Origin of the sequence: Alloalcanivorax marinus, from assembly GCF_016906305.1 — a bacterium.
Lineage (GTDB): Bacteria > Pseudomonadota > Gammaproteobacteria > Pseudomonadales > Alcanivoracaceae > Alloalcanivorax > Alloalcanivorax marinus.
On sequence record NZ_JADDOL010000007.1, the window covers coordinates 113,905 to 168,832 of the forward strand.

54 protein-coding genes and 1 tRNA gene (1 of these 55 cut by a window edge) are annotated in these 54,928 nt (G+C 61.0%); 48 read left to right on the plus strand and 7 right to left on the minus strand.

Annotated elements, in window-relative coordinates; translation table 11 throughout:
• A protein-coding gene (locus IM760_RS08335; RefSeq protein WP_204428269.1) for a glycosyltransferase crosses the window boundary here: on the plus strand, positions 1-878 show its 3' portion. Its footprint begins 109 nt before the window's first position; 878 of the gene's 987 nt are visible here — the last part of the coding sequence; the start codon falls outside the window, past its left edge; its stop codon occupies positions 876-878.
• Here the strand turns inward: IM760_RS08335 and IM760_RS08340 are convergent, their stop codons facing one another.
• Entirely contained in the window at positions 879-2,198 is a 1,320-nt protein-coding gene (locus IM760_RS08340; RefSeq protein ID WP_204428271.1) for a sugar transferase, read from the minus strand. It abuts the gene before it with no gap.
• Between the two features lie 219 nt (positions 2,199-2,417).
• Positions 2,418-4,052, minus strand: coding sequence for a CehA/McbA family metallohydrolase domain-containing protein (locus IM760_RS08345; RefSeq protein WP_204428273.1), 1,635 nt, complete (start codon positions 4,050-4,052; stop codon positions 2,418-2,420).
• A gap of 232 nt (positions 4,053-4,284) precedes the next feature.
• On the opposite strand from IM760_RS08345, the gene IM760_RS08350 reads away from it, so the two are divergent.
• A complete protein-coding gene (locus IM760_RS08350; RefSeq protein WP_204428274.1) occupies positions 4,285-5,043 on the plus strand; it encodes a hypothetical protein in 759 nt (252 codons plus the stop codon).
• Between the two features lie 237 nt (positions 5,044-5,280).
• Here IM760_RS08350 and IM760_RS08355 read toward each other — a convergent pair.
• Positions 5,281-5,356, minus strand: a tRNA-Asn gene (locus IM760_RS08355).
• Positions 5,357-5,423: 67 nt separating this feature from the next.
• The gene (locus tag IM760_RS08360) at positions 5,424-6,614 is read right to left on the minus strand and encodes a pyridoxal phosphate-dependent aminotransferase (protein WP_204428276.1); all 1,191 of its coding nucleotides are present in this window, start codon (positions 6,612-6,614) and stop codon (positions 5,424-5,426) included.
• A gap of 174 nt (positions 6,615-6,788) precedes the next feature.
• Here IM760_RS08360 and uvrB point away from each other — a divergent pair, with 174 nt between their 5' ends.
• Entirely contained in the window at positions 6,789-8,804 is a 2,016-nt protein-coding gene (gene uvrB, locus IM760_RS08365; RefSeq protein WP_204428278.1) for an excinuclease ABC subunit UvrB, read from the plus strand.
• A gap of 66 nt (positions 8,805-8,870) precedes the next feature.
• Here uvrB and IM760_RS08370 read toward each other — a convergent pair whose 3' ends face one another.
• On the minus strand, positions 8,871-9,197 hold the full coding sequence (locus IM760_RS08370) for a four-helix bundle copper-binding protein (protein ID WP_204428280.1): 327 nt from the start codon (positions 9,195-9,197) through the stop codon (positions 8,871-8,873).
• A gap of 182 nt (positions 9,198-9,379) precedes the next feature.
• Between IM760_RS08370 and IM760_RS08375 the strand changes: the two genes are divergently transcribed.
• The 7 genes from IM760_RS08375 (at position 9,380) to cysC (ending at position 15,914) form a co-directional block, all read left to right on the plus strand.
• The gene (locus IM760_RS08375) at positions 9,380-10,123 is read left to right on the plus strand and encodes a substrate-binding periplasmic protein (protein ID WP_204428282.1); all 744 of its coding nucleotides are present in this window, start codon (positions 9,380-9,382) and stop codon (positions 10,121-10,123) included.
• Entirely contained in the window at positions 10,120-11,070 is a 951-nt protein-coding gene (locus tag IM760_RS08380) for a cation diffusion facilitator family transporter (RefSeq protein WP_204428284.1), read from the plus strand. Before IM760_RS08375 ends, IM760_RS08380 begins: the two co-directional genes overlap by 4 nt.
• A 96-nt stretch (positions 11,071-11,166) precedes the next feature.
• Positions 11,167-12,144: a quinone oxidoreductase family protein gene (locus tag IM760_RS08385; RefSeq protein ID WP_204428286.1), complete on the plus strand. Its 978-nt coding sequence runs from the start codon at positions 11,167-11,169 to the stop codon at positions 12,142-12,144.
• On the plus strand, positions 12,141-12,728 hold the full coding sequence (locus IM760_RS08390) for a YigZ family protein (protein WP_204428288.1): 588 nt from the start codon (positions 12,141-12,143) through the stop codon (positions 12,726-12,728). The genes IM760_RS08385 and IM760_RS08390 overlap by 4 nt, the downstream gene beginning before the upstream one ends.
• A gap of 173 nt (positions 12,729-12,901) precedes the next feature.
• On the plus strand, positions 12,902-13,300 hold the full coding sequence (locus IM760_RS08395) for a DUF1330 domain-containing protein (RefSeq protein ID WP_204428290.1): 399 nt from the start codon (positions 12,902-12,904) through the stop codon (positions 13,298-13,300).
• 195 nt (positions 13,301-13,495) lie between these two features.
• On the plus strand, positions 13,496-15,274 hold the full coding sequence (locus IM760_RS08400; protein ID WP_204428292.1) for an SLC13 family permease: 1,779 nt from the start codon (positions 13,496-13,498) through the stop codon (positions 15,272-15,274).
• A 25-nt stretch (positions 15,275-15,299) separates the two neighbouring features.
• Positions 15,300-15,914 (plus strand): adenylyl-sulfate kinase, encoded by a 615-nt coding sequence (cysC, locus tag IM760_RS08405; RefSeq protein WP_204428294.1) that lies wholly within the window; start codon positions 15,300-15,302, stop codon positions 15,912-15,914.
• Between the two features lie 72 nt (positions 15,915-15,986).
• Here the strand turns inward: cysC and IM760_RS08410 are convergent, their stop codons facing one another.
• On the minus strand, positions 15,987-17,279 hold the full coding sequence (locus tag IM760_RS08410) for a hypothetical protein (RefSeq protein WP_204428296.1): 1,293 nt from the start codon (positions 17,277-17,279) through the stop codon (positions 15,987-15,989).
• 334 nt (positions 17,280-17,613) lie between these two features.
• On the opposite strand from IM760_RS08410, the gene IM760_RS08415 reads away from it, so the two are divergent.
• The 29 genes from IM760_RS08415 (at position 17,614) to IM760_RS08550 (ending at position 46,897) form a co-directional block, all read left to right on the plus strand.
• On the plus strand, positions 17,614-18,024 hold the full coding sequence (locus IM760_RS08415) for a hypothetical protein (protein ID WP_204428298.1): 411 nt from the start codon (positions 17,614-17,616) through the stop codon (positions 18,022-18,024).
• Between the two features lie 232 nt (positions 18,025-18,256).
• Positions 18,257-18,772, plus strand: coding sequence for a transcription/translation regulatory transformer protein RfaH (gene rfaH, locus IM760_RS08420; RefSeq protein ID WP_204428300.1), 516 nt, complete (start codon positions 18,257-18,259; stop codon positions 18,770-18,772).
• A 160-nt stretch (positions 18,773-18,932) separates the two neighbouring features.
• Positions 18,933-20,279 carry a UDP-glucose dehydrogenase family protein gene (locus IM760_RS08425; protein WP_204428302.1) on the plus strand — a complete coding sequence of 449 codons (1,347 nt, stop codon included), beginning with the start codon at positions 18,933-18,935 and terminating at the stop codon, positions 20,277-20,279.
• Between the two features lie 75 nt (positions 20,280-20,354).
• Positions 20,355-21,866: a capsule assembly Wzi family protein gene (locus tag IM760_RS08430; protein WP_338021384.1), complete on the plus strand. Its 1,512-nt coding sequence runs from the start codon at positions 20,355-20,357 to the stop codon at positions 21,864-21,866.
• Between the two features lie 31 nt (positions 21,867-21,897).
• Entirely contained in the window at positions 21,898-23,022 is a 1,125-nt protein-coding gene (locus tag IM760_RS08435; protein ID WP_204428304.1) for a polysaccharide export protein, read from the plus strand.
• Complete coding sequence (locus IM760_RS08440) at positions 23,023-23,454, plus strand: low molecular weight protein-tyrosine-phosphatase (RefSeq protein WP_204428306.1); 432 nt, start codon at positions 23,023-23,025, stop codon at positions 23,452-23,454.
• 19 nt (positions 23,455-23,473) lie between these two features.
• Entirely contained in the window at positions 23,474-25,684 is a 2,211-nt protein-coding gene (locus IM760_RS08445; protein ID WP_204428308.1) for a polysaccharide biosynthesis tyrosine autokinase, read from the plus strand.
• Positions 25,685-26,626: 942 nt separating this feature from the next.
• Complete coding sequence (locus IM760_RS08450; RefSeq protein WP_204428310.1) at positions 26,627-27,907, plus strand: oligosaccharide flippase family protein; 1,281 nt, start codon at positions 26,627-26,629, stop codon at positions 27,905-27,907.
• A 17-nt stretch (positions 27,908-27,924) separates the two neighbouring features.
• Positions 27,925-28,569 carry a sulfotransferase family 2 domain-containing protein gene (locus tag IM760_RS08455; RefSeq protein ID WP_204428312.1) on the plus strand — a complete coding sequence of 215 codons (645 nt, stop codon included), beginning with the start codon at positions 27,925-27,927 and terminating at the stop codon, positions 28,567-28,569.
• The gene (locus IM760_RS08460) at positions 28,569-29,390 is read left to right on the plus strand and encodes a hypothetical protein (RefSeq protein ID WP_204428314.1); all 822 of its coding nucleotides are present in this window, start codon (positions 28,569-28,571) and stop codon (positions 29,388-29,390) included. The genes IM760_RS08455 and IM760_RS08460 overlap by 1 nt, the downstream gene beginning before the upstream one ends.
• Positions 29,391-29,409: 19 nt before the next feature.
• Positions 29,410-30,345, plus strand: a complete 936-nt coding sequence (locus IM760_RS08465; RefSeq protein WP_204428316.1) for a glycosyltransferase family 2 protein — start codon at positions 29,410-29,412, stop codon at positions 30,343-30,345.
• On the plus strand, positions 30,346-31,455 hold the full coding sequence (locus IM760_RS08470) for a glycosyltransferase (protein ID WP_204428318.1): 1,110 nt from the start codon (positions 30,346-30,348) through the stop codon (positions 31,453-31,455).
• 18 nt (positions 31,456-31,473) lie between these two features.
• Positions 31,474-32,346, plus strand: a complete 873-nt coding sequence (locus IM760_RS08475) for a sulfotransferase family protein (RefSeq protein WP_204428320.1) — start codon at positions 31,474-31,476, stop codon at positions 32,344-32,346.
• A 25-nt stretch (positions 32,347-32,371) separates the two neighbouring features.
• Positions 32,372-33,484 carry a glycosyltransferase gene (locus IM760_RS08480; RefSeq protein WP_204428321.1) on the plus strand — a complete coding sequence of 371 codons (1,113 nt, stop codon included), beginning with the start codon at positions 32,372-32,374 and terminating at the stop codon, positions 33,482-33,484.
• Positions 33,481-34,578, plus strand: a complete 1,098-nt coding sequence (locus IM760_RS08485; RefSeq protein WP_204428323.1) for a glycosyltransferase family 4 protein — start codon at positions 33,481-33,483, stop codon at positions 34,576-34,578. The genes IM760_RS08480 and IM760_RS08485 overlap by 4 nt, the downstream gene beginning before the upstream one ends.
• Entirely contained in the window at positions 34,571-35,626 is a 1,056-nt protein-coding gene (locus IM760_RS08490) for an EpsG family protein (RefSeq protein WP_204428325.1), read from the plus strand. The genes IM760_RS08485 and IM760_RS08490 overlap by 8 nt, the downstream gene beginning before the upstream one ends.
• A 418-nt stretch (positions 35,627-36,044) precedes the next feature.
• Positions 36,045-36,641 carry a glycosyltransferase gene (locus IM760_RS08495; protein WP_204428327.1) on the plus strand — a complete coding sequence of 199 codons (597 nt, stop codon included), beginning with the start codon at positions 36,045-36,047 and terminating at the stop codon, positions 36,639-36,641.
• 168 nt (positions 36,642-36,809) lie between these two features.
• A complete protein-coding gene (locus IM760_RS08500) occupies positions 36,810-37,184 on the plus strand; it encodes a hypothetical protein (RefSeq protein WP_240692434.1) in 375 nt (124 codons plus the stop codon).
• Positions 37,181-38,542: an ImmA/IrrE family metallo-endopeptidase gene (locus tag IM760_RS08505; protein ID WP_204428329.1), complete on the plus strand. Its 1,362-nt coding sequence runs from the start codon at positions 37,181-37,183 to the stop codon at positions 38,540-38,542. Before IM760_RS08500 ends, IM760_RS08505 begins: the two co-directional genes overlap by 4 nt.
• Positions 38,509-39,273: a glycosyltransferase gene (locus IM760_RS08510; RefSeq protein WP_338021385.1), complete on the plus strand. Its 765-nt coding sequence runs from the start codon at positions 38,509-38,511 to the stop codon at positions 39,271-39,273. Before IM760_RS08505 ends, IM760_RS08510 begins: the two co-directional genes overlap by 34 nt.
• Before the next feature lie 124 nt (positions 39,274-39,397).
• The gene (locus tag IM760_RS08515) at positions 39,398-39,604 is read left to right on the plus strand and encodes a hypothetical protein (protein ID WP_204428331.1); all 207 of its coding nucleotides are present in this window, start codon (positions 39,398-39,400) and stop codon (positions 39,602-39,604) included.
• Positions 39,595-39,933, plus strand: coding sequence for a type II toxin-antitoxin system PemK/MazF family toxin (locus IM760_RS08520; protein ID WP_204428332.1), 339 nt, complete (start codon positions 39,595-39,597; stop codon positions 39,931-39,933). The genes IM760_RS08515 and IM760_RS08520 overlap by 10 nt, the downstream gene beginning before the upstream one ends.
• A gap of 533 nt (positions 39,934-40,466) precedes the next feature.
• Positions 40,467-41,045 carry a DNA-binding protein gene (locus IM760_RS08525; protein ID WP_138771646.1) on the plus strand — a complete coding sequence of 193 codons (579 nt, stop codon included), beginning with the start codon at positions 40,467-40,469 and terminating at the stop codon, positions 41,043-41,045.
• Between the two features lie 190 nt (positions 41,046-41,235).
• Positions 41,236-41,733: a hypothetical protein gene (locus tag IM760_RS18840; protein ID WP_239549696.1), complete on the plus strand. Its 498-nt coding sequence runs from the start codon at positions 41,236-41,238 to the stop codon at positions 41,731-41,733.
• Positions 41,730-43,124 carry an MBL fold metallo-hydrolase gene (locus IM760_RS08530; RefSeq protein WP_338021386.1) on the plus strand — a complete coding sequence of 465 codons (1,395 nt, stop codon included), beginning with the start codon at positions 41,730-41,732 and terminating at the stop codon, positions 43,122-43,124. Before IM760_RS18840 ends, IM760_RS08530 begins: the two co-directional genes overlap by 4 nt.
• Positions 43,125-43,285: 161 nt before the next feature.
• Positions 43,286-43,516 (plus strand): hypothetical protein, encoded by a 231-nt coding sequence (locus tag IM760_RS08535; RefSeq protein ID WP_204428333.1) that lies wholly within the window; start codon positions 43,286-43,288, stop codon positions 43,514-43,516.
• A complete protein-coding gene (locus tag IM760_RS08540; protein WP_204428334.1) occupies positions 43,509-44,234 on the plus strand; it encodes a nucleotidyl transferase AbiEii/AbiGii toxin family protein in 726 nt (241 codons plus the stop codon). Before IM760_RS08535 ends, IM760_RS08540 begins: the two co-directional genes overlap by 8 nt.
• Positions 44,235-44,405: 171 nt before the next feature.
• Positions 44,406-45,581, plus strand: coding sequence for an O-antigen ligase family protein (locus IM760_RS08545; RefSeq protein ID WP_204428335.1), 1,176 nt, complete (start codon positions 44,406-44,408; stop codon positions 45,579-45,581).
• A gap of 245 nt (positions 45,582-45,826) precedes the next feature.
• Positions 45,827-46,897, plus strand: coding sequence for a hypothetical protein (locus tag IM760_RS08550; protein ID WP_204428336.1), 1,071 nt, complete (start codon positions 45,827-45,829; stop codon positions 46,895-46,897).
• Positions 46,898-46,906: 9 nt separating this feature from the next.
• Here the strand turns inward: IM760_RS08550 and IM760_RS08555 are convergent, their stop codons facing one another.
• Positions 46,907-47,200, minus strand: a complete 294-nt coding sequence (locus tag IM760_RS08555; protein WP_204428337.1) for a hypothetical protein — start codon at positions 47,198-47,200, stop codon at positions 46,907-46,909.
• A gap of 251 nt (positions 47,201-47,451) precedes the next feature.
• Here IM760_RS08555 and bfr point away from each other — a divergent pair, with 251 nt between their 5' ends.
• The 9 genes from bfr (at position 47,452) to bcsQ (ending at position 54,769) form a co-directional block, all read left to right on the plus strand.
• A complete protein-coding gene (gene bfr, locus IM760_RS08560; RefSeq protein ID WP_204428339.1) occupies positions 47,452-47,919 on the plus strand; it encodes a bacterioferritin in 468 nt (155 codons plus the stop codon).
• A 129-nt stretch (positions 47,920-48,048) separates the two neighbouring features.
• Positions 48,049-48,258, plus strand: a complete 210-nt coding sequence (locus IM760_RS08565) for an addiction module protein (RefSeq protein ID WP_204428340.1) — start codon at positions 48,049-48,051, stop codon at positions 48,256-48,258.
• Positions 48,255-48,551 carry a type II toxin-antitoxin system RelE/ParE family toxin gene (locus IM760_RS08570; protein WP_204428341.1) on the plus strand — a complete coding sequence of 99 codons (297 nt, stop codon included), beginning with the start codon at positions 48,255-48,257 and terminating at the stop codon, positions 48,549-48,551. The genes IM760_RS08565 and IM760_RS08570 overlap by 4 nt, the downstream gene beginning before the upstream one ends.
• Before the next feature lie 358 nt (positions 48,552-48,909).
• On the plus strand, positions 48,910-49,794 hold the full coding sequence (locus tag IM760_RS08575; protein ID WP_204428342.1) for an MraY family glycosyltransferase: 885 nt from the start codon (positions 48,910-48,912) through the stop codon (positions 49,792-49,794).
• Positions 49,795-49,802: 8 nt separating this feature from the next.
• Entirely contained in the window at positions 49,803-49,964 is a 162-nt protein-coding gene (locus IM760_RS08580; protein ID WP_204428343.1) for a hypothetical protein, read from the plus strand.
• Positions 49,965-50,069: 105 nt separating this feature from the next.
• Positions 50,070-51,260 (plus strand): DegT/DnrJ/EryC1/StrS family aminotransferase, encoded by a 1,191-nt coding sequence (locus IM760_RS08585; protein ID WP_204428344.1) that lies wholly within the window; start codon positions 50,070-50,072, stop codon positions 51,258-51,260.
• Positions 51,261-51,326: 66 nt separating this feature from the next.
• Positions 51,327-53,267 carry a polysaccharide biosynthesis protein gene (locus IM760_RS08590; protein WP_239549697.1) on the plus strand — a complete coding sequence of 647 codons (1,941 nt, stop codon included), beginning with the start codon at positions 51,327-51,329 and terminating at the stop codon, positions 53,265-53,267.
• Positions 53,268-53,651: 384 nt separating this feature from the next.
• Positions 53,652-53,984, plus strand: coding sequence for a hypothetical protein (locus IM760_RS08595; RefSeq protein WP_204428346.1), 333 nt, complete (start codon positions 53,652-53,654; stop codon positions 53,982-53,984).
• Positions 53,975-54,769, plus strand: a complete 795-nt coding sequence (gene bcsQ, locus IM760_RS08600; RefSeq protein ID WP_204428348.1) for a cellulose biosynthesis protein BcsQ — start codon at positions 53,975-53,977, stop codon at positions 54,767-54,769. Before IM760_RS08595 ends, bcsQ begins: the two co-directional genes overlap by 10 nt.
• The last annotated feature ends 159 nt before the right edge of the window (positions 54,770-54,928 follow it).

The following is a 54,928-nucleotide window of genomic DNA, read 5'->3' on the forward strand; positions in this document are numbered from 1 at the left end:
AGGCGTGTGACGCCATCGTGGTGGTCGACAATCATTCAACCGACGGCACTGGAGACTGGCTGGCGGAACAGCAGGCCGCCGATTCACGGCTCGACGTACTCACCATGACGCGAAACCTGGGCGGCGCCGGCGGCTTCGAGGCCGGCTTCCGCCATGCCCGCGCCCGCTACCGGCCGGAGTGGCTGGTCTGTTTCGACGACGACGCCTGGCCTCAGCCCGGTGCCTTCCGCGCCTTCCTGGAGGCGGACCTGGACGGCATCGACGCGGCGGCGGCGGCGGTGTATTTCCCGGACGGTCGCATCTGCGAAATGAACCGCCCCGGGCTCAATCCCTTCTGGCACCCGCGCCGCTTCCTGAAAACGGTGCTCGGCCAGGGCCGCCAGGGCTTCCACCTGGCGGACGCCGACTACCGCGCCGACGGGCCGGTGGACATCGACTCCACGTCCTTCGTGGGCTTCTTCGTGCGCGGCACCATGGTGGACCGGGTGGGTCTGCCGGAGGGGCGGTTGTTCATTTACGGGGACGACGTGCTCTACGCGCTCAATGTACGCCGTCAGGGTGGCCGCATCGCGTTCCTGCCGTGGGTGCGCTTCACCCACGACTGCGCCACCTTCTCCACCCACGAAAAGACCTTCGAGCCACTCTGGAAGGCCTACTACACCTACCGCAACGGCCTGCGTGTCTATCACACCGCAGCCGGGGCCCTGTTCTGGCTGTTCCTGCCTCTGAAGCTGGCCCGCTGGCTGCTCAATGCCCGCCACTACGACGACGCGCGGCCCTACCTGCGGCTGACCTGGGCGGCGCTGCGCGACGCCGCCACCGGCCGTTACGACCGGCCCCACGAGGCGGTGTTGAAAATGGCCCGCGGCGACCCCTGATCAGCGTGCGCCGAAGCCGGTGGCCATGGTGTGCAGGGTTTTCAGCACGATCAGAATATCCAGCACCGGCCCCAGGTGCTTGATGTAGTAGAAGTCGTGCTCCACCTTGCGGCGCGTGTCCACCACATCGCAGGCGTAACCCTGCTGCACCTGGGCCCAGCCGGTGATGCCCGGCTTGATGATGTGCCGGTAGCTGTAGAACGGCACCGCCCGGTCGAACGAGCGGGCGAAGCGCGGCTGCTCCGGCCGTGGCCCGATCAGGCTCATGTCGCCTTTCAGCACGTTCCAGAGCTGCGGTAACTCGTCCAGCCGGCTGCGTCGCAGCAGACGGCCCAGCGGCGTGATGCGGTGCTCTTCCTCATCGGCGAAGCGCGGTCGGTCACCGCGGTCTTCGTCCGGCAGGCGCATGGAACGGAACTTGAGCATGCGGAAGGTTTCGTTGCCACCGCCCACCCGTTCCTGGATAAACAACGCCGGCCCCGGTGACTCCAGCCGGATCGCCAACGCCACCAGCACCAGCACCGGCAGCGCCACCGGCAGCAGCAAAATCGCGCCGGTCACATCCAGCAGCCGCTTGCCGAGCAGATACAGCGGATTGGGCTGCAGCGCGCGCAGATCCGACGCGCTGAGCCCGTCCAGATCGACGCTGCCGTCCAGCGATTCGTTCAGATACTTGCCGCTGAGCACCGGAATGTTGCGGGCATTGTGGCGCGCGATAAAGCGTGCCCACTCATCGCTGAGAGGCGCGTCCATGTCCACCACCAGAGCGTCGAAGCGGCGCCGGTCCCGCGGGCTTTTCAGAACCAGAAAACGGGCGCAATCGCGGTCGTCCGGCGGCGTGGTCAGGCGGCCGCCGGGCACCAGCGCGAACTTGGTGTAGCGAAAGCGGTTCTTCAACAGCACCGTCGCCACCTGGGTGCCCATCAACAGCGCGAAACCGATGAACAGCGGCTTGCGCGCGTAGCCCAGGCGGCAGGCGGTGATCGCCAGCAACGCCACGCCGATGGTGGCGGCGGTCACCGACAGTTGGTAGACGATCAGATTGCCACCCGGATACTGCGACAGCCCCCGGGACAGCAGCGCGTTGACGATAAAGGCAAGAGCCAGGAGACCCAGCGTCAACAACTGATTCGGGTCCGCCGGCGAATCCCAGTAGCCGTACCCCAGATGGAAGGGCACCAGCGCCACCAGCAACAACGACAACGCGTAGCCGAGCGGGGTGTTGAGAAGAATGCGTTCGTACCAGCGCCGGTGGCGGGTGGGCTCGAACTCGAGAAAATTCTGCGACGGAGTTGATATTACCGCGCCATCATTGGGCATACCCAATCCCTCGAAGTCATGCGTCCGGATCCATGGGAGGGGAGCCTTGCCATCGCTGGCACGGCTGAACGGGCAGTTTAAAGGCAGGACAAGGGCGTGAACGGGGCGGGCTGCGGGGTTTGTGAACGGCTAGGTCAACGCCGTGTGAACGAGCCCGCCAATTGGAAGAATTTTAAAAAAAATGAAGGAGCCGGGCAGGGGCCCGACTCCGGAAAACACTCAGCCTTCGACGGTCACAAAGATCGGATTGGAATAGAACCACAGATCGTTATAGTTCCGCGCATTAATCGCATCGAAACGGGCCGCGTCGTTGCCCAGGTCCACCTTGCGGTCCGGCTGCGGTTCGCCGTCCACGGTTTCCCCGGCCACGTTCGGCGCCAGATTGGTGCCGCGCAGACGCAGGTACTGATCGCCGGTCACCGTGAGCGTGTGGGTGATGGTGGCGAAACCGTCCTCGCCCACGGTCCAGTCGTTGGCGTTGAAACGGGCCACCACCCGGGTGCTGGGGTTGGCGGCTTCCGCGTAGCCGGCGTCGCCCGGGGCCGCCGGAGCCGTCACATCGCCGGCGATCAGATCCACGTGGTCCACCACCGGCCGGGCATTGACCCGATGGCCGCTCTCCAGCGGGTATTCGTAATGGTTGCTCTCCGGGCTGCGGAAACGGATGGTCACCGTCACCTGGTCGCCGTTGGCCACCGACAGCTCACCGCCCATCACCGCGCCACCGTCGGCGCCCTCGGCCTGGAAGTCGAGCGCGTCGATCAGGTCACCGAACACGCCGAACAGGCGGCCGCCACGCAACGCCGCCAGCAGATCCGCCGGGGTGCGCGCGTCGTCCTCCAGCCACACATAGGTCTTGGCGTATTCGCCCGGTGCGTAGCCGCTGCTGTAGCGCCCCTGGGCGGTGGTGAAGTGGTAGTCGGAATTGGCCACCGTCCAGATCCGGCGCCCCTCGCCCAGCAAGGCGTCCCAGGGCCCGCCCAGCTTGGCCACGATGTAGTCGGTGCCGCCGTAGGTGCGCGAGGTCAGATTGGCGTCGGTATAGGCCTCCACATAGCCGCCCCGGTCCGGTTCCATCTGGTTGCCCACCATGCCCTCGATGGCGAAGAAGATCTCCGGCGCCAGGTCGTTCATCTCCCGCAACTGGGCCACCGTGTACTTGTTCATGTACCGGTTCGGGTGGTTCAGCAGCATGTAGCTGTCCGGGTGACGGTCACGCAACCACGCCAGCGCCTTCAGCGAATCCGCATGGGTGGAGTAGGCGCGGGTCTGGTCGCTCAGCGACGCCACCAGGGCCGGATCGAACAGCGCCGGGTCCCGGTTGGTGAACAGATACTCGAACTGCGCCACCGCCCGCAGGCTGTCCTCGCCATAGGCATCGTCCAGACCGATGCCGATGTTCACATGATCGTGGGTGGGCATGTCCCACTCCACCGTGGAAAACACCGTCTTGCCCTGGTAACGGCCCTCCGCCTGGGCCTGCTCCACATAGGGCTTCTCGTAGTCCACCAGCCCCCGGGAAAAAGGAATGGCGCCGCCCTGCAGGCTGGTACCGGTATGGTCCCGCCCGGACAGCCGCAGATGGTTGGACAGCGCCATCCAATCCAGCTGATAACGATCAAAACCGTCGTCGAGCACGCTTTCCAGCGACACCTGGGCGTCGTCGGACTGGAAGGTATGCACATGCAGATCGCCGTGGGTCCAACCGCCGGACCGCGCCACCGGCGGCGCCGGATCGCCGCCACCGACCGGATCGTTGTCGCTATCACCACCGCAGGCGCTCAGCGCCACCGCGCAGGCCAGCAGCGTCCAGCGCGCGCGGCGGGAAAAAGGGGAATCAGCGCGAATGTTCATGGGGACTTCTCCAGGTAAAAAGGGGCGGGCGCCCGATCAGGAAAAAGCACCATAGAGAGGAAGTATGACGGCGTGGTGACTGGCTTCTTGGTCCGCACCGGCGGAATTTCGCCGAGAGAGAATTCGGTCGTGGATCGGCCGGGCCGATCCGCGCTAATCTCCCCACCGGCGCGAAAATGTCGCCGCCGGTAAGGCGGTCACGCAAGTCGACACAATCAAAAAAGGGAAAACGATGAAAACGATTCATGCACTTTGGGGTGTGCCTCTGGTGGGGATGCTGGCGGCCTGTGGCGGCGGCGGCGACAGCTCCGGCGGCTCGGAGCCTGGTGATCCCGCCCCCGAGGGGTTCTACGAAGGCACCAGCGATGTGGGGACGGAACTGTTCGGGGTGGTACTGGATAACGGCGACTACTACATCCTCTACGGAGAGGAAAACGGCGCCGTGTACGACCTTCAGGGCGTGGTTCAGGGCACCGGTGTGACGCGGGGTGACCGCTTCACCTCCTCCAACGCCAGGGACTTCAGTTTCGTGGCCGAGGAGGTGTTCCAGGGCAGCCTGGACGCCACCTTTACGCGCAAGCAGAACCTGACCGGCACGGTCCAGGAAGACGGTAGCAGCGAACAAGTGGGTTTCAGCCTGGCCTACGACGACAGTTACGAACAGACCCCGGACCTGGCCGAGGATGCCGGCCTTTATTTCGGCATCGCGTTGATCCCGCAAGGCGGCCAAATCGAGGTCGAGGTGGACATCGACGAGCAGGGCAACTTCCAGGGCGAGGACGAATCCGGCTGCCAGTTCAACGGCACCATCGCGCCCCGGGAAAGCGGCGACGTCTACAATCTGAGCGCGACCTTTGAAGGCAGTACCTGCACCTACGAGGGCGAGACCCTGCAAGGGATCGTGGTGGTGCAGGACCGTGAGATCATTGCCGTGGCCCCCAGCGCCGACCGCACGGGGGGTGTTTTCCTGATTGGTCAGGAATCACTCTGAGGGCTGCCCGGGAAGTCGCTCCTCCTACGGCGGGCGCCGGGCAAAGAAAAAGGGCCTACCCGATGGATAGGCCCTTCTATTTGGCTCCCCCGGCCCCTCGGCCTGCATGCCGAGGGGCGTTCGCAGGGTGAAAGCGGTGCTTTCACAATTCCCTGCTCACCCTGCTGGGCTACGCCAGGTAAACATTCAGAGCCAAATAAAAAACCCCGACATCTTTCGATGCCGGGGTTCTTTATTTGGCTCCGCCTGCTGGGCTCGAACCAGCGACCCGCTGATTAACAGTCAGCTGCTCTACCAACTGAGCTAAGGCGGAATAACTTGAGGCGCGTATAGTAGTGGCGGCCCCCGGGGGCGTCAACACCCGGGGGACCGTTTGTTGCTTATTTAGACAGTGCCTGCTCGATGCGACGGATCGCCTCTTTCAGGGTGTCCATGCCGGTGGCGAAGGACAGGCGCAGGCAGCCGGGGGCGCCGAAGGCGGAACCGGGCACCAGGGCCACTTCCGCGGTCTCCAGCAGCTGGGCGGCCAGGTCGGTGCAGCTTTCCACCCCGTCCATGGCGGCGATGGCGCCGGAGAAGTCCGGGAAGGCATAGAAAGTGCCGTCGCCGGCGGCGCAGGTCACGCCCGGCAGCTTGTTGAGGGCGTCCACCACGTAGTCGTGGCGCTCCTTGAAGGCCTTGACCATGTCCTTCACGCACTGCTGGTCGCCGGACAGGGCGGCCTCGGCGGCGGCCTGGCTGATGGAGGCCGGGTTGGAGGTGGACTGGCTCTGCACCTTCTTCATGGCCGCGATCAGCTTCTGGGGGCCGCCGGCGTAGCCGATCCGCCAGCCGGTCATGGAGTAGGCCTTGGACACGCCGTTCATCACCACGGTGCGGTCATACAGCGCCGGGCAGGCGTTGACGATGTTCACGAACGGCTTGCCGGTCCACAGGATGTGCTCGTACATGTCGTCGGTGGCGACCACGATGTCCGGGTGCTTCTCCAGCACCGCGCCCAGGGCGGCCAGTTCCTCTTCGGAGTAGGCCATGCCGGACGGGTTGGACGGGCTGTTGATCACGAACAGGCGGGTCTTCGGCGTGATCGCCGCTTCCAGCTGTTCCGGGGTGATCTTGAAGCGGCTGTCCACGTCGGTTTCCAGGATCACGGGCACGCCGCCGGCCACTTTCACCATGTCCGGGTAGCTCACCCAGTAGGGTGCCGGGATGATCGCCTCGTCACCGTCGTTGAGCAGCGCCAGGGCCATGTTGAAGAAGCTCTGTTTGCCGCCGCTGGACACCAGGATCTGGTTGGCCTCGTAGTCCAGGCCGTTCTCGTTCTTGAATTTGGCGATGATGGCCTTTTTCAGACCGGGAGTGCCGTCCACCGGGGTATACTTGGTTTTACCGGCGTTGATCGCCTCGATGGCGGCCTGTTTGATATGATCCGGGGTATCGAAATCCGGCTCGCCCGCGCCCAGGCCGATGATGTCCTTGCCCTCGGCACGCAGTTCAGCGGCTTTGGAAGTAATCGCCAGCGTTGGGGAAGGCTTGATGCGTTGTACGCGGTCGGAAAGGTTGATATCGGACATGCACTCCTCATCTCTCTAATGAGTTGACGCCCCGGGCGCCATGCCGGGGGCACCCTGGACGGCGCGCCGCGGCGCGGTTCAGGGCCAGTAATGTTACCGCATTCGGGGAGCACCTCCCAGCCTGAGCCCCGCCGGGCCCACGGATTTTTCCCTTTATTACCGCACCGAGGACACATGGCAGACACCGCCTTCAAGCTGCATTCGGAGTACCAGCCCGCCGGCGACCAGCCCACCGCCATCGCCGGCCTGGTGGAGGGCATTCACGACGGACTGGGCCACCAGACCCTGCTCGGCGTGACCGGCTCCGGCAAGACCTTCACCATGGCCAACGTGATCCAGCAGGTCCAGCGCCCCACCATCATCCTGGCGCCCAACAAGACCCTGGCCGCCCAGCTCTACGGGGAGTTCAAGGCGTTCTTCCCGGAGAACGCGGTGGAGTATTTCGTTTCCTATTACGACTACTACCAGCCGGAGGCCTACGTCCCCAGTTCGGACACCTTCATCGAGAAGGACGCCTCGGTGAACGAGCACATCGAGCAGATGCGCCTGTCCGCCACCAAGGCGATTCTGGAGCGCCGCGACACCATCATCGTCGCCACCGTGTCCGCCATCTACGGCCTGGGCGACCCGGCCAGCTACCACGCCATGGTGCTGCACCTGGTGCGCGGCGACCGCATCGACCAGCGCGACCTGCTGCGCCGTCTGGCGGAGCTGCAGTACACCCGCAACGAAATGGACTTCCGCCGCGCCACCTACCGGGTGCGCGGCGACGTCATCGACATCTTCCCGGCGGAGGAAGAGAAAGAGGCGGTGCGCATCGAGCTGTTCGACGACGAGATCGAGGACATCAGCATCTTCGACCCGCTCACCGGCGAGGTGATCAAGCGGGTGGGGCGCATCACCATCTACCCGAAGAGCCACTACGTCACCCCCCGGGAGACGGTGCTCAAGGCCATCGAGATGATCAAGGAGGAGCTGGCCGACCGGCTCAAGACCCTCAAGGACAACAACAAGCTGGTGGAGGCCCAGCGGCTGGAGCAGCGCACCCGCTTCGACATCGAGATGCTCCAGGAGCTGGGCTACTGCAACGGGGTGGAAAACTACTCGCGCCTGTTCTCCGGCCGCCAGCCCGGCGAGGCGCCGCCCACCCTGTTCGACTACCTGCCCGACGACGCCATGCTGATCGTGGACGAATCCCACGTCACCATTCCCCAGCTCGGCGGCATGTACAAAGGGGACCGCTCGCGCAAGGAGACCCTGGTGGAGTTCGGCTTCCGGCTGCCCTCGGCCCTGGACAACCGGCCCCTCAAGTTCGAGGAATGGGAACGGCTGGCGCCGCAAATGGTGTTCGTCTCCGCCACCCCTGGGCCCTACGAAGAGAAATACGCCGGCCAGGTGGTGGAACAGGTGGTGCGGCCCACCGGCCTGGTGGACCCGGCCATCGAGGTGCGCCCGGCGGGCAGCCAGGTGGACGACCTGCTCGGCGAAGTGCGCGAGTCGGTGGAGAAGGGCGAGCGGGTGCTGGTCACCACCCTCACCAAGCGCATGGCCGAGGACCTCACCGAGTACCTGAACGAGCACGGCGTCAAGGTGCGCTACCTGCACTCCGACATCGACACCGTGGAGCGGGTGGAGATCATCCGCGACCTGCGCCTGGGCAAGTTCGACGTGCTGGTGGGCATCAACCTGCTCCGCGAGGGCCTGGACATGCCCGAGGTGGCTCTGGTGGCGATCCTGGACGCCGACAAGGAAGGCTTCCTGCGCGCCGAGCGCTCGCTGATCCAGACCATCGGCCGGGCGGCCCGTAACATCAACGGCCGCGCCATCCTCTACGCCGATGAGATCACCGGCTCCATGCGCCGCGCCATGGACGAAACCGAGCGTCGCCGGGACAAGCAGATCGCCCACAACAAGGAGCAGGGCATCACGCCCCAGGCGCTCAAGAAACAGGTGCGCGACATCATGGACGACGCCTACACCACCGGCGCCGGCCAGCCCGACCGCAAGCGCAACCGCAAGGTGGCCGAGGACAAGGGCAAGTACGTGGCCCGCTCACCGGCGGAGGTGGCCAAGGACATCGAGAAGCTGGAAGCGGAAATGATGGAGCACGCCAAGAACCTGGAATTCGAGCAGGCCGCCGCGGTGCGCGACAAAATCCACAAGCTCCGCGAGGAAGGCTTCATGCGGTAGGAACGGTGGTCCCACCGCGATTCGCCCGGCCCTTTGGCGGGGTCCATCGCGGTGGGAGTGCCGCTCCTACGCCACCATGGCGCTGCACTCGCGCACGCACGCCATGCAGGCGTCGGCGCACTCGCGGCAATGGTCGTGGTCGTGCTTGCCGCACTCCTCGCCGCAGGCCTTGCACACCTCGGCGCACAGCTCGCACAACTGGATGGCGAAGCGGCTGTCCTGCGCCAGGTACTGCGCCGCCAGCCGGCAGATCGCCGCGCACTGCAAATCCAGGCGGATGCACTCCGCCATCTCTTCCCGGTTGCCTTCCTCCAGGCAGCTCACCGCGCAATGGTCGCAATAGGCCGCGCAACGGTTGCAGGCCTCGATACAGGCGCTGTGATTGATCGCCATGACATCCTCCTTGATGTGGATCGTGGGTTCACGGCTTCGACGCTAGCAACGGGCGCGCGCTCGCGGCAAGCGAGCGCTCGGCATTTGCGTGAACAATACGTAAAAGAATGCTGAATGCTTTTGACGGGCGCCCGACACGGGTCTAGAAAAAAGGAACCGCAACAAGACGCAAGGAGAGCGCTATGGTGACGCACGGAGCGCGTCGTTTGCTGTGGCTGGCGTGTCTGGCCCTGCTGCTGGTCGGGCCCGGCTGCCGTTACCCCCGCGACGTGGAAGGCACCCTGGACCGGGTGCGCGGCGGGGTGCTGCATGTGGGCGTTACCGAAAACCCGCCCTGGGTGGTCCGTGGCGACCCGCCCGCCGGGGTGGAGGTCGACCTGGCGCGGGAGATCGCCGCCGCGCTGGACGCCCGGGTGCGCTGGCACTGGGGCGCGCAAAGCGAACTGATTGCCGCCCTGGAACAGCGCCAGATCGACCTGGTGATCGGCGGCCTGCGCGACAACCCGGCGCTGACAAAACAAGTGGCGTTGACCAAGCCCTACGCCAAACTGCCGGCGGGCGTGGGCTTTCCCGCCGGCGCCGGCAAGGCGCCGCCGGACAACCTGGACGGTCAGACCGTGCACGTGCCCCGCGTCAACCATCTGGCCGATCCCCTGCACGACGAAGGCGCCCGCGTGGTGCCCTTCGACGGACCACCGCCCACCGGCCAGGCCCTGGGCGGCGCGCACTGGTGGCTGCGGGCCCGCGGCCTCACCGTGGGGCCCTGGGTGCTGCGCACCGAACGTCACGTGATGGCGGTGCCCAAGGGCGAGAACGCCTGGCTGGCCCTGGTGCAGCGTCATCTGAACGGCGTCGACGACCTGCCGGCCCGCCTGGCTGACGCCAGCCGCGCCTACCCGGATGGCCAGGGAGGGGAATCCCAATGAAAGTACGCGCGGCTTACCGTTTACCCGACGACAAGCACCGGGCCATTGAACGGCTGGTGCGCCTGGAATGGCTCAACCTGGTCCTGCGTATCAGCATCGTGGCGGTGATGTATTTCGCCCTGGGCAACAGCCAGGCCATGAAAGCCGGCTGGTACGAGGACATCCTGTCGCTGCTGCCGGCCATCATGTTCCTGCTGGTGGTGCGCTTTCGGGACCGCACACCGAACGAGCGCTACCCCTATGGCTACCAGCGGCTCACCATCATCGCCTTCCTCGCCGCCTCGGTGGCGCTGCTGATGATGGGCGGCTTTCTGCTGGTGGACTCGCTGATCAAGCTGGTGAGCATGGAACACCCCACCATCGGGGTCATCGAGCTGTTCGGCCACTCCATCTGGATGGGCTGGGTGATGATCGCGGCGCTGGCCTACAGCGTGGTGATCCCGCTTACGCTGGGCTTTTTCCAGGAACGGCTGGCGGAACAGGTCCACGAGAAAACCGTCTACGCCGACGCCAAAATGAGCAAGGCGGACTGGATGACCGGGCTCGCCGCGGCCATCGGCGTGCTGGGCGTGGGCGCCGGCTGGTGGTGGGCGGACGCCCTGGCCGGCGCGCTGATCTCCCTGGACATCATCAGCGACGGCTTCAAGAACCTGCGGGAGGCGGTGGGCGATACCCTGGACCGGCACCCCCGCTTCACCGCCAAAACCGAACCCTCGCCGCTGCCCGAGGAACTGGCCGCCAGGCTCCGCGCCATGCCCTGGGTGAAGCACGCCGAGGTACGCCTGCGCGAAGAAGGCCACGTGTTCAGCGGTGAAGCCTTCGTGGTGCCGCACAGTGATGATAACCTCACCCACAACATCGCCGAAGCCACCCGCGCCCTCAACCACCACGACTGGCGCCTCTACGAAATCGTCATCACCCCCCTCCCCGGGGTCGGACCCCGATAAGGGTTTGATTTTTATGGGATTGGTGGGCGAATGGGCGGGTGTTTTAGGGCTTGGAGGCCGATTTTGGGCCCTGTTTTCATCGTTTAAGGAGTTTCCATGCCGATTGCCATGGTCATGCATCAAGCCGGCGGCCCCGAAGTACTGAAAGCCGAGAACATCGATATCGGCGCTCCCGGGCCGGGTGAGCTGCATCTCAAGCAGACCGCCGTGGGGGTCAACTTCCACGATATCTACGTGCGCTCGGGTCTCTACCAGACCCTGCCGCTGCCCGGCGTGCCCGGCCTGGAAGGGGCCGGCGAGGTGCTGGCGGTGGGCGAGGGCGTGGAGCGCCTCCAGGTGGGCGACCGGGTCGCCTATATCGCCCACGGCTACGGCGCCTACGCGGAAGAGCGGCTGATCAAGGCGGACAATGCGGTGCGCCTGCCGGAGGGGCTGGACGACACCCTGGTGGCCGGCATGATGGTGCGCGGCCTCACCGCCCGGGTGCTGATGACCGACGTGTTCGCCCTGAAGCCGTCCCACACCCTGCTGGTGCAGGCCGCCGCCGGCGGTGTCGGCCAGCTGCTTTGCCAGTGGGCCCACCATCTGGGCGCCACCGTGATCGGCACCGTGGGCAGCGAGGCCAAGGCCGAGCAGGCCCGCGCCGGCGGCTGCGACCATGTGATCCTGTACCGCGAGCAGAACGTCACCGCGAAGGTCAAGGAGATCACCGGCGGCAAGGGCGTGGCGGTGGTCTACGATTCGGTGGGCAAGGACACCTTCTACGGGTCCCTCGACTGCCTGGCGCCGCGCGGCCACCTGGTCAACTTCGGCCAGTCCTCCGGCCCGGTGGAGCCGCTGGCCATGCCGCGCCTGGCGGCCGCTTCGCTGACCGTGACCCGCCCCATGCTCGGCCATTACATCGGCGACCTGGCGCGCCGCGACCAGGTGGCGGCGGAGTTCTTCGCCGCCCTTCAGGATGGCACCCTGACCCCCGCCGCGCCGGCGATCTACGACCTCAAGGACGTGGGCCGCGCCCATCAGGATATGGAAGCGCGCAAAACCCACGGCGCCGTGGTGCTGCGGGTGCGATGACCTATCCCGTCCCCGCCGGCCCGGTGGACCGCGAGCTGGAAATCAATAAAAGCCGCTTTATCGCCTGGCTGCGCCCGGTGCGCAGCCGGGCGGAAGGCCAGGCGGTGCTCGAGGAGGCCCGCGCCCGCTACCCGGACGCCACCCACCACTGCCACGCCTGGCTGATCGGCGCGCCGAATTCCGGCCAGGGCGCCATGAACGACGACGGCGAACCCTCCGGCACCGCCGGCAAGCCCATCTTCAACGTGATCCAGCACAAGGGCATCGGCGACGTGATGGTGGTGGTGATCCGCTATTTCGGCGGCGTGAAGCTGGGCGCCGGCGGCCTGGTGCGCGCCTACGCCGGCGCCGCCGAGGCGGTGCTGTCCGCCATGGAAGTGATCGAGCAGGTACCCGAGTCCACCGTCACCCTGAGGCTTGGTTTCGCCCAGGAGCAGCCCCTGCGGCACTGGTGCGATCAGCACGAAGGGCAGCTGGACGACGTGGACTATGGCGAGACGGTGCGGGTGCGTCTGACCCTGCCGGAAGCGCGGCTGCCGGAGTTGGACGCTTTTTGCGCGGCGCAGGGGATGGATCGCGACTGAAGTCGCTCCTACCGGTTCTGTAGGAGCGGTTTCAACCGCGATCAGGCGGAGTGGCCAGGCCGGCCCGGAAATCCCGCCATGGGATTGACGCAATCGGTCATTGGCGGCACGCGCCGGTCGCGGCACCCTGGTGCCCATACCGATGACAACAGCCACCACAACAGGAGCCTCCCATGCCCGTGGTCGACCCGGATCCCAAACGTCTGCCGGACATTTTCAAAAGCATCCCCGCCGACACCCCCATCGTCATGCTCAACTTGCTGCGCTTCCGCGACAAAGCCCGCTACAAGGACGGCGAGGCCGATTACGACGGCCGCGAAGCCTACCGCCGCTATTCCAAGGTGGCGTTCCAGAAGGTCCAGGGCGTGGGCGGCGAGATGGTCTGGAGCGGCCACACCCTGGCCGGCGTGATCGCCCCGGAGGACGAGCACTGGGACGAGGTGCTGCTGGTGCGCTACCCCTCGATCCAGGCGTTCGCCACCATGCTGGCGGACCCGGAATACCGGGAAGCCACCAAGCATCGCACCGCCGCCCTGGAAGAAGCCCGTCTCATCTGCAACCAGGAGAAATGAACACGGCCTTCGCGACTGAAGTCGCTCCTACCCCATCCCCTGGGCCGTAGGAGCGACTTCAGTCGCGATCCCCCAAGCGCCCGTTCAAACCAAAACGCTATAAGCAAAGAATCAAGCGCTGCTTGCAGGTTATAAATAAACCGCTACCATCCAGCCATTCCCCGCACCACCGGACCGCTGGAGCCTTGGCCGACGATGACGCCGGATATTTTGTTCACCTCGCTGGTCGTGGCCGCCGTGCTCGGCGCCCTGGCCAGCAACCGGGTGCCCGCCGAGGTCACCATGATGGCCGCCCTGGTGGCGGTGCTGGTGGGCGGCGTGATCAGCCCGGACCAGGCCCTGGCCGGCTTCGCCAACCCGGGCCTGATGACGGTGGCGGTGCTCTACGTGGTGGCCGCCGCCCTGCGCGACACCGGCGCCATCTACTGGATCGCCCATAAGCTGCTGGGCCAGCCGAAAACCCTGACCGGCAGCCAGACCCGCCTGATCGCCCCCACCGCGCTGCTCAGCGCCTTCCTCAACAACACCACCGTGGTGGCGATGATGATCCCGGCGGTACAGGAGTGGGCCCAGCGCCTCAAACTGTCCGCCTCGCAACTGCTGTTGCCGCTCAGCTACGCGGCCATCCTTGGCGGCACCTGCACCCTGATCGGCACCAGCACCAACCTGGTGGTGGACGGCATGATGCAACGCCGGGGCCTGGAAGGTTTCCACATCTTCGACCTGGCCTGGGTGGGCGTGCCGCTGCTGCTGGCCGGCACGGCGTTCCTGCTGCTGCTCGGCCGTCGCCTGCTGCCCAACCGGGCCGGCCTGGTGGAGCAAGTGGAGCGGGCCCGCGAATACCACGTGGAAATGGTGGTGCCGGAGGGCAGCCCGCTGCACAACAAGACCATCCAGGACGCCGGCCTGCGCAACCTGACCCACGGCTACCTCACCGAAATCCAGCGCGGCGACAAGCTCTACACCGCGGTGGGCCCGGACATGCAGATCCTGGCCGGCGACCAGCTCGCCTTTATCGGCGCCCCGGACTGCGCCCGCGAGCTGCAGCGCATCAACGGCCTGGTGCCGGCCCACGGCGGCGCCCACAAGCTCAAGCTCAACAACCACCAGCGCTGCCTGGTGGAAGTGGTGATCGGCCCGGAATTTCCCGGCCTCAACCACACCGTCAAGGACAGCGCCTTCCGCACCCGCTACCAGGCCGCCATCCTCAGCATCAGCCGGGGCGGGCGCCGCCAGCCCGGCAAGGTGGGCGAACAGATCCTGCGCATCGGCGACACCCTGCTGCTGGAAACCGGCCAGACCTTCGTGGAGCAATACCGCTACCGTCGCGACTTCATGCTGGTCAGCCCGCTCAGCGATTCCACCCCGCCGGACTTCTCCAAGGCGCCCCTGGCCACCGCCATCCTGGTGGGCATGGTGGCGATCAACGTGATCGGCCTGCTGTCGGTGCTGGAAGCCGCCTTTATCGCCGCCGGCCTGCTGCTCGCCACCCGCTGCGTCACCGTCAACCGGGCGCGCATGAACGTGAGCGTCAACCTGCCGGTACTGGTGGTGATCGGCGCCGCCTTCGCCCTCGGTACCGCCCTGGAAGAAAGCGGCACCGCCGCCTTTATCGTCAACGCGCTGATGGGGCAGGGCATCGACAACCCCTGGCTGGCGCTGCTGGTGGTCTACGTAATCACCGCCCTGTTCACCGAGGTGATCACCAACAACGCCGCCGCGGTGCTGGTGTTCCCCATCGCCACCGGCATCGCCGAGCACCTGGGCGTGTCGCCCATGCCCTACATCGTCGCCGTCATGTTCGCCGCCAGCGCCAGCTTCATGACGCCGCTTGGCTACCAGACCAACCTGATGGTCATGGGCCCCGGCGGCTACCGCTTCACCGATTACCTGCGCATCGGCGTACCCATGTCGATCCTCGCCGCCGCCGTCACCACCGCCCTGATCCCTGTTTTCTGGCCCTTCGGCGGCTAACACCCACACTGTTACGGAGAATGTCATGTCAGGCCCTTACGAAAAACGCGAGAACGACTCCCAAGCCGAAGTCATCTGGCACCAGTCCAACATCACCAAAGCGGACCGGGCGAAGCAGAAGGCCCAGGTGCCGAAGTGCATCTGGCTGACCGGCCTGTCCGGGTCCGGCAAGTCCACCCTGGCCAACGCCCTGGAAGTGGCGCTCACCGCGCAGGGCAAGCACACCTACCTGCTGGACGGCGACAACGTGCGCCACGGGCTGAACAAGAACCTGGGGATGAGTGACGAGGACCGCACCGAGAACATCCGCCGGGTGTCCGAGGTGGCCAAGCTGATGGTGGACGCCGGTCTGGTGGTGGTCACCGCCTTTATCAGCCCGTTCCGCGCCGACCGGGACGCCGCCCGGGCGCTGTTCGAGGACGGCGAGTTCGTGGAAGTGTTCGTCGACGCGCCGCTGGAAAAATGTGAAGAGCGCGACCCCAAGGGCCTGTACAAGAAAGCCCGCGCCGGCCAGATCAAGGAATTCACCGGCATCGACAGCCCCTACGAGGCCCCGGACCGGGCCGAGGTGGTGATCAATACCGCCGAGAACGACATCGAAACCTGCGTCAAACAGCTGATCGCCGCCATCGGCGTGTAAGCCGTATCGCGGCTTCAGCCGCGATGCCCGCACGCCAGAGGCGTGTCCCGCCATTCGGCGCGCGGGGTCTGGTCAGGCGGCTGGCGGACGGCGGCGCAGGCCCAGAGCGGCCAGGGTGAGCAGCAACAGAGGCGCCATGGGGCCGCCGCCGCCACCGCCGCCGCCGCTGTCATTGCTCTCCGGCGCGTTGTGCTGGATGAAGGTGCGGCCCTGGATTTCGCTGCCGTCGTCCGTCTGCCAGGCGATGGCCATCACGCCTTCCCGCAGGGCCACCCGGGGCTCGCCGCCAGGGGTGAACGCCCCCAGCGCCGACAGGTCGGCGAACGGCGTGTCCCGGTCGCCCACCACTTGGCCGTCGCGGTCGAAGGCGGTGAGGCCGGCCACCGGCGGCTGACCCGCTTCCTGCCAGGCCCAGACACCGACCAGATTGCCCTGGCCGTCCGCCGCCACGCTGGGCGGCGTGAAGGTGCCGGTCTGCGGGTTCGCGGCGAGCAGCAGGGCGGCACCGGCGGTGCCGTCGCCGTGCCAGCGGCGGCCGTGGATTTCGAACGTTTTCTGCGGGTCGTCGCTCGGGGTGTTGTCTTCCAACCAGACCCCCACGAAGCCGTCGCCGCCGACACTGGCCACGGCGGGGTCGGACTGATACACGTCGCTGCTCGAAACAACGCCGTTGTCCAGCTCCTCAAAATGGTCATCGTGCAGAGCGGTGCCGCCGGGGCTGAGCCGGCGGAAAAGCGCCTCGGCACGATCCTCGATGGTGACCACCAGGGTGCCGTCCGGCGCCATGGTCATGCCGCCGGGTACGATAGAGCGTTGGACCTGGATCTGGTCCCCCCAGGATTGGGTGTGGTCTCTCAGATAGCGGACCCAGAAAAGACGGCCGACCATACCGGCGCTACCGGAGACGACATAATCGCCGTCCGCGTCCACCACGATACCGCTGCGGCAGAGGGGAACGCCGATGGACGGTATCGACCGGGGCGCGGCCACGGTCTGGTCGGTGTCATTACGATTGACGCGGGTGTACCAGCCGTCCTCGTAGCAGTCGTCACTGCCACCGCCCTCGGGGTCGTAGCTGCCCCAACTGACCATCAGATTGCCATTGCCGTCGCTGTCCACGGACGGCCGGCCCAGATGAAGGTTCTCGCTTTCGGCAACCTGATGGATCCGCACCGGCGCCCCGACCGGTTCGCCGGCGGCATTGAAGCGTTGCACGGCCACATAGTCGCGGGCGCCCGGGTCTTCGCCGCGAGCGGCCCAGACCAGCGCCCAGCGATTACCGGGAAGGGCGGTGATATCGAAGCTCTGGATTCGGTAGCCGGCGTCCGCCTGCTGAAGGGTCAGCCCGGCGCTGGGTTCATCCAATCGGATTTCCGCGGTGGCCGGCGCCGCGGCCATAACGGCCGTAAAAATCAAACACGACGCGGCGCGCCGTGAGAATGCGTCCTTCATTCTTTTTTCCCCAGTCTGTTTTTTATTGCGAATCAAGCTACCACAAGGTATCGCCTGAAACGATCTTGAATCCGCCGAGCCGAAAAGCCGGGCGGAAGGGGGCGTACGCATTGAAAAATGCCGCCCGGCAAGAAACCATACGCCTCGGATGGGATTTCGGCTTGGCGCGGCGATGGCATTTTGGCACCATTGTGCCAGCCGCCATTGAAGGTCGGTGGATACAACAACAATCAGGGAGGAGAGAATCATGGCCTACACGGTCTGGATGCACGTCTGTTTTCCGGCGGGGGAGGATCCGGTGCCCGACATGGAGGCGTTTATCGCCGACCGGGACGATCTGGAAATCGAAGGCGTCAATCGCTTCGCCACCCCGGTGGTCGAATACCCGGACCCGGAAGACGGCAGCGGCCTGGTGGACCCCTACACCACCATCGTCCCCGACGGCCATGGCCTGGAGATGCTCTACCGCGCCCCGGACGCGGACCAGGGCCCGGACCAGCTGCTGGCCGTGATCCGCGAGATTGGCCGCGCCTTCCCCACCGCCCGCATCGGCGACGCCCTGCGGGACTTCTCCGAGGAAGACGAGGAGCTGGAGCTGGAGTTCACCCGGGAAGAGCTCAACCTGGAACTCGAGGCCGGCCGTTCCCCCACCCAGTAAGCCGTCCCGCCGCGGCCGCCGGCCGTCCCGGAGGCTGGGACGTCATATTGATCGCCGAAATAAACTGCACTAGCATCTTGGCTTCTTACGGGGGACCGTAAAACAATGCCAACAAATCTTGGCGTGAAGAAAGCGGCGGAGCCGTCCATTTCGCGCTAAGCTTCCGCGGTAATTGTTTTGGTTAACGGAATCGTCCGGCTCCCCCGGACACACCCACTTATGGAAGCAGGGTATGAGTAGCAATGCCTGGTACGTGGTCCAATGCCGCGCCAACCAGAATTTCCGTGCACAGGAAAACCTGGAAAACCAAGGCTTCACCTGCTTCCAGCCGTGTCTCCGCGTGGAGAAGCTGCGCGCCGGCCGGCGCACCCACCGCACCGAACCCCTGTTCCCCGGTTATCTGTTCGTCCAATTCCAGGATTACGGCCCCAGCTGGCACACCGTACGCTCCACCCGCGGCGTCAACCGGCTGGTGGCGTTCGGCGACCAGCCGGCCCGGGTGCCGGAGGGCGTGGTGGACGCGCTGATCCAGCGCACCCGCGATGACGCAGAGACACAAGACAGCCGCCCGGCGATCCGCGCCGGCGACCGGCTACGCATCGAAAACGGCCCCTTCGCCAACCTGGAGGCCACCTTCCAGGCCTACGACGGCGAGCAGCGGGCCATCGTGCTGCTGGAAATGCTGCACAAACAGCACCGCCTGAATCTGTCCCTGAAGGACGTGAGCCCGCTAGCGGCGGGCCACTGAGGCGGCGACAACCGGCGCGGCCCGCCGCGCCCCTGGCAAGGCAGGACCGTTCCCGGGGAATCGACGGCCAACCCCGTGGCGGTAGCGTGCCCGAAAGAGCCCCGGTCCTGTATGCTGCCACCCGCGCGACACTCGATTGATTGTTGGGGAATACCAAGGAATGCGAATCACGATTTTCGGTACCGGCTACGTGGGCCTGGTGACCGGTACCTGTCTGGCGGATGCCGGCCATGAGGTTCTGTGCGTGGATGTGGATCCCGCCAAGGTGGAGGCCCTGGACCGGGGCGAGGTGCCCATTTACGAGCCCGGCCTGACGCCGCTGGTGGTCCATAACCAGGCCGAAGGGCGCCTGTCGTTCACCACCGACGCCGCCGCCGGCGTGGCGTTCGGCACCCTGCAGTTCATCGCCGTGGGCACGCCGCCGGATGAGGACGGCTCCGCCGACATGCGCTATGTGCTGGAGGTGGCCGCCACCATCGGTCGGTACATGGACGACTACAAACTGGTGGTCAACAAATCCACCGTGCCGGTGGGGACCGTCGACCGGGTACGTGGCGCGCTAAGCGACGCCCTGGCCGCCAGGGACACACGGATCGACTACGACGTCTGCTCCAACCCGGAATTCCTGAAGGAAGGCGCGGCCGTCGAGGACTTTACCCGGGGCGCGCGCATCGTGGTGGGCACCGACTCCGACCGGGTCCGTGAGCTGATGCGCGAGTGCTATGCACCCTACAGCCGCAACCACGACAAACTGGTGTTCATGGACCCGCGTTCCGCCGAGCTCACCAAATACGCCGCCAACGCCATGCTCGCCACCAAGATCAGCTTCATGAACGAGATGGCCAACCTGGCCGAACGGCTGGGCGCCGACATCGAACAGGTTCGCCTGGGCATCGGCTCCGACCCACGCATTGGCTACCACTTTATCTACCCGGGCTGTGGTTATGGCGGCTCCTGCTTCCCCAAGGACGTCAAGGCCCTGGAGCGCACCGCCCGGGACGTGGGCTACGAGGCACGTATCCTGAACGCCGTGGAGGCGGTCAACGAGCGGCAGAAAAGAACCCTGTTCGATAAGTTGGCGGCGGCCTTTGACGGCGACCTGGCCGGCCGCACCGTGGCGGTCTGGGGGCTGGCCTTCAAACCCAACACCGACGACATGCGCGAAGCGCCCAGCCGGGCGCTGATGGAAGCGGTGTGGAATGCCGGCGGCCGGGTGCGAGCCTATGACCCCGAGGCGTCCGCGGAATGCCGCCGAATTTACGGCGAACGGGATGACCTGACCCTGGTGGACCAGCGCTACCAGGCGCTGGAAGGGGCCGACGCCCTGGTGATCTGTACCGAATGGAAGGAATTCCGGGTGGCGGATTTCGCCACCATCAAGAAAGCCCTGAACCTGCCGATAATGGTGGACGGCCGTAACCTATACGAGCCGGGCACCGTGCGCCAGGCTGGACTGCTCTATTACGCGGTGGGGCGCGGCGAGTCGGTGCGTGTCGCAATTCAGTAGCCGGCATGTAAAATGCCCCCTTCGGAACATCAACGACAGAACTTCAAACGAACTGGCAGCAGGAACGCGCTTGTGGTGAACCCGGGTAACAGATGGAAGACGGCCTTTCTGCTGAGCATGGGCATCGGGCTCAGCGGCGCCGCCGGCGCCGCCTCCTGGACCGCCCCCTGGGTGGAGACCGGCGACCTGCAGGCCCGTCATCATATTGAAGCGCTGTCCGCCCAGGGCTGCTTCGACGGCCTGACCCTGACCTGGCCGCTCAACTGGTCGGCGGTGGCCCATGGCCTCAATGGCGCCAGCGACGCCTGCCTGGCCTCCGAACACGCTACCTGGCTGCGCGCCCGCCTGGACCGCGCCAAGACCGCCGGCCGCACCGCCACGCTCACCGTCGGCGGCGCCAACGACGAACCCCTGTTCCGCCACTACGGCGACCAGCCCCGGGGCGAGGCCGACGCCTCCGCCGCGGTGAGCGTCACCGGCCGCCGCTTCGCCGCCCGGGTGCGCGCCCAATACGTGGACAACGACCGGGAAGACCGGGAAGCGCGCCTGGACGGCAGCTACGTGGCCGGCCGCTTCGGCAACTGGCAGCTCGGCGCCGGTGCCATCGACCGCTGGTGGGGCCCGGGCTGGCACAGCTCCCTGGCGCTGTCCAACAACGCCCGCCCGGTCACCGGCCTGTGGTTTGGCCGGCAAACGCCCTATGCGCCGCGCTCCCGCTGGCTGTCCTGGATCGGTCCCTGGGACTTCCAGGGCTTCGCCGGCCAGTTGGAACAGGACCGGGCGGTGCCCGATGCCAAGCTGATCGGTGGCCGCTTCACCTTCCGCCCGGCGAATTTTCTGCAGATCGGCCTGACCCGGCTGTTCCAGTGGGGTGGGGAAGGGCGCCCGGACGGCTTTGACTCCTTCAAGGACGCGCTGATCGGCAAGGATAACGGCCAGAGCACCGGCTTCGCCGAGGAAGACGACCCCAGCAACCAGGTGGCCGGCCTGGATTTCCGCGCCAGCTTCCCGGTGTTCGGCGTGCCCACCGGCCTGTACGGCCAGGCCATGGGCGAGGACGAGGCCGGCGGCCTGCCGTCCAAGTTCTCCACCCTGGCGGGCCTGGACCTGCTCACCGGCCTGGGCGAGGGCCACCAGCGCTTGTTCCTGGAAGCCTCGGACACCGTGGCCGGCCGCACCTTCAGCGACGCCCGCTACAACACCGCCTACGAGCACAGCACCTATCAAAGCGGCTTCCGCTATTACGGCCGTAATCTGGCCACCACCTTCGAAGGGGACGCCCGCACCCTGACCCTCGGGCTGCAGCAGTTTTTCCGCAACGGCTGGGTGGCCACCGCCGCGCTCACCAACGCCACCCTCAACGCCGAGGGCGGCAAACGGGCGGTGGTCGCCGACGGCGGCGCCGAGATCCTGCAGGCGGTGGACGAACAGGACGTGGTGGTCGCCGAGCTGCGCCTGGAACACGGCCTGCTGGGCGGGCGCATGACCTGGGCCCTGGCCGCCAGTGACGACCCCATCGACACCTTCGACGGCGAGCGCGAGCGGGTCACCGCCATGGCCCAATGGCAACGCAGCTTCGCCTGGTAAAAAAGACAACGAACGGAGTGATTCAGGGAACATGAACGCATTACGGTTACTCTCCGCCGCGCTGCCGGTACTGCTGTTGGGCGGCTGCACGGTGGTGCCCGGGTCCCACCATTCCGAGTCCCCCGGCTGGTTCGCCGAGGACGACGGTGCCGACGCCGAGGCGCTGCCGGACATCATCCGCGTGCACCAGATCAGCACCGCCATCCTCGATGGTCCCAAGACCGACACCGCCATCGGCACCCCGGAAGGCCTGGAGTCGGTGTCCGAGGGCTACGACTACGAAGTGGGCCCTGGCGACGTGCTCAACGTCACCGTCTGGGATCACCCGGAGCTGACCATTCCCGCCGGCTCCCAGCGCAGCTCCACGGAATCCGGCAACTGGGTGCACAACGACGGCACCATCTTCTACCCCTATGTGGGCACCGTGGAGGTGGCCGGCCTGAATGTGAACGAAATCCGCGCCATGATCACCCGGCGCCTGGGCCAGTACATCGAGAACCCCCAGGTGGACGTGACCGTGGCCGCCTTCCGCAGCAAGAAGGTGTACGTCACCGGCTCCGTGGGCCAGCCCGGCACCTACCCGATCACCAATATTCCCCTGCGCCTGGTGGACGCCATCAGCGCCGCCGGCGGCATCAGCGAAACCGCCGACTGGTCCAACGTGGTGCTGACCCGGGACGGCCGCGACTACAGCCTGTCCCTGCGCAACATCTACCAGGACGGCAACGCGGCGCAGAACATCCTGCTGCAGCCCGGCGACGTGATCAACGTGGCCCGCGCGGAAGAGAACAAGGTGTTCGTGCTCGGTGAGGTGATGCGCCCCTCCAGCCTGCCCATGGGCCGCAACGGCATGACCCTGGCCGAGGCCCTGTCCGAGAAAGGCGGCCTGGACCCGCGCTCCTCCGACGCCTCCGGGGTGTTCGTGTTCCGCAAGGCGCCGGCCGGCGCCGACCACGGCATCGACGTCTACCAGCTCAACGCCAAGGACGCCGCCGCCCTGGTGCTGGCGGACAGCTTCTCCCTGCAGTCCCGGGACATCGTCTATGTCACCGCCGCGCCGCTGGCCCGCTGGAACCGGGTGCTGAGCCTGCTGGTGCCCACCGCCACGGCCCTCTATCTGGGTGGCCGCGCGGAAGACCAACTGAACGACAACTGAATGTTTGAACGCATCCTGGTGGTCTGCGACGGCAATATCTGTCGCAGCCCCACCGCCGCCGGCCTGCTGGCCGCGCACAAGCCCGGGGTGGAGGTCACCTCCGCCGGCCTGGTGGGCCTGGAAGGCCACGGCATGGACGCCACCGCCCTGGCGGTGGCCGAGGCCCACGGCATGCAGGGCGGCGACCAGCACCGGGCGCGCAAGCTCACCGGCGAACTGTGCCGCCTGGCGGACCTGATCCTGGTAATGGAAGGCCGCCAGCGGGAGCGCATTATCCAGCGCTTTCCGGAGGCCAGCGGCAAGACCATGCTGCTCACCCACTGGACCGGTGGCCGCGACATTCCCGACCCGTTCCGCCAGTCCCGGGAAGTCCACGAACGCATCTACCCCATGATCCGTGACGCGGTGGCCGCCTGGGCCGCCAAACTCTAGAAAAAAGGAAAACGCAGGAATGACCGACCAGCACGCTTCTCGGGGACGCCCGGCCACCACGGACGACGACATCGATCTGCAGCGGCTGTGGGCGCTGCTGGTGGATGGCCGCTGGCTGATCCTGGGGGCGGCCCTGCTGGCCTTCGTGCTGGGCCTCGCCTATGTGCAAATGGCAGTGCCCATCTACAAGGCGGAGGGCCTGCTGCAGATCGAAAAGAAGCAGGGCGGCATGCTCGGCCTGGACCAGTTGGACCGGGCCCTGGGGGGCGCGGAATCGCCCACCGCGGCGGAAATCGCCATCCTGCGCTCGCGCATGGTGCTGGGTGAGGTGGTGGAGCAGCTGCGCCTGGACACCCGCATCGCCCCCCAGACCCTGCCGCTGATCGGCCGCTTCCAGTTCGCCCCCGGCGTGGTGGACGACGCCGGCCGGGCGGTGCCCGCCAGCGTGCGCGACGGCGAGGCCACCGTGGTGGTGGCGGAATTCCAGGTGCCGGAAGCCTACCGGGGCCGCACCTTCGAGCTGCGCCCCGGTGAGGGTGGCCAGCCGGCCCTGTACCTGGGCGACCGGCTGATCGCCAGCGGCCCCGCCGACCAGCCGCTCACCGGCGAGGACGGCCAGGTGGTGCTGCGCCTGGCCATCTGGGAGCCCGACGGCGAGACCTTCAACCTGACCCGCCTGTCCATGCTGTCCGCCGTCAACGGCATCCGTGGCAGCCTGACCGTGGAAGAGCAGGGCCGCGACACCGGCATGCTCAATATCAGCCTCACCGGTCCGGACCCGGCCCGCGCCCGCGCCATTCTCGATGCCATCAGCGAGGCCTACCTGATGCAGAACGTGAAGCGCCAGGCGGCGGAAGCGGAAAACAGCCTGGAGTTTCTCAACGAGCAGCTGCCCGAGGTGCGCGACACCCTCAACGAAGCCGAGGAAAAGCTGAACGCCTACCGGTCCAACAGCGACTCCGTGGACATCAACATGGAGACCCAGTCCCTGCTCGGCCGGCTGGTGGACATGGACGCCAAGCTCAATGACCTGAAGATCAAGGAAAGCGAGGTGGCCGCCCGCTACACCAAGGAGCACCCGGCCTACCGCACCCTGCTGGAGCAGCGCCGCTCCCTGGAAGCCCAGAAGGCGCGCCTCAATGATCAGATCGGCGACCTGCCGGAGACCCAGCAGGAAATCCTGCGCCTGATGCGCGACGTGGAAGTGGACCAGCAGCTCTACGTGAGCCTGCTCAACCGCGCCCAGGAGCTGCGTATTCTCAAGGCCAGCACCGTGGGCAATGTGCGCATCATCGACGACGCCGTGGTCTACCCCGGCGCGGTGGCGCCCAAGAAGGGCTTGATCCTGGCGCTGTGCACCGCCCTGGGCTTTTTGCTCACCGCCGCCGTGGTGCTGGCCGCCGGCCTGCTGCGCCGCGGCATCGAATCCCCGGACGAGCTGGAGGAACTGGGCATTCCGGTGTACGCCGCCGTGCCGCTCTCCGAGGAGCAGGCCCGCCGCGACCGGGTGGCCGACATGCTGCGCCGCCGCAAGCGCCGCGCCCATGGCGAGCCCGCGCCGCTGCTGGCGGTGAACGACCCCGGCGACCTGGCGGTGGAGGCCCTGCGCAGCCTGCGCACCAGCCTCCACTTCGCCACCATGGAGGCCAGCAACAAGGTGCTGATGATCTCCGGCCCCAGCCCGGAAGTGGGCAAATCCTTTATCACCGCCAACCTGGCCACGGTGCTGGCCCAGGTGGGGCAGAAAGTGGCGGTGGTGGACGCCGACATGCGCAAGGGTCACCTGCACCGCTACTTTGGTCACGACGGCCAGCAGGGGCTATCCACCATCCTGTCCGGCCAGGCCGACCTGGATACCGTGATGGCCGGCACCGAGATCGAGAACCTGGACTTCCTGCCCCGCGGCCAGGTGCCGCCCAACCCGTCCGAGCTGCTGATGCACCCGCGCTTCAAGCAGCTGATGGAAGACCTGTCCCAGCGCTATGATCTGGTGCTGGTGGACACCCCGCCGGTGCTGGCGGTGACCGACGCCGCCATTATCGGCCAGCTGGCCGGCACCAGCCTGCTGGTGGCCCGCTTCGGGCAAAACTCGGTAAAAGAAGTGGACGTATCCATCAACCGCTTCGACCAGAACAAGGTGGAAATCAAAGGCGTGATCCTCAACTGCATCGAACGCCGCGCCTCCAACGAATACGGCTACTACGCCTACAAGTACGACAGCAAGGATTGACGCCGGTCGCGGTCGGAGGCCAGCTGACAGGCGATGCCAGCTTCCCGGTTCCATTCTGCCGGGCGATTGCTGAAGCGAGGCGACGATATGGTTTGCATTGATAATATCAACAATTATCACGACATTAGCCTGAAAGAGGACCGGCTGAGGGAGTTGGAGGAAGTCAGTCGTCCGATTAACTGGCCACTATGAATTTTTGCGTGGTGAGTGGGTCTACCAAAAGGCTGTTAACAGTTGCCTTAAATGCATGATTTTGAAAGGATTATTCGCTTGGCAGCTCAGGCTAGCGTGCGATATTCGTTGGAGAACCCGCCCGGGCTACGTGCAGAACAACGTTGTTACTTTCATAAATATTATCGAAGCCTGCCGAAATGCCAATATCTAACCTATGCGAGCACAAGCAGGGTCTTTGGGGCGAATCCTAAGGTGCTCTTTTCTAACCACGACGGTGCGAACCACACCCTGCCATTTACGCTGCGACTAAGAAGGCCAACGAGATGATGGCGCACAGCTATGAGCCATCTGTTGGGCTTGCCGACCAGCGGGCTTCGTTTCTTTTCGGTATATGGCGCCTGGGGCCGCCCGGACATGGCGCCGTCCAAGCTCACTCGGGAAATACCGGCGGGCGAATCGATACCTTCATGACAGAATTTCTATAGTGGGTACAGGTTTCCAATACGTTTTTACTATTTGAGAATCGAGCAATAGCTATTTGATGTTAGCTCAAAACTCCTCTTTTTGAGAAAATCCGTTGTTGTCGTTAGCGACAAGTAAGCGTTACCGAAGCGGTTTTTGCTCATCATATCGCATCCCACCTAAGTTCCTTGAATGCTTCTGAAAAGAACCGCAGGACCTTTTTTTAAATAAGAAGGCTGGCAAAAATGCAATTTTCGAAGAGATTGAACGATGAGAGGCGGCAAAAAATAGAATTGGAAAGTGCGCATGAATAGAAACGGTTTAATGAAAAGCTTCATAGGCGTTGGGGCTATGAAAATGGCTTCAATACCTTTGGGAGTGATAGTTAGCATAGTTCTGGCGCGATCACTTAGCATTAGTGACTTCGGAAAGTACACTTATATCATGGCATTGCTTCAAGTTTTTGTGCTTCCGCTGACTGGCGGTATTCCTCAGTTGCTAACACGAGAAGTGGCAGGGTTTAAACATGAAAAAGACTGGGGGGGCTATCGTGGGCTCTTTCGTGTCTCCCATCTATGGGTTGCAGTTTTTTCTATAATTATTGTCCTCGCTTTTATTTTAGCAAAAAACACAAGACCCAGTCTTTTGGATTATAATCAGTGGAAACTGCTTTCTATTGCGATATTGATAATACCTGTGATGGGCCTTAACGCTGTAAGAAATGGAATAATAAAGGGGTTGGGCTACCCTTCTTACTCGGAGCTTCCTGGGAATTTCATTCAACCGACAGTGCTTTTAGCGGTGCTCTTCGCATTTATTTTCTACCTTGATTTAACAGTTGAAAGGGCTATCAAGGCTCAGGTTATAAGTTATACCGTTACTTTCTTTATTGCCACTATCATATTTTTATTTATAAAGCCAAAAATAAGAAAATCAGAAAAAGCAGTGTTTCGCATTAAAGAGTGGGGTTCCGCGTTGGTCCCATTTACGTTCATAGCGCTAATGAGTACCTTTAGTGCCCAAGTTGGTATTCTACTGTTGGGGCTGCTTGGGACTCATGAACAGGTAGCGGCCATGCGTATAGGTGAGCGTGGGGCGCAGTTTGTTGTGCTGTCGTTGGCCATTGTTAACCTGGTGATCTCGCCTTATATAGTAAAAGCCTTTAAAAGCGGAAATAAAAAAGAGCTTCAAAAGCTGGCTAAATATACGGCCAGAGGCGCACTTTTTGTGGCTGCGCCTTTGGCTATTGTATTAATAATTTTCGGCAAAGAGATTGTTACACTTCTTTTTGGCGGAGAATACGCGGGTGCCAGTTACTGGCCGCTGGCTATTCTTTGTGTTGGACAGGTTGTAAATGTTTATTGTGGTTCTGTCGGAAACCTTTTGTCTATGAGTGGACATGAAAGAGATACGTTGGTAGGGCAAAGTCTCTCCCTAATAGTAAGTATGCTTTTATGTGTGATTCTTATCCCTATTTTTGGGGCTGTGGGCGCTGCCACCGGTGTGAGCATTGGTCTGATTACATGGAATATCCTACTTATGTTTAGTGTGTCAAAAAGACTGGGTATAAAATCTTCCGCCTTTTGAAGTTTTGGTGATTCCCCATGCTATCAAATGCTATTTCTTTTTATAAAGAATCTAGGTTTCCATACAGACCGTATTTGAATAAAAATAAGTGCATTTTTATTCATATTCCTAAATCCGCAGGATCTTCAATATTGGATCGTTTAGGCAAAAAGGGCAAAATGAATAGAGATCATTTGCCTTGGTACATTTATCAAAAAGCAAATCCAATAAAGTTCAAAAGATTTTTTAAGTTCAGTTTCGTTAGGAACCCTTGGGACCGTGCCTATTCGGCTTTCTCCTACTTAAGGGGCGGGGGCAACGGAGCTAGCGATCTAAAGCTCCAGGCGCTACTAGATAGATTTGATGGATATGACGACTTTCTGATTAACGGGTTAAACAAAGGGCTGCTTAGAAATCATATCTTGTTTATACCGCAAAGTTTTTTTGTCCTTGATGCTAACCAAAATCCGATGGTCGACTTCTTAGGGAGATACGAAAATCTCGAAGAAGATTATAAAAAAATTGCAGAAAAACTTTCGTTGCAGACAGATTTGCCATATTTCAATAGAACCAGAGAAAAGAAGCAAAAATATCAATGCAGCGAAAGCATTAATATCATTGCTAATATATACGCTCAGGATGTTGATGTGTTTCAGTATAATTATGAGGAAAGAGGCCTGTAATGATATACGTCAGTTTAACAACCACCAAGTCAAGGCTGGCGTTATGTCGATTTGCAATCATGTCAATTGTTAATCAAAAAACAAAACCTGATCAAATCATATTATGGGTTTCGGAAGAGCCGTATTTGAGCGATGAGGGTATATCTAAAACACATCCGCCCGAGTTGCTTTTGGAAATATCAAAAATTTCCGAATTGGTTAAAGTAAAATGGACAAGAAATACCGGGCCATATAGAAAAATACTGCCACTGCTCAATGATATTAATGATGAAGATATAGTTATAACCGCAGATGACGATATTATGTATGGTTATGTCTGGCTGCAGGAACTGCTCGATCATTTCTATAATGGAGAGCAAAATTCTGTTGTTGCCGCTCGTTCGCGGAAAGTGACAAGAAATAGTCTAGGCATTGATAAATCTTATGTATGTTGGCCAATAATACAAGAAGAGAAGCGGATAGAAAGGGGGTTCGTTATAAATTGCGGTGCGGGCGCTGTTTTTAAAAAAAGTTTCTTTAGGCAAAAGGATCTTGAGGATAAAAGATTTCTGGAAGTCGCCCCCACGGCCGACGATTTGTGGATTACAAAAATGATTGTCCGTGGAGAAGTCCCGCTAAAAGTTGCGCCTTCAGCTCTTTCGGAGCTCGTTTTTCTATTGCATCGTAAAGGTTTGGTTAATTATAACCTGCCTATCGTTTCTGGATTCCTTACGAAAGTGTACTTTGCTTTTCTAGAAAAAGTAGCAGGGCCAATAGGTGTTTCGGTCTGCGAAAACGATAGAGTGTATAAGAAGCTTGAAAAGATCAGATGGCTTCCCTGAAAAAAAGGTTACCAAAGCCATGACAAGCGAAGCATCAATTGAAACTCAAAAGAAGGTTTCTGTAATTATACCGGTTTATAATCGGGCCGCGCTCTTAAAAGATACCCTTGAAGAATTGAAAAGCCAAACTTATCCAATTTTTGAAGTCATAGTTGTGGATGACGCATCTGAAGACAATCCTCAAAATGTTGTTAAAGAAATTTTAGGCAAGAAAGGCCGCTGCATAAGGCTAAGTCAAAAAACAAATGCTGCAAATGCTAGAAACATAGGAGCTTCAGAAGCCCGTGGAGACGTACTCGCTTTTTTAGATTCTGATGATCGTTGGACAGAAAATCATCTTTCTAGGAAAGTGAGGCTGCTTTGTTCCAGGCAATGCTCAGGCATCTTTGGTGCGTTCTATTTGGTCACTAAAGAGGGAAAAAAGACTTGTTGCCAGCGCTCACCTGAACCAGATGAAACGTTTGCCAGCTATGTGACTTCGCTTAATGGTGACGCAAGAACGAGCACTTTTGTCATTGATAGAGAAGATTTTATGGCCGTGCAGTTCGACTCTTTATTGGAAAAGCATCAGGACTGGGATCTCGCCATACGTCTTTCTAAGAAGTTTTTACTTGAACACGACACCACTCCGACCGCGATCATTGATTCCTCTGGCGCGGACAGAATGAGCGCCTCTCCTAATCTGAAAGCAACGGACAGGTTTATGGATAAACACCTGTCTGAAATGTCTATGCAGTCAAAATTCGATTTTCACTTCATGATATGTAAAGCAATAGTAATTAGCGGTGTTGGAAAGAATCAATTAAAAAAATACCAAAGTGGAATGATTTTGCCTAAGCCAATTTCCCTAAAGAATTTAATAAAAAAAATAATGATGATGCCCCCTTTTTATCACTTCGTACCTATTTTATTATTTTTGCGAGGTCAACTTTTGGTAAAGAAAGGGCATGGCTAAATGAAGAAAAAAAGAGTAGCGGTCGTTTGTTATGATATGCAGTGGCGTGGGGTACAACAAACACAGAAGCGACTAGCTGCTTCACTGGTTGATTTGGGTTACCAGGTAGACTTAGTCCTAGTTAATGCCGTTGGTCCTTTAATGGAAGACTTACCACAGAGTGTCGACGTTTTTGACCTTGAGGCTAGTTCTGCAAAAAAGGCTCTTCCGGGACTGGTTAAGTACTTTAAAAAGAGGCGACCTTTGGGGGTTTTGGCTTCGGAAGATCACGTCAATTGCATGGTGATCATTGCTACCCGCTTGGTTTCTCCGAACACCAAGGTTTCTATTAGCTGCCATGTATCACCAAGCACTTGGTTGAGCGATGCCACTTCGCCATTTAAAAAAGAGTGGTGGGTTAAGTTAGCTATTAAGGCGCTTTATCCCATGGCTAACCAATGCGTATTGCTGTCTCAGAAAATGGCGTTTGAGTATCGGTCAGAAGTCGGTCTTAAAGGTCTGAACTTTAAGGTCATTCCAAACCCCGTTGCACCTAGAGATAACGAAGTAGCATTGCCCCCTCACCGTTGGTTGTCCGAAGATAAATCGGTGCGCATAGAGCCGGTGATCATCGCCGTCGGGGCTTTATCGAGGCTAAAAAACTTTTCTCTTTTGGTAAGTGCATTTTCATTATTAAATAAGCAGAAAAAATCGAAGTTAATAATTATTGGGGAGGGCCCTAAAAGAAAAGAACTGGAAAATCAGATAAAGCTTGAGGGCTTGGTCAGCTCCGTCGAACTCGTTGGCTTTCAAAGTAAACCGATGTCTTTTATGGCTCACGCTGATATGTTGGTCATGAGTTCTTTATCTGAAGGTTTTGGAAATGTTTTGATCGAAGCTATGGCTGCTGCCTGCCCCATAGTGTCAACAAGATGCGGCGGGGGGGTAGAGGAAATTCTTGCTGATGGCAAATATGGGGAGCTGGTAGAGATAAATAATCCAGAAGCTCTGGCAGCTGCAATGGCGAGAACGCTGGATCAACCGATCCAGCCTAATGTGTTGATTAAGGCATCACGTCGATATGATCCCTTGGAAATTACATCTAGATATATGCAGGGGCTGGGCATCTAGAGGTGACAGGTATACTTCATGAATGAAAGCAAGCTTTGTAATCCTAAAGTACATTTTTTTTGTCTTGGTGTGCCACGTGCTGGTACTACGTGGTTGTATGAACTCCTTAAAAGTCACCCCCTCGTATTTTTGCCAGAGAAAGAACACCATTTTTTTACAAATGTCGACGGGCAAGATTTATACGCTCAAAAAGGATTGTCTTGGCTTAAAAATAAATATGCTCAATCGAAGGAAAGCCAACTTAGAGGCGATATAGCAGCCGGTTATTTCAGATCTCAAACCGCGAGAGATCGATTGTTTGACTACTCGCCAGATGCAAAATTAATCGTTATGCTGAGAAATCCTGTAGACCGAACTTTTTCAGATTACAGGCTAAGTAAAGGTAGAAAGAGGTTCAGCGGAGATTTCGAAGAATTTATTGCCGATCCAAATATCGGGTATAGATCTCTCGAAGATGGCCTGTACGCCAAACAACTAGAAAGGTGGCTGACGTGCTTCGACATAAAGCAATTTCATTTCATTCTTATGGACGAAATTATAGCTAATCCAGAGAAAGTATATTCTGACTTGTGCTCTTTCTTAGATCTACCTGAAGTTCAACTTGGCTTTATTGCTAATAATAAAGTTAATCAGCCCAAGCAAGTTAGGTTTAGATGGCTGCAAACGCTTTATTTCAACATAGCTAACCAATTGTCTAAAAGTGGAAAAGATGGTTGGAAAGTGTTGCTTCGAAAAACCGGCATTCCTTCGCTTATTAAAAAATTGAATTACCAAGATATGCAGCGCGAAAAGCTAGACCCACATGTTAAAGAAAAATTGGTTCTATTTTTTAAGGAGGACATTAAAAAGCTAGAGGTGCTGACTGGAAAGAGCTTGTCAGGTTGGATTTAGAGGGCTCCTTTGGGCAGGATTTTTTGTGAAGATTTTGTTGGTAATTACTGGTTTGAGTGTTGGCGGCGCTGAGCGCCAAGTGGTGGGCATGGCTGATTTTTTTAGCAGGAAAGGTCACGAAGTTAGGCTGCTTTACTTTCAAGGCGCAGCTTTAATGCTTCCGCGTAGTCCTGAAATAAAAATCGAAAGTATAAATTTAAGAAAAAATATTTTCTCTTTCGTGGCGGCAATACCCAGAATTATAAAAATAATAAATGAGTTTGAGCCTGACGTGATTAACACTCATTTATTCCATGCAAACGTTGTCTTTAGGGTTTTGCGGATTTTTCATAAGATGCCAGTTCTTATAAGTAGTGCTCATAACTCTAATGAAGGCGGTGTCGTAAGACGCTTCCTGTATAGAGCTACTGATTCGCTTTGCGATGTTTCTACGAATGTCTCTTTGAGCGCCGTAAGATATTTTGAAAAGAATCGCCTTGTTAAGAATGGCGCTATGAGAGTGATGTTTAATGGTATAGACGAAGATGCTTTCTACTTTGACGAAGCTGTAAGAAGGCGGGTTAGGGAAAGTTTCCTTTTCAGTGATGATGATAGAGTGGTTTTGGCCGTCGGTCGGCTGCACAAAGCTAAAGATTACCCAAATCTTCTTAGAGCTTTTTCTTTATCCAAGCAGAAATTAGGTTCTATGTTCTTGATTATAGTGGGCGATGGGGAAGAGAAAGAGGTCATTATTGATTTAGCAGTAGAGCTGGGTATAAGTGAAGCTGTAATAATCTTAGGATCAAGAAACGACGTGCCTGATTTAATGAATGCTTGTGATGTGTTCGTGTTGTCGTCAGCTTCGGAGGGCTTCGGTTTGGTGCTGGCAGAAGCGATGGCGTGCAAGCGTGTCGTTGTGTCTACCGATTGTGGCGGTGCGCGGGAAGTCATGGGTGAGACGGGTTTTGTTGTGCCTCCTTCGAATAGCGCTGCATTGGCAACAGCGATTTGCCGCGCGCTTACTGTTCCCGAGCGGGAAAGAAGTAGAATGGGGGAGCTCGCACGAGATAGGGTTAAAAATTATTATTCCATGAGTGCATCCGGTGACGCGTGGATTTCCCTATATGACGCAGCGTTTAAAGGGAAAAAAATTCGATGAAGAAAGTGGCATTTGTAGCTAATAGCGAATGGTATCTAGATAACTTTAGGAAATCCACAATAGAATATTTTCTTAGTAAACATGTTCAGGTTTTTTGCTTGTATCCTAAGAATGGAGATGGCGAGCTTTCGGATTTGGGAGTGCGGCATGTTAAATTTACAATGAGTCCGGCTGGAACTTCGCTCTACTTTGAATTATTTTCTTTCATTTGTGTTTTCTTGAGTATCTTAAGAGTCCGGCCGGACGTTTTGTTTTCTTTTAACCCCAAGACAAATTTGTATAGCCTAATTTGTTGTTGGGTTTTGAGGGTTAAATGTGTTGTTAATGTTTCGGGCTTAGGTGCAGCTTCTCAACTTTCTGGGATAAAAGGTTTTTTTTATCGGCAGCTGTCTTCTTTTTTTTATCGAAAAGCTTCGTATATTTTTTTTCAAAATAGTGACGATTACCATCAGCTCAACAAAGCCGGCGTCATTAAGGTTGGCGCTGCCGACGTTATACCTGGGTCAGGAGTGGACCTTAACCGGTTTCACCCGGTCGCGCGCCCTGAAGCTGAAACGACCTTTTTGATGGCGGCGCGACTTATCACTCAGAAGGGAGTTTACGAATATGTGGAAGCAGCTAAAAATTTAAATGGCGAGTGCTGCTCTTTTCTTTTGGCCGGGGTTCCGGACTCTTCTGAGCGTGCCGTTGATGCTAATTTTATTAAAAATCTTGACGGTTCTGAAGGCGTGAAATTTTTGGGGCATGTCAGGGATATGCCTAGTCTGCTAACTAAAGTGGATTGTGTCGTTCTGCCTTCTTACTATCCAGAGGGCATACCAAAAGTTTTGATAGAGGCGCTTTCTTCTGGAAAAATCATCATCACTACGAATACTCCGGGGTGTAGAGAGACTGTCGATGATGAGGTGAATGGATATCTAGTGTCCCCTCGCTGCTCGGCATCGCTTGCCACTGCTATGCTAAAGGTTTGCCGGTTGGGTGAGAAAGATAAGAAAGAGATGATGAATCGGTCTCGCCGTTTGGCGGAAGAAAAGTATGACGAGAATATTGTGATTGGAAAATACTGGCGTCTGTTTGAAGTTTTGAGTGATTAATTTTATGTTTCCTTATTGGTTTGCTTTCGTTCTGCCAATTTTTGGTTCTATCTTTGGGCGCCGTCTTGATTCTCAGTCTGGAAATTTTTTCTGGGTGGTGTGGGGGCTGATTTATACATTGTTTGTGGGGTTGCGATACAGAGTGGGGGCGGATTGGTCCGCGTATAACGATCATTTAATCCGGGTTTCTACAGAAAGTCTTTGGGATGTGGTTACTGGCGGGGATCCGGGTTATTACATTTTAAACTGGCTTGTCGTCCGGTTGGGCGGAGAAATATATCTAGTTAATTTTGTGTGTGCTGCAATAGTCATGTGGGGGGTCGTTAGCTTTTCTAGAAAGCAGCCTTTACCTTGGCTGTCTCTTCTTATTTCCGTACCATACCTAATTATTGTTGTATCCATGGGGTACACGAGGCAATCTGTCGCTCTAGGGCTTTTGCTCGTCGGCTTATCAGCTCTTTCAGAAAGAAGTATTCCTAAGTTTACGTTATGGGTCTTGGTTGCAGCAGCTTTCCATAAATCGGCCGTTCTAATGTTGCCTATGGCCGCTTTATCATCGACGGAGAAGAAAGGATGGTCGATGTTTTGGGTGGCTGTTATTGCGGCTGGTGCTGGCTACTTTTTCCTATCCGACCATGTAAGTAGGCTATGGAGCACCTATGTCGTCTCTGATTATGAATCAGAAGGTGGGCTGATAAGGGTGCTAATGAACGCCGTTCCCGCAGTTGTCTTCCTGATTTTTAGAAGAAAATTCGCGGTTTCGGCTCAGGAGGCTAAGCTTTGGACTTGGATGTCAATATTCGCAATAAGCTGTTTGCCTCTCGTTTTAATCGCTTCTGCAGCTACTGATCGTGTCGCTTTATACCTAATACCTCTCCAGCTTTACGTTTTTTCTCGTTTGCATAGAGTTGCTGACCAAAAATTAGGGAAAGCGCTGATCGTTGTACTTGTTATTGGTTATTACGCACTTGTTCAGTTTGTATGGTTGAATTTTGCCAGCCACTCTGATGCCTGGCTTCCCTATCAAACTGTGTGGGCGGCAGACTAACGTGTACCATGATCTGTATTGTTCGCTTTGATCTATAATTTGAAGATATAAGTTCAGTAATTTTTGTCAAGAATGCAGAAATGAAATTAGTGCGCTTGCGGGTTCGAGATGGAGAGCCTATGAGACATTATTTCCAAAGGGCTCATAGGTGAGAGGCGATCTGCCTGACTCTTCGTCTAATACGTATAAAATGGGATAGCGAGCTCTTGTCGACGGACAATGCAAGAGATATGGGAGCGGCATGAGCCCGAATCTTCGCGCGCCTCGTTCAACGCCATAGCTGTTGTCGAGTAGCTGTACGCTTTCGCCAATCGCGGAGCGGAGCGGGTGTTCTTCCAGAACGAAGAGGATCTGCGGACCTTTCAGGCCACCGGCCTGCTGAAGGACACGCCCACGGTGCTGTTGCCCGGGGTCCGGGATGGATACGGTGCGGTTCCCGTTCAGTGCCTTGCCGTCCGAGGGGCCGTTCACCTTTGTGATGGTGGCGCGCTTGATCGGTGACAAGGGCGTGCGGGAGTACGTGGCCGCCGCCGCTCAGGTGGCTCGGCGGTATCCGGACGTGCGTTTTCCGCTGATCGGCCCCCAGGGGGTGAGCAACAGCAGTGCCATTCTGCCGGACGAGGTGACGCGCTGGCGGGAGGCGGGCGTGGTCGAGTACCTGGGCGAGCAGGACGATGTGCGGCCCTTTATCGCCGAGAGCCATGTGCTGGTGCTGCCGTCCTACCGCGAGGGGATGCCGCGCACCGTGCTGGAGGCCGCCTCAATGGGCCGGCCCGCCATCGTCACAGACGTGCCCGGCTGCCGCCAGGCGGTGGTGAATGGCGAAACCGGCTGGCTGTGTGAGGTGAAGAGCGCCGAGTCCCTGGCCGCCTGCATGCAGGACTGCCTGGCGCTGCCCTCCGAGACCCTGGCGGCGGCGGGGCAGGCCGCCCGCCGCCGCATCGAGGCGGAGTTCGACGAGCGCCTGGTGGTGCGGGCGGCTCTGGATTGCCTGACGGCCGGTAAGCCAACATAGATCTGGATTGGCAGGTGCCGCTCTGCCGGTTGTCGGATCTTCATTGACAGCCTTCAGAGCTATCGCGATCATTCGCTAATCCATTGTTTTATTGCCCGAGCACAGGCCATGCGCGTTGGTGGGGACAGATACAGTAGCAAGCGACGAATCTGCTCGCCGGCGGAGCTGGTGGATATCAATATTGCGTCGCTGAAAGAATCTGCTGTTTATTGTGGTAATCCTGCCCACAAGAAAAACCCGGGCGATTTCGGATTAACTCCGCCATCCGCGCCGCACCCTGCTAAATCCTTATGCGATGTGGCGAAAATTTTCAGAAAAGAAGTGGCCGGTAAACTATTACGAGAAGGGATCGGTCGGGGGTTGATAAGCAGACAGTTCCGAGGCGACTGGCCGCAAAAGGTATGGGCCGTTACCGAGAATGGTGATGTATTGGAGGCACAATTGGAGAATCGGATGACGGGGGCATATCATGGATACCCTCTGCCTCCGACGGACCCGTTCGCGGAGCTGGTGCTGAGAGAGTGGGAGGCACGGCAGCCATGAGCGAGAGGCATCTGGACTTTGCTTTTCAATGGGAGGCGGTCGGCAACGATGTGCCTGAGTTGTACCACACCATGGCACGGCTGTCGCTCTCCGTTAATAATTACTCCCTGACGCGCAACGAAGATTGTTGGTCGCGGACTGTCAAGGACGATGTTCTGGTAGCATTGTATCCCCTGGCGTCCTGGTTAGCCTCTTCCTGGTGGCGTTTGTTGTATGAACCGCACCCAGGAAAGGGCGTGCGGCCCTCGATGTCCTGGCGCATGGCCCATGAGCTGGCGTCTGCTAACCAAGGCTTCATTTGGCCTACGGTTATGTTCGCGACGGATGGCGAGGGTATTCAGCTTTGGTCCCGGCCATCGGATGAAAGTGTGGAGCAGTCAGTCCGATACTTGAATGGTTCCCGTTTCCCGTTTTTTGTGCCGGTGGATGATTTTCGTAAGGGCGTTTCTGCTCTTATCGATGCGGTGCTCAACAGGCTGCAGGCATGTGGTTGCGAAGATACGGAACTCAGGGGTCTTTGGACACTGATTTGCGAAGAAACCGCGGATACAGCGATTGCTCGGCTGCGTGCCTTTGAAGCGATGATGGGGTACGACCCAGAGGAATGTCCTGAATCACTTCTGAAGACCATGTCGCAACTTGCCACCACAGTTGGCGAGGACTCCTTGCCGGAGTTAATGTCCGCCTTGGCGCAGGGTAACGAGTTCGGAGTGCAGCATGAGAAGCAGATTGAATGCTTTTTCGAATTGCACGGCATACAGGCGCGCCCGAATATTCCGGATACTTCCATACGCGGGGACGCCGGGGATACCCAGGCGCCGTGGAGGGTGGCGGTTGAGGACGCAAAAATTGTGCGTGATTACTTAGGGTGTGGCCTCGAGCCGATTCCCAATAGCACACTTTTTGACGCGCTGAGCATTAGCAGCGCCGCTATTAAAGGTTATACCTTGGAAAATCGGTCGAGGGTGTCGGTGGCGATCCCGGAGAATCAGCAGGGTATTCGTTTCATGCCGCGTAAGAAGCATCCCGTGGCTCGGCGATTTGAGTATGCCCGTCTTCTTGGCGACTGTATGTTTCGAAGAGATGATGAGGGGTGGCTCGTTTCTTCGGACCTGGGTACATTCCGGCAAAAATATCAGCGCGCGTTCGCGGCGGAATTGCTGTGTCCGATTGAGGGTGTGAAAGCGGTCATGCAGGGAGATTATTCGGATTCAGCGATTGATGAGGTGGCTGAGTATTTCGATGTCAGTACCACCACGGTGATAAACTTGCTGGCAAACAATCATCTTATTGAGACGGAGGATCTGGTCGATGGCAACGACGCGTGGCCTTACCGCCCTTTGGCGGCGCGCGCCTGAACCCCGGGTCTCCGTTCCTCCCTCTTTGTTACCCCAGAATCTTTATCCCTCCTTGGCGTCAAGTTATCAATCTGCGGACCTTTCAGGCCACCGGCCTGCTGAGGGACACGCCCACGACGCTGTTGCCCGGGTCCGGGATGGATACGGTGCGGTTCCTGTTCAGTGCGTTGCCGTCGGAGGGGCCGTTCACCTTTGTGATGGTGGCGCGGCTGATCGGTGATAAGGGCGTGCGGGAGTACGTGGCCGCCGCCGCGCAGGTAGCTCGGCGGCGTCCGGACGTGCGTTTTCTGCTGATCGGGCCCCAGGGGGTGAGCAACAGCAGTGCCATCCTGCCGGAGGAGGTGGAACGCTGGCGGGAGGAGGGCGTTATCGCATACCTGGGCGAGCAGGACGATGTGCGGCCCTTTATCGCCGAGAGCCATGAGCTGGTGCTGCCGTCCTACCGGGAGGGGATGCCGCGCACGGTGCTGGAGGCCGCGTCCATGGGCCGGCCCGCTATCGTCACCGACGTGCCCGGCTGCCGCCAGGCGGTGGTGAACGGCGAAACCGGCTGGCTGTGTGAGGTGAAGAGCGCCGAGTCCCTGGCCGCCTGCATGGAGGACTGCCTGGCGCTGCCCCCCGAGACCCTGGCGGCAGCGGGGCAGGCCGCCCGCCGCCGCATCGAGGCGGAGTTCGACGAGCGGCTGGTGGTGCGGGCGGCTCTGGATTGCCTTGAGGGTGCCCGTTCGTAACCCCCCAACCTGCGCGCAGTCACAGGGTCTGTGGCAGAGTTGGGCATCACCCTGCTACGATTGGGCGGTATGGTAAGGTGGGAGCCACGGTGGGTTGAGGCGTGCTTTAGAGGAGTGGGTTGGCATGTATGCAATCGAATTTGAGACGATCATTCGTAATGGCATTATGGTGGTTCCGGAACAGTATGCACGGTTAAAGAATACCCGCGCACGTGTCGTGATTCTGGTCGAGAACAGCGAGAGTGACCAAGAGGTGCGCGCGCTTTCGAACCACTCCGCCGGCACGATTGAGGAATGGACGGATCCCGAAGAGGATGAGGTATGGACGTAAAGCAGGGCGAGCTGGTCCTGTGTGAGTTCTATTTTTCCGATCTTGGTGAAAGCAAGCGCAGGCCGGTTATTGTCTTTAAGGATAATTTGCCGTTCGATGATTTTGTCGGTGTTCCGGTGAGTAGCAAAGCCCACAAGCTACATGCGGATGAAAGCTTGTTGCAGCCTGACGAGCTGAAAGAAGGAGTTCTTCCGAAAATTTCGAAAGTTATGGTCCGGAAGACATTTGTTATCTCAAAGGCGGTCGTCGACAAGAAATATGGTGTTTTGACACCGGAACGTTTTCAGGCGCTCCATCGAGATTTTTGTCAGTACTTTGATTGCTGCTGACTTTACGTTTTCTTACCCCGTTTCTATGTCTTCTCCATTTCTATAATCGCCGAGAGCCATGCGCTGGTGCTGCCGTCCCACCGCGAGGGGATGCCGCGCACGGTGCTGGAGGCCGCGTCCATGGGCCGGCCCGCGGCCGCATCGAGGCGGAGTTCGACGAGCGCCTGGTGGTGCGGGCGGCGCTGGATTGCCTCGAGGGCGCCCGCCCGTAACCCCCCAAGCCTGCGTCCGCTTAGGCTTACATCCTTTTCCGTTTTGGCTGACAGATGCTGGTTCGCTTGCCCTTTATACTGTTCATGGGATCAGTGTTCCGGTTACAAGCTGCTGTTCGCGCACAAGGAGATGGTGCGAAATCTGGGACCTGATTCTCTAAGGCTCGATCTCATTGTCTTTGTTGTCACTTGACAACAAAGATAAGAGGCGATAGGTTTTGGGGGAAGATCGATATGGCGCGTGGAAAGCATCCCAAGGCGGCCATCGAAATGGCGCTTCATTAAATGGGTGGAAAAGTGTAAGTACACGGGAGGTGAGGAATGAGTACGTTTGAGTTCCAGCTTCATTTTCAGCTTCCTGACGGCGAGGCCGACCCCGAACTCTGGTTGGACGCTCTGTTCGAGGCAGGCTGTGACGATGCCTTGGTCGGCCTCGCCTCCCACGGCTATCTGTCCCTCGACTTCAACCGAGAAGCGCCGACCGCCTGGGAAGCGTTGCAAACCGCCGTGCGAGACGTAAAAACGGCTATCCCAGAAGCGCGATTGGTCTCTGCAGGGCCGGATTTGCTTAATTTATCTGAGCTCGCCGAGCTGATGACGGACAGGCTGGCAAAAGTCACTCGGCAGGCGATGCGTAAGTATGCGAAAGGTGAGGTGAAAAGAACCGCCACGCGATTCCCATCGCCTCGGGTATCCGGAGGTACCCCCCTTTGGCACGCGGATGAAGTTCTCGCATGGATGATGGACAATCGGAAAATTCAGGCGACATCAGAGCCTGCGCAATCGCTTATCACGCTGGCTTCCGCGATACGAATGCTGAACAGCACCAAGGAATACCACCAGAGCCGTGCCGCTGCCCCTGAGCTAATCCAAAAGGCGGAACAGCTCCTGGTTAGCTGATCACTACCGCCGGCTCTTGCCATGAGCTGGTGCTGCCGTCCGCTTAGGCTTACATCCTTTTCCGTTTTGGCTGACAGATGCTGGTTCGCTCGCCCTTTATACTGTTCATAAGGTCAGTATTTGGGGCGAGGGATGGCACAGCATGACACCGGCTACAAGCTGCTGTTCGCGCACAAGGAGATGGTCCGGGGTGACAATGCAAGACTATCTGGATCGGCTGGAGGGCATGACGTTCGAACGTGTCACCTTCACCGCCGCCGCTTTCGCCGATTGGCTTCGGCTGATCAAGCAGCAGCTGGACCTGATGTCCCTGGTGGGGCGGTGCCAGTTGCACGCGATGGGGTATGTGGCCGGGCACACTTGCGGGTGTGGCGTGCACACGCCGCTGTCCGGGTACCCGCGGGCGTGTTGCCTGGGGCTGGTGCGTTCCCATCTGCTGTTGGCGGAGCTGGCGTTGTCCGCCGCCTGGCTGGACGGGCAGGCGCGGGGCTATCTCGAGGCCGGCTCGTCGGATCTGGAGCGGTCGTTCACCGAGTGGTCCCGGGAGCGGGTGGCCGCCGGGCTGATTACCCTCACCGGCTGGTGCGGCGCGCTGCACCATGCGGTGCTGGCGCTGGCCTGCGAAGAGTTGGATGCCGGCCGCGTCATGGCCCTGGACCTGGCGTTGTTGGGGCGGTTGGAGCGGTGACCATTCATCACCACGGCGCGGTGGACGGCGTTACCGGTTCCTGCCATGAGCTGGTGCTGGGGCCGGACGCCAGCCTGTTGATCGACTGCGGGCTGTTCCAGGGCGAGGACGCGGCGCCCCGGGGCGGGCCGGATCAGCTGGCCATCGGGTTCGACGTGCGCCGCATCAAGGCGTTGGTGGTTACCCACGTTCACATCGACCATGTGGGGCGTATTCCCTGGTTGCTGGCCGCCGGCTTCGAGGGGCCGATTCTGTGCAGCGAGCCGTCGGCGCGGTTGCTGCCGCTGGTGCTGGAGGACGCCTTCAAGCTGAGCCTGAGCCGCCAGACCGAGGCGGTGGCCCGCTATCTCCAGGTGATCGAACAACGGCTGGTGGCGCTGCCCTATGACCAGTGGCACGACGTGCACGATGAGGCGCGCATCCGGCTGAGGCGGTCCGGGCACATTCTCGGGTCCGCCTATGTGGAGTGCGACGTGGCCGGCCACCGCACGGTGTTTTCCGGTGATCTGGGCGCGCCCCATGCGCCGCTGCTGGATCCGCCGGTGCCGCCGGAGGGCTGCGATACCCTGGTGATCGAGAGCACCTACGGCGACCGCCGCCACGAGGGGCGGGCGCGCCGTCGGGAGCGGCTGGCGGCGGTGCTGCGGCGGGCGCTGCGCGACCAGGGCACGGTGCTGATTCCCGCTTTCAGTATCGGGCGCACCCAGGAGTTGCTCTACGAGCTGGAAGACATTATTGAGGAGGGCGGCGACGGCGAGGCGGTGGACGGGCTGCCTTGGCGCGAGCTGCCGGTGATTCTGGATTCGCCGCTGGCCACCCGCTTTACCCGGGTATATCGGGAGCTGGCCCGGTTCTGGCCAGTGGAGGCGCGGGCGCGCCGGGCGGCGGGGCGCCGGCCGCTGGCCTTCGAGCAGCGGCTGACCGTGGACGACCACGCCGCCCACCAGCGCATGGTGCGCCATCTGGCGGAGAGCCGCCGCCCGGCCATCGTGATCGCCGCCAGTGGTATGTGCACCGGCGGGCGCATCGTCAACTACCTGAAGGCCATGCTCGGCGACCCGCGCCACAACGTGCTGTTCGTGGGCTACCAGGCCGCCGGCACCCCCGGGCGCGCCATTCAGATCCACGGGCCGAACGGTGGCTATGTGGACCTGGACGGGGAGCGTATGACCATCCGCGCCGGCATCGAAACCCTGGGCGGCTACTCCGCCCACGCCGACCGGGACGGCCTGATTCACTTCGTCACCGGCCAGAGCCGCTGGCCCTCGCGCATTCTGATCGTGCACGGCGACCCGGACGCCAAACAGGCCCTGGCGGACGCCCTGCGGCAACGCTACCAGGCGGCCGGCAGGGCGGTGTCGGTGGAATGTCCCTCGTATGACCCGGCGTAGCTTGAGATAAATTCAGGCATTAGACGCTTTATTCGGTTTCCGGTAGTATGAGATTGACGATTGTGTATTTTCTCAGTGCGTGCTAACGTCCCACTTCCGCCACGCGGAAGTGGGACGTTAGCACGCACTGATCAAGAAATCCTTTTAAATCAAAGGCTTAGATGGAAATGCAACAGCAAGGACATTTCAACATACCCGGACGACTCCCGTTCCTGGAGGCGGTATGTTGGGATTTGCGCAATGTGCATGACCTTACCCCGGACGAAATGCTCAACCGTTATGAACGCGGCTGGGAATACCGGGGAGCGCTGGCCGATCTGGAAGGTCAAGAGAGAGCTTTTGTCCATAAACTTGCCGTGGCCAAGGGGTCTTGGCTGCAAGTAGATGTTTGATCACGAACATCATTGCAAGATTCTGCGTGTTCTCGACGCTCTGGATTCCTCCATATTCGAAAAAACCGGATCTTATTTCGGCGGCGGCACCCTGATTGCCTTGCTCCACGATGAATATCGCTGGAGCAAGGATATCGACTTTCTATGTCCCGTGGGGCCCGGGTATCGCGACTTGCGTAAAGCGGCCGCTGAAGCCGGGCATTCTCCCACTTTCCTCTTTCAAAACGTGAATGACCTGGAGTTCCCGCGCGAACTTCGGGCGGACCAATATGGTATCCGCTTTCTGGTGATGGCTGATGGCACGCCCATAAAGTTCGAGATTGTGGCCGAGGCCAGGATCGAGCTCGGTAAACCGGAAAAATACCCTTGGCTGAACACTCCCTGCCTGAATCGAGTGGACCGATACGCGGAAAAATTACTGGCGAATGCGGATCGATGGGCGGATTCGGCCATCGAATCCCGTGATTTAATTGATTTGGCGGTTCTGAGGTTGCATGAAGGGCTTTGCGAAGAGGCCATCTCGAAAGCCGAGGAGGCCTATCCCGTCGTGGAACCGCTCGCCAAGGCCTTGCAAAAGTTTCAATCCACCCAGGCTTATCGAAGCAAATGCTTCGACGCACTGCAGATCCAGAACCGGTCCGTGATTATCGACGGCATTGACCTGCTTGCGACGGACCAGGGCATGGAGCGAACCGAGCGTTCCCGCGACGAACTCTGATCTGCTTTTAATGCTTGCGGAGCGATGGGTCGCCGCGAAGGCTGTCGCCAACGACCGCCATTACCACCACATCCGCGATTTGGACCTGCGGGTGTTTTGTCCTTGAGTGATAAGGCGTTCGGTTTGTCCCTCTTTTCTTCCGTCATTCTGTTCGTTTTCCCCGTTGCGTTGATGCTCGACCCCCGGGCGGCCGGTCTGGTGGCTCTGCTGGCCGGTGTCTGGGCGTTGGCGGCGGCGTCGTGCCGGCCGGCTGACGGGCCCGCGCCGGCGGCGGCCGGCGCCTGGCTGCTCGCTCTGCTGGCGTTCGCGGGCCATTGGCTGCTGGACGCGGGGCGTGGCGGCGGGGTGCCGACGGCGGCGCACACCCTGGCTTCCCTGCCGTACTGGCCGCTGGCGGCGGCGGGGCTGTTCGTGGCGTGGCGGCGCTTTCCGCCGGCGCCGGCGGCGCTGTGGTGGGGCGCGGCCCTGGCGGCGGCGGTGGCCGGGGCCCTTCTGTTGCATCAGTGGGGCGGCACGGTGCGGGTCCGGGTGCGCACCGACATGAACTCGATTCCCTTCGGTAATCTTTCCCTGTGCTTGGGGGTATTGGCCCTGTTGGGCGGCCTGTTCCAGCGGCGCGATCCGCGTTGGGGCGCGCTGCTGGTGTCGGCGGGTGTGCTCGGCCTGGTGGCGTCGTTGCTGTCCGGCACACGGGGCGGCTGGATCACGCTGCCGGCGGTGGTGCTGATGCTGGCCGCCTGGCGGGGTGGGGCGCTCTGGCGCCGTTGGTCGTCCCTGCCGCTGGCCTGGCGCGGGGCCGGTTGGGCCCTGCTGCTGGCGCTGCTGGTGTTCGCGGCGGCGCGGGTGTGGCCCCGGGTGGAGGATCTGTTCAGCGATCTGCATCGCTTCGCGGCGGACGGCATTACCGGCACCTCCGTGGGGCTGCGCCTGGATATGTGGGGCACCGCCTGGTCGCTGTTTCTGCAGAAGCCCTGGCTGGGCTGGGGCGAGCAGGGCCTGGCCCTGGAATTGCAACGGCTGATCGAGGCGGGGCGTCTCAACGAGCAGGCGCAGTACTTCGGCTATCAACTGCACGGCGATGTGCTGGACACCCTGGCGCGGCGCGGGCTGCTGGGGCTGGGTACACTGCTGCCGCTGTATCTGGTGCCGGCCTGGCTGTGTTGGCGGCGGCTGCGCCAGGCGGGCGCCGTGGCCATGGCGGGGCTTCTGACGGTGGTGATGTTCGCCGGCTTCGGGTTGACCCAGAGCCAGTTCCGGGACCCGCACACTCTGGCGGGGTACCTGGTTCTGATGTCCGGGTTGTTGGTGATGTCGGTCCGGGTCGGAGGGGGCGGGCGGCCCGGCTAGGGCGTTTTACAATTCGACGTATTCTTTTACGAAAATCCACCTTTCACGGCGGTCGCGTGCGCGCGATTGTCATATGGATGGCTTACACTGCGCCCTGCCTTGAGAGAATTGAGAGAAACCAGGGCCCACCCTGGCAGCTTATCACGCTTTTTTCGTAGCTGTGCACCCCTCTTTTCGGGTCTGTGCAAAATATTGTGGATCGGTTATCGTCCGGCCCGCCAACTTACACCAAGAAGGAAGACGGCATGGAAGTCGGAGTACTGGGGTCATTTCTGGTACCGCTGAGCAGCATGCTCGCCGCGTTTGGATTTTTGCCGCTGGCCCACCGTCTGGGCTTCGTGGATCATCCCAATGGTCGTAAGCAGCACGCGGCGCCGGTGCCCCTGGCGGGCGGTGGCGTGGTGTTTGTCGGCCTGATGGTGGCGGGTCTGGCCACCGGCCTGTGGAACGGCGAGGGGTGGGGCTGGTTCCTCACCGCCGCGGTGATTCTGACCACCGTGGGCACCCTGGACGACATTTACGACCTGAGCGCCCGCTGGCGCTTTCTGATCCAGGGCGTCACCGTGGCTCTGGCCTGTGCCGTGTCCGGCGTCTACATCAATAGCCTGGGTCTGCTGCTGGGCGACAGCGTGCTGTTGCTGGGCGGCTTCTTCGGTCTGGTGTTCACCCTGGTGTGCGCGCTGGCGTGCATCAACGCCTACAACATGATCGACGGCATCGACGGCCAGGCCGGCAGCGTCACCTTGATTACCCTGGCCGGCGTGGCGGTGCTGTCCACCGTGTCGGGCCACCAAAACACCGGCCTGTTCGCCGGGCTCTCCTGCCTGGCGCTGCTGGTCTATCTGATGTTCAACCTGGAAGCGCCCTGGCTGCGCGGTCGCAAGATGTTCCTGGGCGACGGCGGCTCCAATCTGCTGGGCTTCCTGGTGCTGTGGCTGGTGGTGCTGGGCAGCCAGCGCGACGGCAGCTTCGCGCCGATCGTGGCGGTGTGGCTGGTGGGCGTGCCGATTCTGGACATGCTGGCGGTGTTCATGCGCCGCACCCTGAGCGGCCGCTCGCCGTTCAGCGCCGACCGTACTCACATCCATCATCTGCTGCTGGACCACGGCTTCAACGCCCGCCAGGCTCTGCTGGTGGTGGTGGCCATGCACGCGGCCATGGTCGGTTTCGGGGTGGTGGGCACCCTGGCCGGTTGGTCGGAACTGACCCTTACCGTGGGCACCTTCGTGGCCGGCGGCCTTTACTTCTCTCTCAGCTTCCTGCTCGGCACCGGCCGCCTGACCGCCCTGGTGGCGGCGTCCCGCACCGAACGCTGAAAAGCGCCTTTAGGGGTCCCGCAGGGGCCGCTGGCGGCCAATGATCTCGGTGGGTTCGCCCACCCAGATCAGCTTGTAGCCGCATTCCTCCAAAGCACGCAGGGCGGGCTCGTCGTGATCGCGGAAGGATTCCGGGATGGCGGTGGGCATTTTCAGGTGCAGGCGCACCAGGCCGGCGGCCAGATCGTCGGTGGGGCGGCGCGGGTAGCGCACCAGAATCACCTGTTCCAGGCCGGTGGGGGTTTCCAGGACCACGGTCCAGACCTTCTCGTAGTGCTCGTCCACGTCCACGTCCATGTTCATCTTATTGTCCTCCTTGGTTCCCTGAAGCTTTACATGGGTTGTGCCGGACCGTCTGTAGGATAAAGAGGTAAATGCTTGTAGGAGAAAACTTACACAGCCCGGCATGAGCGCCTTCCCAGCCTTGGGCTGATACCAAATGAGAACGATTAACTCCTTGATTCCATTGAAAAATAATTCCGAAAGGGTAGCGCGCGCCGAATAATGGCGGCATACTCCGCGCATAATTTCCTGCCATCAAGGAGCGCCCCCCAATGAAAGGTCATCCGGACGTGATCGAATGTCTGCAGGAACTGCTGCGCGGCGAGCTGGCCGCCCGCGACCAGTACTTCCTGCATTCGCGCCAATACGAGGACCAGGGCTACGGCAAGCTCTACGAGCGCATCCACCACGAGATGGAAGAGGAAACCCAGCACGCCGACGCCATTCTGCGCCGCCTGCTGTTCCTGGAAGGCACCCCGGACATGAGCCCGCACCCGATGAAGCCGGGGCACACGGTGATGGAAATGCTGGAAGCGGACCTGCGGCTGGAATACGAAGTGCGTGAGAACCTGGCCAACGCCATCGCCCTGTGCGAATCGGTGCGCGACTACGTCACCCGTGACATGCTGCGCCAGCAGCTCGCCGACACCGAGGAAGACCACACCCACTGGCTGGAACAGCAACTGCGCCTGATCAAGCACATCGGCGAGGAAAACTACCGCCAGTCCCAGATGTCCTAAGCCCGCCTCGCCAGCCGGCGCGCTCCCGCGCGCCGGCCTTCATGCTTCCCGTTCCTCTTTGCTCCATTCGCCAGTGACACCGCCGGTACCCGCGCGGTAATGTGAGGTGTCGGAACCCGGAGCCCTCCTATGAATTCGCACATTCGAGATCTTCCCGTCGACCAACGCCTTCGTCTGGTGGAGGACCTTTGGGACAGCATTGCGGCGGACCAGGGCAATGTGGAGCTGACCGACGCCCATCGCCAGGAACTCGACCGCCGCCTGGACGCTTACCATCAGGACCAGCTTCCCGGCGCGGACATGCTTGAAGTGCTGGATAGGGTACGCAATCGGCTATGACTCACACCGTCCGGATTCGCCCGGACGCCGAGTGGGATCTTGAAGACGCTGCCCGATGGTATGAATCTCAGCAGCAGGGACTGGGGCAAGCCTTCCTGAACTCGGTGTCCGAAACCCTGCATTTGATCCAGGAAAATCCCCTCGCTTTCCCCCGGGTCCACCGGGACTCCCGCCGCGCTCTCATACGCAAATTCCCTTTCGGCGTGCATTTTGTTATTTCTGAAGACGCCGTCGTCGTGATCGTCGTCATGCACGGCAGCCGCGACCCCCGGCGTTGGAAAATTCGGACCTAGTGGTCATCTCGGTCGAATGACCGGGCTCATGGAAGGCTTTCTGAAATAAGAAGGCGCCCCGAAGGGCGCCGTTGCTCGATACGATGGAGAATGATGTCGTGTCGAGCCGCCACACGGGTGGTCACATCCGTGCTGAGCCATGGACGCGCGACCTTGAGAGCCTGCCCTTCCGCGCTATTTACGGCAACGGCCAGATAGAAATAATTTGTATACCGCCCGCCACGACCCGCCCCAAGCTCTTCTTCTGAGTAAAAAATAACCACTTTGCCCTAATGCCCCTTTTTGTATAGCGGCGTAGCATGCTTGTCCCGTGGAACGGACCGGAAAACGCACAAGAACGCACAAGAGGGATATTGGCGTGGACGTGGAGGTACTGGGACCCTTTCTCGTGCCGTTGAGCAGCGCGCTGGCTGCCTTCGGCTTTCTGCCACTGGCCCGCCGGGCCGGATTCGTCGATCACCCCAACGCGCGCAAACAGCACGGCATGCCGGTGCCTTTGATCGGCGGTGTGGTGGTGTTCGTGGGCCTGATCATGGCCGGTCTCACCACCGGGCTGTGGCGCGGCGAAGGCTGGGGCTGGTTTCTGGCCGCGGCGGTGGTGCTGACCGCCATCGGTACCCTGGACGATATCTTCGATCTCAGCGCCCGCTGGCGGTTCCTGTGGCAGGGCATCACGGTGGCCCTGGCCTGCGCCGCGTCCGGGGTCTATATCGAGACGCTGGGGGCCCTGTTCGGCGGCGGCGCGGTGATGCTGGCCGGGTTGACCGGGCTGGGTTTCACCGTGCTGTGCGCCCTGGCCTGCATCAACGCCTACAACATGATCGATGGCATCGACGGCCAGGCCGGCGGGGTCACGCTGCTCACCCTGGCCGGAGTGGCGATTCTGTCGGCGGCGGCGGGGCACAATGGCACAGGGCTGTTCGCGGCGCTGGCCTGCCTGGCGCTGCTCACCTATCTGATGTTCAACCTGGAAATTCCGCTGCTCAGGGGCTGGAAGATGTTCCTGGGCGACGGCGGCTCCACCTTGCTGGGTTTTCTGGTGCTGTGGCTGGTGGTGGCCGGCAGCCAGCGTGACGGCAGTTTCCCGCCGATCGTGGCGGTGTGGCTGGTGGGCGTGCCGATCCTGGATATGCTGGCGGTGTTCGCGCGCCGTCTGCTGGCGGGCGCTCGCCGTTCAGCGCCGACCGCACTCACATCCACCACCTGTTGCTCGACCGCGGGCTCCATCCCCGACAGGCGCTGATCAGGGTGATGGCGATGCACGGCGCCATGGTGGCGTTCGGCGTGGCCGGCACCCTGGCCGGCTGGTCGGAGCTGACCCTGACTCTTGGCACCTTCGTGGCCGCCGCTTTCTATTTCTCCCTGAGCTTCCTGTTGGGCCGGCCCCGGCTGCCCGTGGCGGAACGCCTCTGACCGTATCGGTGATCGCGGCGGGAACGGGGCGGCTCCTAAAGGGCAGGGCGGATGTGCTATTCTCGCGCCTCTCCTGAATACCACCCGACCCGGCGTCATCTGCCTATGCTCAATGGACCCTTTCCCCCCTGGCCGTCCTTCACCGAGGAAGAAGCGGACGCGGTGCGCCGCGTGCTGTTGTCCAACCGGGTGAACTACTGGACCGGCGACGAAGCCCGCCAGTTCGAGCGGGAATTCGCCGCCTTCGCCGGCACCGAACACGCCGTCGCCGTGGCCAACGGCACCGTGGCCCTGGAGCTGGCCCTGCGGGCGCTGGGCCTGGGGCCCGGTGACGAGGTGGTGGTGCCGCCGCGCACCTTCGTGGCCTCCGCCAGCGCGGTGATCAATGTGGGTGCCACGCCGGTGTTCGCCGACATCGACCGGGACAGCCAGAATCTCACCGCCGCCACCGTGGAAGCGGTGCTGACGCCGCGTACCCGGGCGGTGGTGGCGGTGCATCTGGCCGGCTGGCCCTGCGACATGGACGCGCTGATGGAGCTGGCCCGGCGCCACGATCTGCGCGTGGTGGAAGACTGCGCCCAGGCCCACGGCGCCACCTGGAACGGCCGCCCGGTGGGCGGCCTCGGCGACGTGGGCTGCTGGTCGTTCTGCCAGGACAAGATCATGTCCACCGGCGGCGAGGGCGGCATGATCACGGTCAACGACCGGGCGCTGTGGTCGCGGATCTGGAGTGCCAAGGACCATGGCAAAAGCTGGGCGGAGGTCTACGAGCGCGACCACCCGCCGGGGTTCCGCTGGCTGCACGAGGGCCTGGGCACCAACGCCCGGCTCACCGAGATGCAGGCGGTGATCGGCCGCCTGCAGCTGGCGCGCATGGCGGAGTGGACCCGTATCCGCCGGGCCCATTGCGACACCCTCTGGCACGCCGCCCGCGCCATGCCCGGGCTGCGCGTGCCCTCGCCGCCGGCGGCGGTGGGGCACGCCGGCTACAAAGCCTACGTGTTCGTGGAGCCGGCGGCGCTGGCCCCGGGCTGGGACCGGGACCGAATCATGAATGAGGTAGTGGCCCGGGACGTGCCCTGTTTTTCCGGGTCCTGCTCCGAGGTGTACCTGGAAAAATGCTTCCAGGAACGCGGCCTGGGGCCGGCGGCGCCGCTGCCGGTGGCCCGGGAACTGGGCGAGACCAGCCTGATGTTCCTGGTGCACCCGACCCTGGACGAGAGCCACCTGGCGCGCACCGTCGAGGCGCTGGGCGAGGTCATGGCGCAAGCGACCGGCGCAAGCGAGCCGCGGTGACATTTTGCTGAAATTTACAAAAACCTCTGCTAACGTGCGGTTTTTCCTGGCATTCCACGGTCCGAGATGAATTCACCCCTGCTGCAACGTGTGGGCGCACGTCTGCTGCGCAGCGCCCGCTGGCAAAAGCGCGCCATCATGCTGGTGGCGGACGCGCTGGCGTTGCCGGTGCTGCTGTGGATGGCGTTCGCGTTGCGGTTCAGCAGTTTTCTGGTGCCGGTGGAGCCGCTGTGGCTGATCGCCGCCTGCGCCCTGGTGCCGGTGGGCTTCCTTTACGCCTGCGGCTTCTATCGCTCCATCGTCCGTTATCAGGGCACCGAGGCGGTGTGGCCGGTGCTGTTCGGCATGTCCGGCTCGGTGGTCACCCTGGCCGCCATGGTCTACATGACCAATGCCTGGCTGCCACGCTCGATCCTGGTGATCTTCTGGGTGCTGGCGGTGCTCTATCTGGGCGTCAGCCGTACCCTGGCCCGCCGCTTCCTGCTCAACGCCATGGCCAACAATCCCAACCGGGAACCGGTGGCGGTGTTCGGCGCCGGGTCCGCTGGCGCCCAGCTGGTGCGGGCCCTGCAGGCGGGCCGCGAGCTGCAGCCGGTGATGGTGGTGGACGATTCCCGCAGCAAGCAGGGCACGCTGCTGTCCGGCGTGGAAGTGGGCGACCGGGACCGGCTGCGCCAGCTGGTGGCGGCGGGGCGGGTGCGCTCGGTGCTGCTGGCCATGCCGTCGCTGCCGCGCCACCGGCGCATGGCGCTGGTCACCTGGCTGGAAACCCTGGACGTGCGCGTGCAGACGGTGCCCACCTTCGCCGACATCGCCACCGGCAAGGCCCGCCTGGACGAGATCAAGGACGTGGCCATCGAGGATCTGCTGGGCCGCGATCCGGTGCCGCCCCGGGAAGACCTGCTCAGTTACTGCATCCGCGACAAGAGCGTGCTGGTGACCGGCGCCGGCGGGTCCATCGGCTCGGAGCTGTGCCGCCAGATTCTGCTGATCGGCCCGCGCCGGCTGATTCTGTTCGAACAGAGCGAAGTGGCGCTGTACGACATCGAGCGGGAGCTGCGCGACAAGATCAAGCTGGCCGGCCGCCATATCGAGCTGATCCCGGCGTTGGGCTCGGTGGTCAACCGGGGCCATGTGCGGCGTCTGTGCGAGGCCCATGGCGTGGACACGCTTTATCACGCCGCCGCCTATAAACATGTGCCGATCATCGAGGACAATCCGGTGGCCGGCCTGCGCAACAACGTGCTGGGCACCCTGGAAGCGGCGGAGGGCGCGGAGGCCGCCGGGGTCAAGCATTTCATTCTGATTTCCACGGACAAGGCGGTGCGGCCCACCAACGTGATGGGCGCCACCAAGCGCTTCGCGGAACTGTTGCTGCAGGGCATGGCCGCGCGCGGCAGCGCCACGGTGTTCTCCATGGTGCGCTTCGGCAATGTGCTGGGCTCCTCCGGATCGGTGGTGCCGCTGTTCCGTGACCAGATTACCCGGGGCGGGCCGGTCACCGTCACCCACCCGGATGTGATCCGTTATTTCATGACCATCCCGGAAGCGGCCCAGTTGGTGATCCAGGCCGGCGCCATGGCCCGCGGCGGCGAGGTGTTCGTGCTGGATATGGGCGAACCGGTGCGCATCCTGGACCTGGCCCACGCCATGGTGCGCCTGATGGGCCTTACCGTGCGTGACGAGCATCATCCGGACGGCGACATCGAGATCGTATTTTCCGGCCTGCGGCCCGGCGAAAAGCTGTACGAAGAGTTACTGATCGGTGAGTGCGCCAGCGGCACCCGCCACGAAATGATCATGCAGGCCAGCGAGGAAATGCTCGGCATGGAGCAGTTGCGGGCCGCGCTGGACGCTTTCCGGGTGGCGCTGGAACGCGGCGACGGCGAGGCGGTCAAGGCGCTGCTGCGCGAGCACGTGGTCGGTTACCGTGGCGCGCCGCCGGCGCTGGTGGGTCCGGTTCCGGCGCCCGCCGACGACACCGTGGCTGCCCGACCGCTGCACTAACCGCCGTACATCAGTCTTTACATCCCTTCACTGAAATTCCCCTTCCTCTTCGTTAGTCTCTCACTGTTTATTCACCTCGGCGCTCGCATGATGCGCGCCTCTAGCTTATTGATTTGATGTGAATCAGGGAAACAATTGGTTACTGTATGTACAAAATCGGTGTTTTTCTGTACGCTCTGCGCCGTGAGCAAAGTGTGAGCAATATCACACTTTTTTCATTCTTCCGAGCTGCGGGATAAAAAAGTAATGACAAAGCCCTATGACGAGCAGGCTGGTTTCAGGAAGAAGGCGGGGGAAAAGGATTTCAAAATCAGACGCGTAGGTGGCCGGTCCCAGCCTGCCGCCGAGCCCGCGCGTGACTCCGGATGGACGCTGCTGGATCAGGTGGCCGGTAAAAAACCGGCGCCGGCGTCCACGGCGGAGCCGGAGGTGCCGGCCATGGCGGCCCAGAGCAGTCCGTTCGCCAGCGCCGCGCCGGCCCCGGTGGCCGCGGCCGCCACGGCGTCCGCCGTGCCCGCCGGCGCCGCCAGGCCGGCGGAACCGGTGGACGAGCCGGCCGCGCGGCCGCGCTTTCGCTCCCTGCTGTCCGGCCAGCCGGAACACGCCACGGAAGCGGTCAGCGGCGCCTATAACGGCACGCCACTCAAGGCCCTGTTACGCCGCATCGCCGAGCGTCAGGCGATGAACCGGCCGTCCGGGTTTGATGAATGGCGTTAATCTCGGTTGTCTCCCCCAAGGGCGGCGTGGGCAAGACCACCTGCGTCGCTAATCTGGCCTACGGCATCCGTCGCCTCGGTTACCGCGTGGTGGTGGTCGACTTCGACGCCCAGAACGCCCTGCGTCTGCATTTCGGCGTGCCACTGAGCGACGGCGACGGCTATGTGCACGACGCCGTGGAGACCGACGACTGGCGCACCCTGGCGCGGCCGGTGGCGGAAGGTGTGTACCTGCTGGCCTATGGCGACGTGCCCCGCGAGGAACGGCGCGCCTTTGACCGGGCCCTGGAGCAACCCGGCTTTCTGGAGCGCCCCCTGTCGTCGCTGACCGCCACGCCGGGCACGGTGGTGATCGCCGACCTGCCGCCCGGCGACTCCAACGCCCTGTGGGCGGTGAGCCGGCTGGCGGACCTGCGCATCACCGTGCTGCTGGCCGATTCCGCCTCCGTCTCCCTGTTGCCCCGAGTGGAAGAAGGGCACTTTTACCCCGAGGACGTGCCCGCCGGCAGCCACCACGGCTATGTGCTGAACCAGGTCGATCCGCGGCGGCGGCTGAATACGGAAATCACCGATTTCATCGCCCGGCGCCACGGCAGTGAGCTGCTCGGGCTGATCCACCACGACGAGGCCTTTCCCGAGGCCAACAGCCGGCAGCGATCGGTGTTCGAGCAAGCGCCCAACTCCAGAGGCGCGGCGGACATCTCCCGTTGCGTGGCGCGTATACTTGAACAATTGGCGGAAATGGACGGGACCGCCGTGGTTGAGGTGCCGGGCGGCGCTTCCTGAGGGTTTTGAATGACAGCCAGGTCGGATCGGGGGAAGACCCTTCGCGGGCGAGTAATGTTGATTCTGGCGGTGTTGTTGGCGACACCGCCTTTGTTCTTTTTTATGGGTATCCGGATTAAGTGGTAGATGGAGCCCCCTTGCTCCTTCGAACCCTTAACT

Coding starts and splice junctions, on each gene's coding strand:
- IM760_RS08520 (WP_204428332.1), top strand. CDS start 39,595: ATGGACGTAAAGCAGGGCGAGCTGGTCCTGTGTGAGTTCTATTTTTCC.
- IM760_RS08465 (WP_204428316.1), top strand. CDS start 29,410: ATGACAAGCGAAGCATCAATTGAAACTCAAAAGAAGGTTTCTGTAATT.
- IM760_RS08440 (WP_204428306.1), top strand. CDS start 23,023: ATGTTTGAACGCATCCTGGTGGTCTGCGACGGCAATATCTGTCGCAGC.
- cysC (WP_204428294.1), top strand. CDS start 15,300: ATGTCAGGCCCTTACGAAAAACGCGAGAACGACTCCCAAGCCGAAGTC.
- IM760_RS08555 (WP_204428337.1), bottom strand. CDS start 47,200: ATGAACATGGACGTGGACGTGGACGAGCACTACGAGAAGGTCTGGACC.
- IM760_RS08425 (WP_204428302.1), top strand. CDS start 18,933: ATGCGAATCACGATTTTCGGTACCGGCTACGTGGGCCTGGTGACCGGT.
- IM760_RS08570 (WP_204428341.1), top strand. CDS start 48,255: ATGACTCACACCGTCCGGATTCGCCCGGACGCCGAGTGGGATCTTGAA.
- IM760_RS08475 (WP_204428320.1), top strand. CDS start 31,474: ATGAATGAAAGCAAGCTTTGTAATCCTAAAGTACATTTTTTTTGTCTT.
- IM760_RS08545 (WP_204428335.1), top strand. CDS start 44,406: ATGCTCGACCCCCGGGCGGCCGGTCTGGTGGCTCTGCTGGCCGGTGTC.
- IM760_RS08455 (WP_204428312.1), top strand. CDS start 27,925: ATGCTATCAAATGCTATTTCTTTTTATAAAGAATCTAGGTTTCCATAC.
- IM760_RS08580 (WP_204428343.1), top strand. CDS start 49,803: ATGGCGATGCACGGCGCCATGGTGGCGTTCGGCGTGGCCGGCACCCTG.
- IM760_RS08345 (WP_204428273.1), bottom strand. CDS start 4,052: ATGAACATTCGCGCTGATTCCCCTTTTTCCCGCCGCGCGCGCTGGACG.
- IM760_RS08460 (WP_204428314.1), top strand. CDS start 28,569: ATGATATACGTCAGTTTAACAACCACCAAGTCAAGGCTGGCGTTATGT.
- IM760_RS08375 (WP_204428282.1), top strand. CDS start 9,380: ATGGTGACGCACGGAGCGCGTCGTTTGCTGTGGCTGGCGTGTCTGGCC.
- IM760_RS08390 (WP_204428288.1), top strand. CDS start 12,141: ATGACCTATCCCGTCCCCGCCGGCCCGGTGGACCGCGAGCTGGAAATC.
- IM760_RS08470 (WP_204428318.1), top strand. CDS start 30,346: ATGAAGAAAAAAAGAGTAGCGGTCGTTTGTTATGATATGCAGTGGCGT.
- IM760_RS08360 (WP_204428276.1), bottom strand. CDS start 6,614: ATGTCCGATATCAACCTTTCCGACCGCGTACAACGCATCAAGCCTTCC.
- IM760_RS08505 (WP_204428329.1), top strand. CDS start 37,181: ATGAGCGAGAGGCATCTGGACTTTGCTTTTCAATGGGAGGCGGTCGGC.
- IM760_RS08450 (WP_204428310.1), top strand. CDS start 26,627: ATGAATAGAAACGGTTTAATGAAAAGCTTCATAGGCGTTGGGGCTATG.
- IM760_RS08535 (WP_204428333.1), top strand. CDS start 43,286: ATGGAAATGCAACAGCAAGGACATTTCAACATACCCGGACGACTCCCG.
- IM760_RS08515 (WP_204428331.1), top strand. CDS start 39,398: ATGTATGCAATCGAATTTGAGACGATCATTCGTAATGGCATTATGGTG.
- IM760_RS08590 (WP_239549697.1), top strand. CDS start 51,327: ATGAATTCACCCCTGCTGCAACGTGTGGGCGCACGTCTGCTGCGCAGC.
- IM760_RS08395 (WP_204428290.1), top strand. CDS start 12,902: ATGCCCGTGGTCGACCCGGATCCCAAACGTCTGCCGGACATTTTCAAA.
- IM760_RS08485 (WP_204428323.1), top strand. CDS start 33,481: ATGAAGAAAGTGGCATTTGTAGCTAATAGCGAATGGTATCTAGATAAC.
- IM760_RS08495 (WP_204428327.1), top strand. CDS start 36,045: ATGGATACGGTGCGGTTCCCGTTCAGTGCCTTGCCGTCCGAGGGGCCG.
- uvrB (WP_204428278.1), top strand. CDS start 6,789: ATGGCAGACACCGCCTTCAAGCTGCATTCGGAGTACCAGCCCGCCGGC.
- bfr (WP_204428339.1), top strand. CDS start 47,452: ATGAAAGGTCATCCGGACGTGATCGAATGTCTGCAGGAACTGCTGCGC.
- IM760_RS08585 (WP_204428344.1), top strand. CDS start 50,070: ATGCTCAATGGACCCTTTCCCCCCTGGCCGTCCTTCACCGAGGAAGAA.
- IM760_RS08540 (WP_204428334.1), top strand. CDS start 43,509: ATGTTTGATCACGAACATCATTGCAAGATTCTGCGTGTTCTCGACGCT.
- rfaH (WP_204428300.1), top strand. CDS start 18,257: ATGAGTAGCAATGCCTGGTACGTGGTCCAATGCCGCGCCAACCAGAAT.
- IM760_RS08400 (WP_204428292.1), top strand. CDS start 13,496: ATGACGCCGGATATTTTGTTCACCTCGCTGGTCGTGGCCGCCGTGCTC.
- IM760_RS08385 (WP_204428286.1), top strand. CDS start 11,167: ATGCCGATTGCCATGGTCATGCATCAAGCCGGCGGCCCCGAAGTACTG.
- IM760_RS08415 (WP_204428298.1), top strand. CDS start 17,614: ATGGCCTACACGGTCTGGATGCACGTCTGTTTTCCGGCGGGGGAGGAT.
- IM760_RS08435 (WP_204428304.1), top strand. CDS start 21,898: ATGAACGCATTACGGTTACTCTCCGCCGCGCTGCCGGTACTGCTGTTG.
- IM760_RS08525 (WP_138771646.1), top strand. CDS start 40,467: ATGAGTACGTTTGAGTTCCAGCTTCATTTTCAGCTTCCTGACGGCGAG.
- IM760_RS08550 (WP_204428336.1), top strand. CDS start 45,827: ATGGAAGTCGGAGTACTGGGGTCATTTCTGGTACCGCTGAGCAGCATG.
- bcsQ (WP_204428348.1), top strand. CDS start 53,975: ATGGCGTTAATCTCGGTTGTCTCCCCCAAGGGCGGCGTGGGCAAGACC.
- IM760_RS08445 (WP_204428308.1), top strand. CDS start 23,474: ATGACCGACCAGCACGCTTCTCGGGGACGCCCGGCCACCACGGACGAC.
- IM760_RS08565 (WP_204428340.1), top strand. CDS start 48,049: ATGAATTCGCACATTCGAGATCTTCCCGTCGACCAACGCCTTCGTCTG.
- IM760_RS08370 (WP_204428280.1), bottom strand. CDS start 9,197: ATGGCGATCAATCACAGCGCCTGTATCGAGGCCTGCAACCGTTGCGCG.
- IM760_RS08380 (WP_204428284.1), top strand. CDS start 10,120: ATGAAAGTACGCGCGGCTTACCGTTTACCCGACGACAAGCACCGGGCC.
- IM760_RS08340 (WP_204428271.1), bottom strand. CDS start 2,198: ATGCCCAATGATGGCGCGGTAATATCAACTCCGTCGCAGAATTTTCTC.
- IM760_RS08350 (WP_204428274.1), top strand. CDS start 4,285: ATGAAAACGATTCATGCACTTTGGGGTGTGCCTCTGGTGGGGATGCTG.